Below are 57,671 nucleotides of genomic sequence, written 5' to 3'. Positions count from 1 at the left end.
GAGTGGCCAGATACGCAAAAAGTACTCACTAAACGTTATAAATATGCAATAAAACGCATTAAACAGAGTGAAAGTGAGGATGTTTTTCAACTCCTAATGAATAGCTTTGCTCGTGTTGTAGAGCCACATACTTCATATTTATCTCCTCGTAATGCTGAACGTTTTCAAATGGAAATGAATTTATCACTTGAAGGTATTGGTGCAGTTTTACGTGCAGAAGAAGATTATACTGTTATTCAAAGTGTCGTTAGTGGTGGCCCAGCCGATTCATCTAAAGCCTTAAAACCCAAAGATCGTATTGTTGGCGTAGCACAAGCCGATAAAGATTTTGAAGATGTTATCGGTTGGCGTTTAGATGATGTCGTTGAAAAAATTAAAGGTCCTAAAGGGACTACTGTTAGGCTACAAGTATTATCTGGTGAGTCTGATGATATATCAGAAGTAAAAGAAGTCACTATTGTTAGAGATAAAATCAAATTAGAAAACAAAGCTGCTAAATCTGAAATTTATTTTAAAGGTAGTGGCATCGAAAAAGCGAAAGTTGAAAGTGATGACATTGACAATGCTGAAGCTGACAAAGTTAAAGGCAAAGTTATTCCTCAAATTGAACATGATAAACAAGGTGAAAAGTTAGGGATAATTACTATTCCAAGCTTCTATAACAATTTATCTAGCGACGTAAAAAAAGAATTAGAGAAGTTAAAAGAGCAAGAAGTACAAGGTATTATTATTGATTTACGTGGTAATGGTGGTGGCTCTTTACCTGAAGCAACATTATTAACAGGATTATTCATTGATAAAGGGCCTGTTGTTCAAATAAGAAATGGTGCTAACCGTGTTGATGTTCATCGTGATAAAGATGGAATTAGCTATTATGATGGACCACTTACTGTAATGGTTGATAGATATAGCGCATCAGCTTCTGAAATTTTTGCTGCTGCTATACAAGATTATGGCCGTGGCGTGATTGTCGGCGAACATACTTTTGGCAAAGGTACTGTACAACAGCATCGTGGTTTAGGCCGTGTATATGACTTATATGAAAATCCATTAGGCAGTATTCAATACACTATCGCAAAATTTTATCGAATTAATGGTGGTAGCACACAGCACAGAGGCGTTTTACCTGATATTGCTTTTCCTACGGCAGTAAACCCTGAAGAGTGGGGCGAAAGTAAAGAAGAAAATGCACTACCATGGGATCAAATTGATAGAGCACAATATTCTAAATTACATGATGTGACGAAAGAGGTCACTTATTTAACCTCTTTATACAAAGAGAGAATTAAGAACAATAGTGAGTTCAACTATTTACTTGAAGATATCGAAACGTATAAAGCAGAAAAAGATGATAAAACAATTTCGTTGAATTTAGAAAAACGTAAAAATAAACGTGAAGAACGTAAGAACAACCGACTTATTAGAAATAATGAACGACTAGTTAAAATGGGTAAAGAGCCTGTTAAAGACTTGGATGATTTACCTGATGAATTGGATGAGCTAGATCCCTTTCTTGATGAAACAGCACGTATTACCTTTGACTTTGTCAATTTAGGTAAAGTAGCTAAAAACTAGAAAAGATCGAATTAAGAAAGCCGCCCTAAGGGCGGCTTTCTTGCCTTAGAAACAAGGTATTTATATTTATTTAAAGTGAATAAATAATCAAAATATAGCGCATAAATAATAAATAATAAAAACGAACATAAAAAGGTTATTTCATAATATGTCAAATCAAGTACCAACAGAAAATCAATCACCAATACAGAAGAAAGAACCCAGTATGCTGGACTCTGTTATTCCTTTAATCGCCTTGGTGATTATGCTTACTGCTTCAGTTTCATATTTTGCGGATAACTCTTCCTTTGGTCCTAATCAAATAGCGCTATTATTAGCGATGGGAATTGCGATTCTTATTGGGCTAAAAAATGGTCATCAATGGGAAGATATCGAGGCAGCGATCGTTAGAGGAATCTCAATCTCGTTAGGGGCAATTTTAATTTTATTAACTGTTGGAGCACTCATCGGGACTTGGTTGCTTTCAGGTACAGTACCCACAATGATTTATTATGGTTTACAAATTATTGATCCAAGCTGGTTCTACGCTGCTTGTTGCCTTGTTTGTGGCATTGTTGCTATGAGTATAGGTAGCTCTTGGACAACGGCAGCTACAGTCGGTGTTGCTTTTATTGGTATATCAAATGGCTTTGAAATGTCTACTGCGGTTACTGCCGGTGCTGTTATCTCAGGTGCTTATTTTGGAGATAAATTATCACCACTGTCAGAAACAACTAACTTAGCCCCTGCTGTAGCCGGTAGTGAGTTATTTGATCATATACGTTATATGTTGTGGACGACCATTCCTTCTATTGTCATTGCTCTTGTTTTGTTTTTAATTATTGGATTTAATCATTCAGCTGGAAATATCGAGAGTACGGATACAATTCAAAAATTAACTGCAACCTTAGATGAAACATACAACATATCAGTCTTCAACTTGATCCCGTTGTTTATTTTATTAGCATTAGCATTCAAAAAAATGCCTGCATTTCCTGCGGTTGCAATTGGGGCTATTATTGGTGCTATTTGGTCTGGAATTTTTCAACAAGAATTAATTTTATCGATGGCTGAAAAAGGCATCTCTAATTCTACTGCTTATATTACTATCATTTGGACTGCTTTTTTTGATGGAATAGTGGTAAACACGGGTAATACAGAAATTGATAAATTACTAAGTCGTGGTGGTATGTCGAGTATGCTCAATACTATTTGGTTAGTGATGTGTGCTTTAAGCTTTGGGGCGGTATTAGAGCGTCTTGGTATGCTTGCTAAATTTGTTAAAACAATTCTAAAAACAGCTAAGTCAGTCGGTAGTTTAATTACCAGTACAATGGCAACGTGTATTGGCACTAACTTAATTACAGCCGATCAATATATGGCGATTGTGATGCCGGGTAGAATGTTTAAAGAAGAATATCATCGTCGTGGACTTCACCCAACTGTACTCAGTAGAACACTGGAAGACTCTGGTACTATTACGTCACCATTAATACCATGGAATACCTGTGGCGCATTTATGTTTGGCGCACTTGCACTTACTTCTTATGATTACATATTTTATTGTTTTTTTAACTTAATAAACCCTGTTATTGCTGTGATTTATGCTTACACCGGATTTAAAATTAAAACACTCGAGGAAGATGTATAACTACTTTTTAACTTACCTTTTATTAAGGTAGCTTTATTTTTATCAGATATTTGGATCATTTATGTCTCAAACTGCTGCACACTTTTTAGCGGACTACCGCCCATCACCTTTCACATTACAAACGGTGAATTTAACCGTTGAACTTGACGATACAAGTACTCGTGTTATCAATGAAATGACAGTATCTCGTCAAGGTGAGCATCAAGAACCATTGGTTTTAAATGGTGAGCAACTAACCCTAATATCTATTTATATTAACGATGAGCAATTATCTACAGAACATTACCAGCTATCTGAAAATAGTTTATCTTTAAGCACATTAGAAAATGATTTTAAATTAACGATTGTTACTCGTATTAACCCTGTTGAAAATACTTCTCTAGAGGGGTTATTTAAGTCAGGTGATGCCTTCTGTACTCAGTGTGAGGCTGAAGGTTTTCGTCGTATTAGCTATTATTTAGATAGACCCGATGTAATGGCTGTTTTTACGACAAAAGTTATTGCTGATAAGTCGCTATACCCTTATTTATTATCTAATGGTAATAAAATTGAACAAGGTGATTTAGACCATAACAAACACTTTGTTACGTGGCATGATCCCTTCCCAAAACCTTGCTACTTGTTTGCACTCGTGGCAGGAGACTTTGATTTATTAACGGATAGCTTTACGACTTGCTCTGATCGTGAAGTAGCGTTAGAAATATTCGTTGATAAAGGGAATTTACATAAAGCTGAACATGCGATGGCCTCGTTAAAAAAATCCATGGAATGGGACGAACAAACCTTTGGATTAGAATATGATCTTGATATTTACATGATTGTTGCCGTTGATTTCTTCAATATGGGGGCGATGGAAAATAAAGGTTTAAATGTTTTTAATAGTAAATATGTCTTAGCTGATAAAGATTGTGCAACAGACAGCGATTATTTTAATATTGAAGCGGTAATAGCACATGAGTACTTTCATAACTGGACAGGTAACAGAGTCACTTGTCGTGATTGGTTCCAACTGAGTCTAAAAGAAGGATTAACCGTTTTTCGTGATCAACAATTTAGCGCAGATATGCATTCAAGTGCAGTAACACGCATTCAAAATGTACGAGTATTACGGTCACAACAGTTTTCTGAAGACGCTGGTCCAATGGCACATCCTATTCGTCCGGAACAAGTTTTAGAAATGAATAATTTCTACACCTTAACTGTATATGAAAAAGGTGCAGAGGTAATTCGTATGTTGCATACATTACTAGGCAAAGATAAGTTTAGATTGGGTATGGATCTTTATTTTAAACGCTTTGATGGTATGGCAGTTACCTGTGATGATTTCATTAATGCTATGAGCGATGCTGCTAATAAAGATTTATCACAATTTAAGCTTTGGTATAGTCAGTCAGGTACACCATCAATTAGAGTAAGTGAGCATTTCGATGAAGCGGGGGTTTATAGCTTAACATTAGCTCAGCAATCGCCTATTACCACTAAGCAAGTTGCCCCTCAAGCGTTACATATTCCTATTAAACTTGAACTTATTGTTAATGTTAATGGTGAAACAGCCGTTCAAGAACATATGGTTGAATTAACTGAAGATGATCAAACATGGCATTTTAAAGGTTTTGAAACAAAGCCAACTATTGCGTTACTAGCTGATTTTAGTGCGCCAGTAAAAGTTAACTTTGCTCAGGATGATGATGATTTATTTACTATTATTTCAAAAGCAAAGAATAGTTTTTGTCGATGGGATGCAGGACAAAAGTTATTGATGTCGTACATAAAATCTTTAACTTTACTGCCTGAATTTGTTATTCCAACCCAGCTTTTAACATGTTTAACCGAGCTATTAAACTCAAACGATGATGCCGCTTTTATTGCTGAGCAGCTTATGCTACCTAGTTTTGATGAAGCAGCAGATATTATTGAGCAAGTAAACCCTATTAACTTAGTTAATGCTTTACAAAAACTTTCTTTATTCATTGCAAAGGGAATAGAACAACCTTTATTACAAAAACTACGAGATTGTCAGACATTGTTACAAAATAGCAATTTATCTGAAGCAGAAGTAACAGCAAATAAAGCATTAAAAAATATCTGTTTACATTACTTAGCATCTTTAGAGCAGCACGCAACGCTTGTTGAGCAACAATTCAATGAATCAGACAATATGACTGATTCACTTGCCGCATTAACTTGTAGTGCCAAATACAATCTAGATGGCTTTACCGCACAAATGCAAGCTTTTGAAGACAAGTGGCAAGATACATCCTTAGTTATGGATAAATGGTTTTCATTATCTGCCAGTCTTGTGAGTGAAGATATTTTTACTCAGTTGGGTAACTTAACTGAACACAAGTTATTTACACTGAAAAACCCTAACAGAGCCAGATCACTAATAGGCGCTTTTGCTATGAATAATCCTCGCTATTTTCATTGTGTGTCAGGCAAAGGCTATGAATTTTTAGCAGAAAATATTGCTGCTCTTAATGCTATTAACCCACAAGTAGCATCAAGACTCATAACACCGCTAATTCAATTTAATAGTTTTGCCCAACCACATAAAGAATTAATGAAGGCGCAATTATTGAAATTACAAACTCTGCCACATTTGTCTAATGATTTGAAAGAAAAATTAGATGCATCACTAACAATGTAAATCCAACCTAGGCTGATGTGGTATTTATGCATGCATCAGTCTATATTTTTAAAGAATGAAATTAGCATGAAGTATTATTTTTCATTAAATATATCTAGGGAAGAATTTTTTCCTTATTACCGTGGTGAAATTTTATCAATAGTAGTAACTAGTAATTTAGGAACTAAGGTCCAATTTCCAGCAATGCATTTACGGAATCATTTAACAAGTAGTGGAATTTCCGGTCACTTTTGTTTGGAAACTGAAAATAATAAATTTTTATCTTTAAGAAAGTTATCATAAAAAAATATTTTTTAAATCCAATAGAGTAATAGCTTTAAACAGAGGTCTGACCATTAAATGACTTGTTTAAGGGAATATTTCTTTAGAAACAACCGTTATTTCATTAACTTAGTTGTAATATATTTTACAGATGTTTTTTGTTTTCAAACAAATGTTTTAAACGTCTGATAGTTTATGTGATATAACTATCTGCAAATCATTATATTACAGCTATTTAACTATTGTTTTTGCACTTGCTACCTAATGAAAATGATGCAATTATTGGCTAACTATCAAATTGTGTATTAACCTTCACATTTGTGGTTAATAAATAAAAAAACAAATAACGATTTTAAGTTTTGGTAAATATCTACTTTTTACGTTTAACTAAAAAGATAAGATTTTAAATTATTTGATTCGCTTCAGGGGAGAAACAGAATATGAAATATAACCCTCGCAGGTTTTCTAAAAAACCAATAGCAGTTGGTATTGCTGCAGCACTTTCAATGACACTTTTAGGCACAAGTCTTAATAATGCCCAAGCTGCAAGATGGGAATTTGGAGACGTAGAAGTTAATTTTGATTCTACTTTCAGTGCTGGTAGTAGTTGGCGAACTGAAAACCGAAATTGGAATGATAATGTTGCTATAGCAAACAATCCTAATAATGGTCTTGATTTTAGTCAATATAATGCGGTGTTTAATGCCAACCCAACAAAAGAAACTATCTGGCAAGGTCAGGGTGGCTATTCTGCAAATGGTGATAACGGTAATTTAAATTACGACGCTGGTGAATCATTTTCACAAATACTTAAAGGTACACACGAATTAGATATTCATTATGACGGTATGGGTGTTTTCCTACGTGGTATGTATTATTACGACTTTGCCATGATGGATAGTGATCGAGATTGGACCAATCAAATTAGTGGTCAAGTTAATGACCCGTGTAATGATAGCGAAGCTAAAGAACAAGTTTGTGCTGATGTGCGTATACTTGATGCTTATGTTTACGGTAATTTTGATATTGCCGATATGCCGTTCTCTGTTCGTGTCGGGCAGCAAGTGATTAGTTGGGGGGAAAGTACCCTCATTGGTCATGGTATTAGTGAAATAAACCCAGTAGATATTTCACGTTTAAGAGCGCCTGGAGCAGAGTTAAAAGAAGCGTTTATTCCATTCGGTGCTGTTTGGGGCTCTTTGGGTATTACAGAAAACTTTAATATTGAAGCTTTTTATCAATACTCATGGGAAAAAACTATTTTACCCCCACCAGGCAGTTATTTCTCAACGAACGACTTTGCTGGTGATGGGGGCGATAATAATAATGTACAACTAGGCTTCTCAGGTAATCCAGATATTGATGTTAATACGTTAATGGCTGGTTTAAATCAACTGGGTGATTTATTAAGAGCTGGTTCATTAGACAGCACTTCAGCTGCACAAGCTTATTTAGCTTATCCAAGTAAGGTTACATTGCGTTCTCCAGGTGAAACTGCTGAATGGCGACCTGAAAATGGAGGTCAATATGGTTTGCGTTTTTCTTGGTATTTACCTGAATTAAATGAAACAGAATTAAGCTTGTACTATGTAAACTATCATAGCCGTCGCCCATTATTCTCAGGTCAAACAGCGGACTTTGGTGCTGCCTCTATTGGTGCTGATCTTGCGCAAATAGCCACAAGTCAAATTACCACAGAAAATCTTTATGATCTGAGTACTTTTTCACAAGTAAAACTTGCTTATCCTGAAGATATTAAAATGTATGCAATGAGTTTTAATACAACATTAGGAAATACTGCGGTTGCCGGTGAAATTAGTTATCGTGAAGATGAGCCATTGCAAATTGATGATGTTGAATTACTTTTTGCTGCAATGCCACAACAGTTGTTTAATGCTGGCTTAAGAGATGATTTGAACAATATATCTCAACTTAAGGATGACACTACAGGTTTGCCTTATGCTTCAGGTGTTACAGCCAATGGTTTTATTTTAGCGGATACCGTTCAAGCACAAATGACCATCACCCACTTATTTGGTCCAATGTTAGGCGCAAGCCAATTTGTTGGGTTAGTTGAAATTGGCGGGATCAATATCAGTGACATGCCTGATGAAGATGTACTACGTTTAAATGGTCCGGGTACGTCAAGAAATGGTGGTGTAGCTGCAGCACCAGGATTAGAATTAGGTTTACAAAATGGTATAGAGACTAACCCATTCCCAACGGCTTTTGCTTGGGGTTATAAAATGGTTGGTAAGCTTGATTACGCTAACGTGTTTTCTGGGGTTAATGTAAGTCCTCGTATCGTTTTTTCACATGATGTGAAAGGTATAACGCCTGACCCATTATTTTTATTTATTGAAGATCGAAAATCTGTAGCGCTTGGTTTTACTTTTGATTACCAAAGCACCTGGAAAGCAGATATAAACTATAACAGCTTCTTCGATGGTGTTGGCACGACTAACCAAATGGAAGATCGTGACTACATATCACTTAGCATAAGTTATTCAATTTAGGAGAAGTCACAATTATGAACAATCAGAACTTTAAGACTCATACCTTAAATAAACGTACTTTAAAGAAAAGTGCAATTATACTCGCCTTAACCGTTGCATTTACTTCCGGTAGTGCGCTAGCCAAAATTTCAGCAGAAGATGCAGAGAAATTAGGAAATGAGTTAACGCCAATGGGCGCAGTTAAAGCGGCAAATAAAGATGGCTCAATTCCTGAGTGGACGGGTGGTATTACTAAAGCCCCTGAAGGATATAAAGTTGGTGATCACCACTTAGATCCATACCCAAATGATAAAATTAAATTTACGATTACTGCAAGTAATGTAGCTGAGTACAAAGATTTGTTAACTCCGGGGCAAGTGAAGTTATTTGAAACTTATCCTGAAACGTACAAAATGAACATTTATCAAACAAGACGAAGTGCTTCATTTCCTGATCATGTATATAAGGCAGTAAAAGTTAACTCAACCAGAGCTGAACTTGTAGAAGGCGGCAATGGTATTAAGAATACAGCGGTAGGTATTCCATTTCCGATCCCTGAGAATGGCTTAGAAGCTATTTGGAATCATATTGTTCGTTATCGAGGTGAAGGGTTAACACGTCAAGGTGGACAAGCAGCGCCTACGGCTTCTGGTGATTACACTTTTATTGGTTTTGATGACCAATTACTATTACCTTACAACGTAAAAGGTAGCACGCCGGCTGATCTTGAAAGTACAAATATTTTATTTAAATTTAAGCAGAAGGTTACAGAGCCAGCACGTTTAGCCGGGACAGCATTATTGGTTCATGAAACCATGGATCAAATAAAAACACCTCGTCAAGCATGGACATACAATACGGGACAACGCCGAGTAAGACGTGCACCGAATGTTGCATATGACGCACCAGGTAGTGCATCAGATGGTTTAAGACTTACTGATGACTTTGATATGTACAATGGCGCACCTAATCGCTATAACTGGACACTAAAAGGTAAGCAAGAACTGCTTATTCCTTATAATGATTACCGGTTACATAGCGACAAAGTTAAATATAATGACATTATAAAACCCGGTCATATTAATCCTGATTTAGTACGATATGAAAAACATCGTGTTTGGGTTGTTGAAGCTAATTTGAAAGAAAATACTCGTCATACCTATAAAAAACGTGTGTTTTATATAGATGAAGATAGTTGGCAAGTAGCAATTTCTGATATTTATGATAACCGAGATGAGTTATATCGTGTAGCTGTTGCTCATGGTCTTAATTACTATGAAGTACCAACACAATGGTCTACGCTAGAAGTTTATCATGATTTTCAATCTAGACGATATATTGCTATGGGCTTAGATAATGAGGCAAAAATGTATGATTTTTCTGCAGAGTTAGAGCATAAAGATTTTACCCCTGCGGCATTAAGAAGAGAAGGTAGAAGATAGCGCTGCTTTTTACTTAAAAACGGCTGGCAGGTGCCAGCCGTTTTTGTTCTAACGTTTACTTTTGTCATTTTTAATATTTTTAGTAATTTTTTCTACCGTTTCATACTTAATGTCGAGAATTTCAACGATGCCTTTTATTTCCCCGTTATTAACCATGTTTTTGCTCTTATACTCAGTAACTTATACAAGCTTTGCTGATGAGTTACCGGTAAAACAGAATAAACCAATTATCAATATTCCTGCCGCTGAAGCCCGTTTAGCGAGTAAATCACTATTACTCGATATAACGAAGGTAAATCCTAATAAATTAGTAGTTGTTGGTGAGCATGGACATATTTTACTTTCATCAGATGCTGTTAACTGGCAACAAGCTAAAGTGCCATTACAAACAACACTAACCAGTGTGTTTTTTGTGAATAACGAACTTGGTTGGGCTGTTGGTCATGATGCTACTATTTTAAATACCGTTGATGGTGGAGCTACGTGGCAAATTCAGCAATACATGCCTGAACTAGAAAAACCTTTATTTGATATTATTTTTAAAACGCCAACTGAAGGTATCGCTATTGGTGCTTATGGCCTTGTTTTTAGAACAAATGATGGTGGAGTAAGTTGGCATAATGAGTTTCATACTGAATTCCTTTTACCCGAAGATGCAGAATATTTAGCTGAAATTAAAAATGAAGATGAAGAAGCTTATTTAGATGAAGCCTCTTCTATTTTACCGCACTTTAATCGCTTGGTTCTTGATAAACAAACTCTCTATATGGTTGGAGAAATTGGATTAATGGCTAAAAGTGATAACTTTGGTGTTACTTGGGAACCGTTTGATGATATTTATCAAGGTTCATTTTTTGATATTTCTAAAACAAAACAAGGTGATTTTTTAGTTGCAGGTTTACGCGGTCATGTTTTTCAAAGTAAAGATAATGGAATAACATGGCAAGCTATTCAAACACATACTACAGCACTTATTAATGATATTGTTTTAAGTGCAGATGATCGCATTTTCCTTTTAGCAAATAATGGCACTTTATTAGAAAGTAAAGATCAAGGTCAAAGTTATCAGTTAAGAGCACAAAAAGATGGAAAATCGTTAATCGCAGGAGTGTGGTTTAACGGGAAATTAATTGCTGTTTCAGATGTCGGCGTAAAGTTAATATCTTTATAAACTTAAACCATAATAATAGTTAAAAATATTGGATTGCAAAATATTATGAAAACTTCTCTCGCAAACCGTTTAGAAATTGGTCTATTTCGTCATAAAATTTTAGTATTAATGATGTTTGTCCTCGTTAGTGGCTTTTTGTTATTTCAAGCTACGCAAATTCAGTTAGGTGCCTCATTTACTAAAAATATTCCGCTTAACCATAGTTATATGAAAACCTATTTAAAACATAGGGAGAATTTTGGTGGTGCTAATAACATCTTAATATCTGTTTGTAATAGTGACGGCGATATTTTTAACCCAGAATTTTTTGAAGCGTTGAAAGGCGTTCATGACAAGTTGTTTTTTATTCCAGGTGTTGACCGTATTCAAGTTAAATCATTATATTCACCTAGTACTCGCTTTGTTGAAGTAGTAGAAGATGGTTTTGCTGGTGGTCCAGTTATACCGGCAGACTTTCAACCAGATGAACGTGGTTTAGCGATAGTTAAAGGTAACATTGAAAAAGCAGGCATAGTAGGTAGCATTGTTGCCGATGATTACAGTTGTGCAATGGTCAAAGCGTCTCTACTTGACTTCAACCCTGACACAGGTGAAAAGCTAGATATATTAAAAATAGCTGCGCAACTTGAAGAAGACGTTCGTCAATCATTTGAAAAAGATAATATTACTGTTCATATTATTGGTTTTGCTAAAGTTGTTGGTGATGTGGCAGACGGTGCGAAAGGAGTGGTAATTTTCTTTCTTATCGCCATCGCGATTACTGCGATAATGGTCTACTTTTTCTGCCATTCAATTAGCTTAACTATTCTCCCTATTTTATGTTCCTTAGTGGCTGTTATTTGGCAATTAGGCATGTTGTCTACTTTAGGTTTTGGTTTAGATCCAATGTCTATTTTGGTGCCATTTCTAGTTTTTGCCATTGGTGTTAGTCATGGCGTTCAAATGATTAACTCTGTTGTGAGACAAGTGAGCTTAGGTCTATCAAGTCAAGCAGCTGCTCAAGCTAGCTTTAGGGCTTTATTAATCCCTGGTGGTATCGCATTGTTATCTGACACCATTGGCTTTATGACATTACTTTCTATTGATATTGGTGTTATTAGAGAACTGGCCATCACTGCTTCATTAGGTGTAGCGATGATTATTCTTACCAATTTAATATTATTACCTTTGTTGGTCTCATACTTGAAAATCACACCAAAAGATAGAGCTAACCATGCTGGAAATATTGGTGAAGAAAGCTCAGTTTGGCGCTTTATGGCTACTTTCGCAACAAGGAAAACAGCGTTTGTAATCTTAGTTTTTACTGTAGTGCTTTATGCTGCTGGCTTATTAAATTCACAAAATTTAAAAATAGGTGAATTACACGCTGGTGCACCTGCTCTACATGAGTCGTCACGCTATAATCAAGATACTTTTTTAATTACCGAACGCTATGCTATCAGTGTTGATTATATGTCAATTATCATTGAAACAACGCCTGATGCTTGTACGTATTATGAAACGATGAATACTATTGATAGGTTTCAATGGCGTATGGAAAATGTACCTGGAGTCCAGTCTGCTGTTAGTTTGGCCTCAATTTCTAAGGTTGTTAATGCGGGTTATAATGAAGGTAATCCTAATTGGCGTGTGATCCCACGTAACCAACAAACATTAGTACAGTCTATTGCTCGTGTCCCTTCATCAAGTGGTTTGTTAAATAATGACTGTAGTGTTATGCCTGTTATCTTATTTTTACAAGATCATAAGGCAGACACAATAGAACGTGTTGTGAATGAAGTTAAGTTGGCAGCAAAAGAGCTAGGTAATGATCAATTACAGTTTAAACTAGCATCAGGTCCTATTGGAGTTATGGCTGCTACCAATGAAGCAGTAGCTGAAGCTCAGTTACCTATGATGATTTATGTCTATGGTGCGGTCATTATATTATGCTTATTAAGTTTTAGAAGTATTAGAGCAACAGTTGTTGTTGTGTTACCGCTTTATATTGTATCAACCTTAGCGCAATGGTTAATGACGGTATTAGATATTGGCTTAACTGTATCAACATTACCTGTAATTGCTTTAGGTGTTGGTATTGGTGTTGATTATGGTATTTATATCTTATCAACCATGAGTAATGAGTTGAAGAATGGCGCAAATGTTCATGATGCATACCTATCAGCACTGAAGGAGCGAGGAAGTGCAGTATTAATTACCGGCATTACATTGGCTATTGGTGTTTCTACATGGTTCTTCTCAGATTTAAAATTCCAAGTTGATATGGGCATACTTTTAACCTTTATGTTTTTAGTTAATATGCTAGCAGCGGTTATTGTCTTACCTGCTTTAGCTGCGTTTTTATGGCCAAACAAGAAAAAATAATAAAGTGAAGAAATAAAAATAAAACCTTTAATTCAACTGAGTTAAAGGTTTTTTTGTTTAAACAGTTTCAAAATAGTGTTATTTAGGTAAGCTGGTCACTATAATTTCATAACTGATCGTGGATATTTTTGAGAAAATAATAAAATAATATGGCTATTATCATTTTAGTCAGTAATAAAATGTATCAATCTTTGGCAATAAGTGGTTTTAGCTATAATTTGACAATTAAATTTACAATATTCAAGCAGTATTTTTTTATTAAATAATTGAATATTTAAACAGGAAACAGCCAGTTTCAGTGGTTTTTATTTATTATACTTGCATAAAGAAACACAGCTAAAGAAAACGTTTGATTTAAAAAGAAAATATTTAGAATTAAAATCAAAATAATCCTCGCATTACCGCAAATTAATCCATAAAATCTGTACTATACTCAAATAAGATTTCCTTATATTTTTAAGGAATACTTATTTTTGATTAAAAGTATCTACTTATAATGCAAGTAGCAATATAAGAAAAACAAATAAATTATTACAAGCTTTCTTTTTAACTTCTGTATAAAAATAGGAAAAGGAAAATAGCATGGCGTTAGTGAATGGTTCACCATCTGTGATACTGAAAAATGTAGCACAATTAATAAAGAAAAAAGTCCCTACAGAATCTGCAGAATTAGTCGATCAATTTGCCACCTTACTTTATAGCAATATCTCTTCATTTGATTTATCTGAACGTAACGATAGTGATATGTATGGTGCAACATTAAGTTTATGGAGTTCACTTAATGAACACACAAATAAAAAACCGGTAATACATGTTTTTAACCCTTCAGTAAGTAAAAATGGTTGGAAGTCTAGTCATACAATCATAGAAGTGATTATTAAAGATATGCCTTTCTTAGTAGACTCTATCCGAATAGCACTTAATAGGTTAGGCCTAACACCACACTTGATGCTTAACTCTCCGCTAAAAGTTGTTAGAGATAAAAAGAAAAATATTATCCAAGTTACTTCTAGTGCTGATACTAGTAATAAAGCGGCTAAACAAGAAACAGTTTTCTTTATTGAAATTGATCGTCAGCCTGATCAACAGGCACTTGATAATATAAAAAATGAATTGCTCAGCGTTGTAGAAGATATCACCTTAACGGTTGATGACTGGGAGCCTATGCTGAAAAAACTAAAAGGTACTATTGCGGAAGTATCTAAAGGTAAACTGCCGGGTGGAAAACAGGCCAAGGATGATACTGTTGAGTTTCTAACTTGGGTAGCAAGTAATAATTTCACCTTAATGGGATATCGTTCCTATGAAGTAACAGCGGTAAAAGGGGATATAAAGCTTGAGGGTGACTTTGAGTCTAGCCTCGGTTTAATGAGAAACTCCCGTGTCACCAAAAATAGATTAATTTCTACCTTAAGTGAATCAGGCCGCGAAGTTGCATTAGGTAGCAATCACCTTATCTTAACAAAAACAAATTCGCGCTCTAGAGTACATAGACCCGTACAATTAGATTATATAGGCGTAAAACGTTTTGATGACAAAGGTAATGTCATTGGCGAAGATCGTTTCATTGGTTTATTCGGTTCATCTTATTACACTAATAGTGCATTAGACTTACCGCTTATTAAAACCAAAGTACAACAAGTATGTGATTTATCAGGATTTGCTCAAGGTACTCATGCTTATAAAACGTTAATTAATATTTTAGAAACCTTCCCAAGGGATGAAATATTACAAAGTAATACCGCTGAACTACTGAAGAATGTTAAAGGTATCTTGCAAATGCAAGAGCGTGATTATTGTGGTTTATTTGTTAGACGCGATGCCTTTGATCGTTTTTATTCATGTATGGTTTATGTACCACGTGAACGATATACCACAAAATTACGCATAGAAACTCAGTTGCTATTACAAGAAGCCTTCGGCAGTGACGAAGAAGTACAGTTTACTACTTATTTTTCTGAATCAGTGCAAGCAAGAACGCACTACATTGTTCAAGTGAAATCAACAAAAGCAGATGTTAACGTGAAAGAAATTGAAAAGAATTTAAATGAAGCCGCGCGGAATTGGGATGATAAATTAGCCACTGCACTTGCTGAAAATAAAGGGGAAGTCGCAGCTAAAGCATTATGTAATAAATACATAAAATTCCCGCAAGCGTATAAAGATGAAGTATTACCAGGCTCTGCCATTGTTGATATTGAAAAATTAGAAGGCGTAAACCTTTCTGATAATTTAGAAATGTTATTTTATCAACCGTTAGAAGAAAAAGCTGATAGTCGCTTTGTAAAACTGAAACTCTTCCATAAGGGTGATCCTATCCATCTTTCTGATGTATTACCTATTTTAGAAAACTTTGGTTTACGCGTTATTGGTGAGAGCCCTTATGCGATAAAAACATCTGAAGGTGAAACATTCTGGATATTAGACTTCTCTATGTTACTTAATGGCGATAGTCCATTTGATATTTATACTGTTAGTGCTTTGTTCCAAGATGCCTTCGCGAAAGTATGGCGAGGCGATTTAGAAGATGATGGCTTTAACCGTCTTATTTTAGGCGCAGGCTTAGAAGGACGAAGTGTTTCTATTTTACGTGCCTTTGCCAAGTATGAATTCCAAATTGGTGGACGTTTTAGTCAAAGCTACATTGAAGATGCGTTTGCACGTTACCCTGATATAGCACAGTTATTAATTAACTTATTTATTCATCGTTTTGATCCAAAGAATAATGCAAGTGAAAGTGCTAAAGAAAAAACGCAAGTAAAATTATTAGCAGCTATTGAGACATCGTTAGATAATGTTGCTAACTTAGATGATGATCGAATTATTAGACGTTTTTCAGAAATGATTTTGGCGACTATTCGTACAAACTATTTCCAAAAAGACAGCGTATCAGGCGAAAAACCTTATATCTCATTTAAAATAACCCCAGATAAAATCAGTGAGATGCCACAACCTGTACCTAAATTTGAGATTTTTGTTTATTCTCCTCAAGTTGAAGGTGTGCATTTACGTGGTGGTAAAGTTGCTCGTGGTGGTTTACGTTGGTCTGATAGACGTGAAGATTTCCGCACTGAAGTATTAGGTTTGGTGAAAGCACAACAAGTTAAAAACAGTGTAATTGTCCCCGTTGGTGCCAAAGGTGGTTTTGTTTGTAAACAGCTGCCAACAGGTTCGCGTCAAGAAATATTTGAAGCAGGCAAAGAATGTTACAGAACCTTCATTCGTGCTTTATTAGATATAACAGATAACATTGTTGATGGCGAAATTGTTCCTCCTGTTGATGTAGTTCGTCTTGATGAAGATGATGCTTATTTAGTTGTTGCTGCCGATAAAGGTACAGCAACCTTTTCTGATATTGCTAATGGTATTTCAGATGAATACAATTTCTGGCTTGGCGATGCGTTCGCTTCAGGTGGCAGTGTTGGCTATGATCATAAAGCAATGGGCATTACTGCACGTGGCGCTTGGGAATCTGTTAAACGTCACTTTAGAGAAATAGATATCGATTGTCAGAGCACCGACTTTACTTGTATTGCTATTGGTGACATGGCTGGTGATGTGTTTGGTAACGGCATGTTGTTGTCTAAACATATTCGTTTACAAGCGGCGTTTAACCATATGCATATCTTTATTGATCCAAACCCTGATGCAGCGAGTTCTTACCCAGAGCGTGAACGTTTATTTAATTTACCAGGCTGTAGCTGGGAAGATTATAATGAAAAATTAATTTCAGAAGGTGGCGGTATTTTCAGTCGTCATGTGAAATCAATTAAGTTAACACCACAAATTAAAAAGATGTTAGGCACACAAAAACAAAGTATGTCGCCTACAGATTTAATCCAAGCTATTTTAACAATGAAAGTTGATTTATTGTGGAATGGTGGTATCGGTACTTACGTGAAAGGCACGAAAGAAACTCATTTAGAAGTAGGTGATCGAGCAAATGACGCACTACGAATTAACGGCTGCGACTTACAAGCTAAAATTGTAGGTGAGGGTGGAAATCTTGGTTTTACCCAGCTTGGACGAGTTGAGTTTGCCTCAAATGGTGGTCGCATTAATACTGATGCAGTTGATAATGCTGGTGGTGTTGATTGTAGTGATAATGAAGTTAATATTAAAATTTTATTAAACACGCTTGTTCAGTCGGGTGATTTAACTGTTAAACAACGTAATAAGTTGCTTTATGATATGACTGATGCTGTTGGCAACTTAGTAATTGAAGATTGTTATCGTCAAACACACTCATTATCAATTACCGCTATGCGTGGTGTTAATCAATTAAAAGAGCAAGTTCGCTTTATTCATGAATTAGAGCGTACCGGTAAACTTAATCGAGCCTTAGAGTTTATTCCTGATGATGAAGAAATTGCAGACAGAGTTTCTAAAGACAAAGGGTTAACTCGTCCTGAATTATCAGTATTACTTGCGTATAGTAAAATGGTGCTAAAAGAAGACCTTATTCACCCAGATGTCACTGATAATTCATATTACGACCAGTTATTAATTAATGCATTTCCAGAGCAGTTACATAAAAAGTACCAAGAACAAATGCAGCAACATCCACTGCGTGCTGAAATTATTGCTACTAAACTGGCGAATAAAATGGGCAACGATATGGGCTTTAATTTTGTTAACCGCATGCAAGAAGAAACGGGTGCAACGGTTACTGAAATAGCGAATAGCTACACTATTTCGTGCGCCATATTTGAACTTGAAGAGTTTTGGAAAAAAATAGAAGTGTTAAATAATAAAATTTCTACTTCAATCCAAACGGAAATGTTATTCCAGTATCGACGTACAGTAAGACGAGCGACTCGTTGGTTCTTACGTCATCGTAATAAGGCATTAAGTATTGAGCAGTCAATAGCGTTGTATAAACCTACCTTTGCTATTATGTCTAAGAAATTAAATAGTTTTATTATTGAAAGTGAATTAGAGCAGTTAAAACGTGTTGAAAATGATTTAGTTGAAGCTAACGTACCTAAAGAAATTGCTATTCGAATTTCTCAATTAAGTACGATTTTTTCAGCCTTAGACATAGCCGAAATTGCTGACGAAGATGGGCGAGACGTCGAGCTTGTTGCTAGTTTATACTTTAAACTAGGTGTTCGATTAGATCTACATTGGTTCTTAGATCAAATCACACGCCAACCTGTTGGTAATCATTGGCAGGCACTAGCTAGAGCATCATTTAGAGAAGAGCTAGATTGGCAACAACGTTCATTAACGGCGGTTGTATTACGATGTGATTGTAGTGCTACAGCGAAAGATTTAGATAATATGCTCGAAGCATGGGTTAACACTAATGCTCAGCCATTAGATAGATGGAAAAATATCTTAGCTGACTTTAAAGTAGGTCAAACCCATGAATTTGCTAAGTTCTCTGTGGCTTTACGTGAATTAATGTTATTAAGCTTAAATTGTCAAAGGTTAGTTAAATAAAATTAAATCTAGATCTAACGAAAGTTAAGATCAAAAAGTTAAATTATTAGCGTTAAAAGCAATGTATAAATAGCGTGTTAACTGATAAAATCCTCGCCTAACTTATTAATGTTTAAGTTCAGCGGGGATTTTTTATTTCTGCTCCTACGCATAACTACTTTGAGGTTCTAGGTTCTATGTTCTATCCTGCTATTCGTAAAGTTTTATTTAAATTTGATGCGGAAACTATTCATGAATTGACAATTAAAGGGTTGAAAAGCACCGGTTCAACTCCTTTAAATTCATTTTATAAACAACGTATTAATGAAAAACCGGTTCATATTATGGGGATAGACTTCCCTAATCCATTGGGCTTAGCGGCTGGATTAGATAAAAATGCAGAATGTATTAATGCTTTCGCTGCAATGGGTTTTGGTTTTATTGAAGTTGGTACAGTCACACCAAAACCACAGCCAGGTAATGATAAACCGAGAATATTTAGACTACCTGAAGCTAATGCCATTATTAATCGTATGGGCTTTAATAATAAGGGGGTTGATTATTTAGTATCACAAGTGCGGGCTGCTAATTTTGACGGTATTTTAGGGATAAATATAGGTAAGAATAAAGACACTCCAGAAGAAAATGCTAAAGATGATTACATTCATTGTATGCGTAAAGTGTATAATTTTGCCTCATATATCACGGTAAATATATCTTCACCCAATACACCAGGTTTAAGAGCGTTACAATATGGTGATGCCTTAAATGAATTATTGTCAGCATTAAAAGCCGAGCAAGCAAATTTAGCTAATCAATATGGAAAATATATCCCTCTCGCCGTTAAAATAGCGCCAGATTTGACGGAAGATGAAGTGAAATCGATAGCGAGATCATTAATGGACAATGGTATTGATGGTGTTATTGCAACTAACACTACTTTATCACGAGAAGGCGTTGAACAACTTGAGCATGGCACTGAGCAGGGCGGTTTAAGTGGCTCACCAGTTAAAGATAAAAGTACTACCGTTATTCGTATTTTAGCGGAAGCTTTAAATGATAAACTTCCTATTATTGGTGTTGGTGGTATCGCCTCTAGCAATGATGCCAATGAAAAATTGGCAGCTGGTGCAAGTTTAGTACAAGTTTATACTGGCTTTATTTATCAAGGTCCACCATTAATTAAAGACATAGTTAATGGTTTGTAGCTGATATATCACACCAATGATGATAGCTAGAGTACTAATATAAAATTTTTTATTCTAAATTTAAATTTTTGTACGAATAAAGGTGAATTTGTTCAGAACATACATTAGAATGCGCACTCTAATATCAGTTGAATATTAGATAAATATCTAAATTATAGGGATTAATTATGAAAAAATTATTGATTGCATCTGCAATGTTAGTATCTACATCTGCTTTAGCTGATGCACCTGGTAGCCAAACTTGTGGTTGGGGTAACATGTTATTTGCTGGTCAAAGTGGTACGCCAAGTCATGTACTTGCAGCGACAACTAACGGTTCAACAGGTAACAATACTTTTGGTATGACTTTTGGTACTAATGGTTGTTCTACTGATGGTACGTTAACGTACGGTGGCAAGGAAATGATTGATGTTAGCATGATTATGGACGAGTTTAGTGAAGATGTTGCACGTGGTAATGGTGAAGCATTAACAGCAGTAGCTGTGTCTTTAGGTGTTTCAGAAGCTGAACGCGCGCATTTTGAAGCTACTCTTCATAATAACTTCGATACATTATTCCCTTCTGAAAATGCAACTACTGAACATGTTGTTAGTTCTATGTTTTCATTAATGAAAAATGATGAGATATTAGCTAAATACACTGTGTAGTATTTATTAAATATCTTTTAAAAGGCTACTTAAGGTAGCCTTTTTTATTACATTACTTATCCTAGTTAATTTAGTGTTTTTATTTTGAAATTTTATGAATCTTATTTTCCGTGTTCTCACCGTTCCTTTTATCATCTTATTGTCATTAAAGGTTTCTGCCGATAATTCAGTGGATACTTTAGCATTATCTCAAACTACAGAGTGGCGAGCATTACTGCATATAAGTACAGAAAAAAATAGCAGCCAAATAGAAAGCTATGTTGATGATAGTAAATTTTTTATCGCAGCTGATGGCTATAAAAACCCGCAAAACGAATTATTGGCAACGTTAAATGCCTTAAAAACTGATAGTGCTATTCAATGTAGGTACCCAGCTAGAACCGCTTTTTTACTTAACAATATTCCCGAATTATCTAATGAAGTTATTTCAGGTGACTGTACTGAGTATCTCAACTGGAGAAATCGTTTAAACACTAAATCAGTTGTACTGGTTTTTGCTTCTGCGCAACTGAACAGTCCTTCTTCAATGTATGGTCATACTTTTTTGCGGTTTGATACAGAAGAAGTTGATAATAATTCGACATATTTATCTTATGCATTAAATTTTGGTGCAACAGTACCTGAAAATGAAAATGGTTTTCTTTATGCGGCAAAAGGTCTTACTGGAGGTTATCCAGGAAGTTTTGCTGCCAACCCTTATTTTGAAAAAATTAAAGAATACAGTCGGTTAGAAAATAGAGACTTGTGGGAATATAAGCTGAACTTAACTGAAGATGAAATTGATAAAATGCTCTCTCATATATGGGAGTTACAGGGCATTAACTTTGAGTACTATTTTTTCGATGAAAATTGTTCATTCCGGTTATTAGAGTTACTTGATGTTGCAAGACCTGGGCTTTATTTAACTAACAATTTCCCTGTTACGGCAATGCCTCTAGATACGATAAGGGTAGTCGATGATGCGAATTTAATAGCTGACAAATACTACAGACCTTCGATTTTAACTGAGCTTGAAGCTCATTTAACGTTGTTATCAGCTAAAGAGCGAAAACTTGTTTTAGCGTTAAGTGAAGATATTAATGTTTTATTAGAGACTCGTTTTACAAACTTACCCACCGAAAATCAGCAACTTGTTGTCGATAGTACTTATCGTTATTTACGTTATAAAAATACCTTTAACGGACGTGATGTTGATATTACTCGTCGAAGTTTTGAACTATTACGGTATTTAAATAAAAATCCAACGGATCTAGATATCGTTATAGCGACGCCAACCAGCCCAGATCAAGGTCATAAAACAACAATGGTTTCTGTTAGTGTTGGCCAAGATGAAAAGAACAATTTTGCAGAATTTAAATACCGAGGAAGTTATCACGACTTAATTGATCCGTTAGATGGTTACTATGATGGTATGTCATTAAATATGGTGAATGTTAGCTTTAGAGTATATGAAAACGATGATATTAAGCTTGATAAAGCGGAATTACTGAATATTATTTCCTTGTCTGAGCGTAATGAATTTGTTTCGCCTTGGTCTTGGCAAGCAAATATAAGTGTTGAACAACAATGGACAAGTAAAGAGGAAGTTCTTGTAACACAAGGTACCGCTGGTAGAGGGGTTAGTTACCGACCACTTAACAACAGTTATGTTTTTTTAATGGCAACAGGGCGATTAGAGTTTAATCGCAAGCTTGAAGCGTACACTAATATTGCCCCTGGCTTACATGCCGGGTTTATATATTATTGGCCTAAAACAAGTTTTTTATTAGAAGCAGAGCATTATCAATTTTTATTTGATCAAACGAAACGTAGCCGAATTAGTTTTCAACAAAATATACAAATAAGTGATTCGAGTAGCTTGCGTTTATCAGCTGGTTTTCACAAAGTAGATTCTAAAATTCATGATGCGAAACATTTTAATGAAGTAAAATTTGAATATAGATATTATTTTTAGTGTTGAAGGTATCAGCAACGGACATTAATAGTACTGTAGTGAGAAAGACAATATAGTATCACTGTAAAACAAACTTATAATTATTAATCACACGTAAGTGATCTTAGGTTTTTTAAATATGAATATTGAATTAAAAGTAGCAACGCTAGATAATATAGAAGAAATTTTGACACTGCATTATAAATATCAAATTGACTCAATTAGTGAGGAAGACAAGACTGATGGCTTTATAACAACAGCATTCACTAAAGCGCATTTAACTAGTTTAATTCAAGATGAAAAGGGACTTTTTATTGCTTGTGTAAATAATAAAGTAGTTGCTTATGCTATGGCTGCATCTTGGGATTATTGGTCACAATGGCCAATGTTCCAATTTATGATTGAAAACTTATATGACTCAACTTGTCATAAACAAGCTATTACCAAAACAAATTCTTATCAATACGGCCCGGTTTGTGTTGATAAAATCGTACGTGGGCAAGGTGTGTTTGAAAAAATATTTAACTTTTCGCTAAGTGAAATGTCTAAACGTTATCCAATAATGGTTACGTTTATTAATAAAATTAATACGCGTTCATATAAAGCACATACGAAAAAAACACCATTAAACGTTATTAATAATTTTGAATTTAATAATAATCACTATTATAAATTGGCTTGTAAAACAAAACGTTAAGTTTATTCAATAAGTGTTTTTTATTATTAGCTCTCTATTATTGCCTAACCAATAGATAGCTGATACATTATGATCAAATATTAATGAGGAATACAAAGTAGTTGAATTCAATAATATTTATACAACAATGTTTTTATTTGTAGGTGCATCGACATAAAGAAAACCAAAATTTATACAGGATTATATGTTAAATAGAATTAACAACTCACATAATTATTATATTGTGTTTGCAAAGTGTCTAATTTTTATTCTCTTCATTTTTCTTAATAACAAACTGTTAGCTAAGACTAGCCCCATTGAATCAGCAGTTCAGTCAATCGATTATAAAACTGCTAAGAGCTTTATCAACAATCTAAGAGCGAATAAGCTTGATTACCTCAAGAATGAAAAAGAATTCCAAACTATATTTGAAATGAGTAAAAATAAATCTTGGGATGATATACACCTTGAAGCAGCTGTTTTATATAGTGAATTACTTTTTAGACAAGAACAATATGAAACCCTTAATCACCATATTAATGCCTATATAGAAAATGAAGGAATTAAGAAGCAGCGGGATTTATATTTACTATTACTTGAAGCTAAATTGAAGTACCTTTCTCGACATGAAGATCCTACAGCAGCTAAAGCATTAGCTAAGCAATTAGAAGAACAGGTATTACTTTCCAATGATAAAGAAAAGGTTATTATTTTTCGTGCCTTGTCTTATTACTATACTTCTGTAGATAAGCTTAAAAAAACGCTTGAGGTATCTGTAAAAGGATTAGAACTAGCAATAACTTATGATGACTTTTCATCGCAAGGCTTTTTTCTACGTAAAATAAGTGACGCTTATAATTTTTCAGATGAAAATGACAAAGCGTTAAGTTTCTCAAAACAAGCGATTATAGCTTACGAAAAAACGAATGATGAGCATTTAACCTCAAAAGCCTATTGGAGTATGGGCACTATACTGCAAGATAGGGGCGATAATGAAGGAGCGTTAGTGTACCTGAAAAAGGCATTGCAGTATTTTAAGTCAGTGAATATGCATACAGGTATTGCTTTTTCTCAATATATCATTTCAAGAATTGAATTTTCTGAAGGGCATTATGATGAAGCTTTGAGAGATATATATGACAATATTGCACTTGCTCGTGCCGCAGGTGTACATGATATGCATTTAGCATCGATGATTTTAGTAAGCGATATTTATATTGCACAAGGTTTAATAGAAAAAGCAAATGAGATAAATGATGAAGTTTTTGCTTTATTGGATAAGTTTAGTCGAAGTATTTATAAGTCTAATTTTTTAAGTAAACGGTATAAATTAAAACGGCAATTGGGCTTAGATGAAGAGGCTTTTGACGCCATTGAGCAAGAGCTTATCTTCACGAAAAAACATCTAGAAGCTACAAGTGAAAATAATATTAGAACACTACAAGTTAAATTTGAAGTAAAAGAAAAGGAAGCTGAAATACTTCGCTTAGCCCAAGTTAATGCTATGAGTGAATTTAAAGCTAAGGAAGAATATCAACAAAAAATAATTTGGCGTTTAAGTACGGTTATTGCCGTAATTTTGATACTTGTTTCATTATTTTTGATTAATAGACAAGTGAGTCAACGTAAAAAATATCATACGATTGCAAACACTGATTACCTCACTAGTTGCCCAAATAGACGAGGTATTATGTTAATGGCCGAAAACAGTTTATTTGATAACGAGTTAACTATTGCCATTGTTGATTTAGATTACTTTAAAAAGATTAATGATACTTTAGGTCATGATGTAGGTGATTTAGTGCTGATAGCTTTTGCCAATGCTGCCAGAAAAACATTAAGAGACCATGATAAATTTGGTCGTTATGGTGGTGAAGAATGGTTATTTATTTTACACACAACCAAAAAGTCAGTGGTAGATAATATTTTTAAACGTTTAAATGAAAATTTTGCTAATTATTGTATCGATATTAAAAGTGAGCATCCTGCTCTCGATTGGGATATCACTTTTAGTGTTGGAGCATCAATAACGAGTAAAACTAATAATAACCTTGATTTTTATATTAAAAACGCCGATGCGTTACTTTATCAAGCAAAAGTTGATGGACGAAATCAAGTCGTTATTGGTTAATTAACAGTTAATGAAAAGTGTCGACAAGCTATTGATAAAAATTATTGATAATAATAATTTTTTGATGGTTATGTTTTCTATAAAAATAAATGGTTAACAATGGGCAGGGATTACTTTTAGTGGGTAAACGTAAGAAAAACGATCGGCCCACTAAAAGTCTTAAGGTCACTTTTTATGTATTAATAACTTTCATTATGAACACTCAATACTGCACGACCCGATGGATCAGCATTGTTTTTAAAGCTTTCATCCCAAGCTAGTGCTTCTTCTGTACTACAAGCGACAGATTTACCACCAATCACACAATCAGCAGCAGTTGCTAATGGATATTTTTCTTCAAAAATAGTGCGGTAGTAGTAACCTTCTTTAGTATCAGGTGTATTTACCGGGAATCTGATATGAGCATTCTCAAGTTGTTGATCTGTTACTAATGTTTCAACGTGTGCTCTTAAACCATCAATCCATGAATAACCTACACCGTCAGAAAATTGTTCTTTTTGACGCCATAAGATTTCTTTTGGTAAATAACCTTCAAAAGATTCACGTAAAATAGCTTTTTCCATAACACCGTTACCACACATTTTATCTGCAGGGTTAATGCGCATTGCAACATCCATAAAGTTTTTATCTAAGAATGGTACACGAGCTTCAATACCCCAAGCAGACATTGATTTGTTAGCACGTAAACAGTCAAACTTGTGTAATCTATCAAGTTTACGTAATAACTCTTCATGGAATTCTTGAGCATTTGGCGCTTTATGGAAATATAGGTAACCACCAAATATTTCATCAGCACCTTCACCAGAAAGTACCATTTTAATACCCATGGCTTTAATTTTACGAGCCATTAAATACATAGGGGTAGAAGCACGAATAGTGGTTACATCGTAAGTTTCTAAATGGTAGATAACTTCTTTAAGTGCATCAATACCTTCTTGCTCGGTAAAGATAACGCTATGATGGGTAGTACCAATACTATCAGCAACTGTTTGTGCGGCGACTAAATCAGGAGAGCCAGCTAAACCACAAGCAAATGAGTGAACTTTTGGCCACCAAGCTTCAGCTAAGTCATTGTCTTCTATTCTACGAGCAGCAAACTTTTGTGTAATAGCAGAAATTAATGATGAATCTAAACCACCAGACAATAAAACACCATATGGTACATCCGTCATTAAATGACTTTTAACCGACTCTTCTAATGCTTCACGAATTTTAGTTTTGCTAGTCGTATTGTCTTTAATTGCCGCGTAATCTTGCCAGTTACGTTTGTAATATTTTTGTAATTTGCCAACACGGCTATCTAAAATATGCCCAGGAGGGAATTCAGATACTGTTTTACAAATAGGCATTAATGCTTTCATTTCTGAAGCAACATAGAAGTTACCTTCAGCATCATAACCTGTATATAAAGGAATAATACCAATATGGTCACGTGCAATTAGGTAGCTGTTGTCTTTTGAATTATATAAACAAAACGCGAACATGCCTTGTAGTTTATCTACAAATTCAGCACCGAATTCTTCATATAAAGGTAAAATCACTTCACAGTCAGAGGCTGTTTGAAATTCGTAATCAACAGTTAGGTTTTCTGCCAGAGCTTTATGATTATAAATCTCACCATTTACCGCTAAAACATTAGTTTTGTCATTGTTGTATAACGGTTGAGCACCATGTTCAGTATCAACAATTGATAAACGTTCATGCACGAGTATTGCATGGTCATTACTGTAAATGCCTGACCAATCTGGTCCACGGTGACGTAATAGGCGAGAATATTCTAAAGCTTGAGGACGAAGTGCATCAGCACCTGTTTTTATATCTAATATACCAAAGATCGAACACATTGAAGCGCTACTCCTTTAATTATTGTTGAATCGAATTGTGAGTAATTAGTGCTGTTACACTAATTAGTAACTGATACTTTGACAGCTCAGCAGTAAAAAGCAACCTAAATGTATAAAATAATGAAATAAAATTAAATAAAACTAATTTAAACAGAAAAAAAGCAAAAAATTAGCCAATTTATTTATTCAATTGATAAATAGCAGCTCTATATCAAAAAATCATATCAATAAAATTAGGTTCATTAAATTTGTTTAAGTATTCGTTAAGAAAAGAGACTTAAGCTATGGTTTAATGAATTATTAATCGAAACTTTAAACCAGGTGATACTTGAAAAACTTAATTAAACCAGTGCAATTCATTATAGGCTTTATTGTATTAGTAACTGTTACATTTACTACCAATGCACAAAGCAACCAAACCCCCGTAGCTAGTAGTAAAACTTTGTTAGAGCAAACGTTGCTTGAACATAAAGGTAAAGTGATTTATATCGATTTTTGGGCATCATGGTGTGTTCCTTGTCGTAAATCTTTCCCCTGGATGAATACAATACAAGACAAATATAAGCAACAAGGTTTTACGGTCGTTAGTATCAACCTAGACGCGAATAAAGCATTAGCTGAAAAGTTTCTAATAGAAATGCCTGCGAGTTTTCCTGTTATTTATGATCCTAAAGGTAAGCTAGCAAAACATTTTAATATTCAAGGGATGCCGAGCAGTATGCTTATTGGCCGAGATGGAACAATAAAATCACGACACACCGGATTTTTTACTAATAAAATTAAACAATATCAACAAGAAATTGAACAATTCTTAACTGAAAAAGAGGTTAAATAATGATGTCTACAATAAAAAATATAGTATTAATCGCTTCAATGCTGACGGTTACATCAGGCTGTTCCAGCTTAGGTTTGGGTGTTGAACCGTGGGAACGAGATTTATTAGCGAAGAAAGAGATGCTATTAAATGCATCGCCTGTTGACTCTGCGCTTGATGATCATATCTATTTCAGTAAAGAGGCATCAAGTGGTGGTAAAGGCTTTGGTGGCGGTGGATGTGGCTGTAACTAACCTTACATCATTATTTTACTACTTAGTATAGAAAATCGTGAGTTTTATGTACGTTAAATAAAATCAATAGTCTGTAATCACATCTGAAGAAAACATATGAAAAATATAACCGAAAAACCAAACATTAAAGCTGTGTTAACTATTGCTGCTGCAACGTTGCTTGGTACAAACAGTTTAGCTCATGCTGAATCAAATACGTTTGAGACAGAGCCAGATGAATGGAAGTTTGATACTGCCATTTTATACTATAGCGAAGCTGACAGAGTAAGTGCCGGTGAAGCTATTTTTAATGCACAAAAAACATTTGATACTGAAGAAATTTTAAATCTAAAATTAACCATCGATACTTTAACTGGTGCTTCTGCTAATGGTGCGGTAGCGCAACCCACAGTGCAAACATTTACTCGACCATCAGGTAATGGACAATATCAAATAGCGCCAGCAGAAACACCACTTGATGATACGTTTAGAGATACGCGTGTGCAACTTAACGCACAATGGACACAACCTATAGCACCTGACTATACAGCAAGTGGCGGGTTACACCTTTCTAAAGAATATGATTACTTGTCATTAGGTATCAACGGTAATATCGCTGTAGATTTTGATCGTAAAAACTCAACTTTTTCAGCAGGTTTTAGTTATTTTAAGGATACTTTCTCACCAGAAGGCGGGTTGCCGCAAGCTTTTTCATCTATGCTTATTGGTGATAGTAATGCTGACAGTTGGGATGATGATTTTTCAGCTACACGAATAGGGAGTGAGGACGATAAAACGACTGTCGATATTTTACTTGGTTTTACGCAGGTAATTAACCGTAGAATGTTGATGCAATTTAATTATTCCTATTCAACGGTAGATGGCTATTTAACAGACCCATTTAAAGTATTGTCTGTCGTCAATAATAATGGCGAAGCACAAGATTATATTTATGAATCACGTCCTGATTCTCGCGTGAAACAAAGTGTATTTGCTCAATCCTTATATCATTTTGATACAACAGTATTGGATGTGTCTTATCGCTATATGTGGGATGACTGGAAAATAAAGTCACATACCATCGACTCTCGTTTTAGAATACCCTTAGGTGATAGCTTTGGTAAAGAAAGCTATTTACAACCACATTTTAGGTTTTATCAACAAAGTGCCGCTGATTTTTATCAACCATTTTTAATCGACAATGAGTCAATACCTGCTTTTGCTAGTGCCGATTACCGCATAGGAGAAATGACAGCTTATACTGTTGGTTTAAAATATGGCATGTTGGTTAATAATGGCCATGAATTATCTTTTAGAATTGAGTATTATAGTCAAAGACCAACCGATGCAGGTTTTGATGAGATTGGCGTATTAAAAAGTGTTGATCTTTATCCGAGTGTTGATGCGGTTATTGCGCAAGTAACTTACTCTTTCTAACGATATAGGTTTTCCTTTGTTTTATGTCGGAACAAGGGGTTTTAAATAGAGAATTTTTTGACTAAGAGCAGAGCCACTAACTTCATAACGAACAAAGACAGCTATAGTATTCAATTTAATGCTATGGCGAGTCCTTGTGAAGTTATTATACAAACAACAGACAAAGCATTAGCATTAATAATTGGTAATAGAGTGACCAAAGAGGTTTGGCGGATTGAAGATAAATATAACCGTTATAATCAAGATAGTCTTTGTACATTAATTAATAACAATGCTGGAAAACCTATTGCTATTGATGAAGAAACTTATCAATTGTTAGTTTTTGCCGATCAATGTTATCAATTGAGTGATGGCTTGTTTGATATCAGTTCAGGTGTTTTAAGAAAGGTTTGGCGCTTTCAAGGTCGCAATGAGCATTATGCAAAGTTTCCCTCGCAAACATCAATCAATACTGTTTTACCCTATGTTGGTTGGCATAAAATACACTTTGATCGCCAACAAATAACCTTAGCTAGAGGGATGGAAATTGATTTTGGTGGCATAGGCAAAGAATACGCGGTTGATCGCAGTATTATTTTAGCAAAACAGTTAACAGAGCAACCAGTTTTAGTTAATTTAGGTGGTGATTTGGCCGTTTCTGGTCCACGCTATAACAATGAAACATGGCAAGTTGCCATCGAGCATCCTGACGTTGATAGTCATATTAATCAAAATGCGGATATGATTATTTCACTCAAGTCAGGTGCGCTTGCTACCAGTGGGGATGCTAAACGGTTTTTGATAAAAGATAATATTCGTTATGGGCATATTCTTAATGCTAAAACAGGTTGGCCTATTGCGAATGCTCCGCGTTCAATTACCGCTGTTGCACCACAGTGTATTCAAGCTGGCATATTAGCAACATTAGCACTACTGCAAGGGAGTAATGCGGAACAATTTTTAACCGAACAAGAAATAAAATTCTGGTCAAGGAGATAATATGCGCATATTGTTAGTTGAAGATGACATTCCGCTTGCAACAGCACTGCAAAAGTCGCTTCAAACAGAAGGGTTTGTTGTTAATCATCTTCAGCAGGGAAAATTAGCATTAAGCGCGTTAGCCTGTGATGATCAAGATATGATGATTCTAGATTTAGGATTACCAGATATAGATGGCCTTGAGATCTTAAAACAATTACGTGAAAAAAAATCAGCTTTACCCGTTATTATTCTAACCGCACGAGACTCTATTGAAAGTAAAGTGAAAGGCTTAGATTATGGTGCCGATGATTACTTAACTAAACCATTTGAAATTAAAGAGTTAATGGCACGTCTACGTGTTATTGAACGACGATTAGGCACGGCTAATACAGCTTTTATTTGTATTGATGAGGTGAAATTAGATACCTATGCACATAAAGTATTTGTGTGTGATCAAGTTACAGGTAAAGAGCACGAAATCACATTTACTAAGAAAGAATACATGGTACTAAAAGCGCTAATGGAAAATGCAGGTAGAATTTTATCGCGTGAGAAAATAGAATCAAAACTATATCATTGGGGAGAAGAAGTACTCAGTAATGCGGTAGAAGTGCATATTCATAAATTAAGAAAATACTTACCGGAAAAGTTTATTAAAAATGTTCGTGGTGTTGGTTACATAATAAATACCAAAGGGTAATTATGAGTATTCGACGTTATTTAGTTTTAACACTTTTTTCAGTATTAACATTAATAACATTTATCGCTGCAATTCAAGGTTATAAGCAAAGTATGTCTCAAGCTGAGGCGGGGTTTGACCAACAACTATTAAGCCTTGCGCAAACATTAACTGCAATGAATAGTATGCCAAATGCAAATATTAATAGAGATAAAACGTTACAAGTAGTCCAGCAAAGTGCTTTTGCTTTTCAAGTATGGAAAAACAAACGATTAATATTAAAAAGTAATAATGCACCCGATCATCTAATTACTAATATCGCATTAAGCTCCCACCAAGGAACTGAATTTTTTGAGGTGAATTTTTTAGATCAACGTTGGCGTGCTGTAGCGTTGTCATCACTATTTTTAGCGCCTAATGATAATATGGTTGTGATTGTTGCTCAACCACTTAAAGCACAATTTTCTTTAACCCAAACACTAATTCTAGCAGCCGTAACGCCGATGATAGTTGCTATTGCAGTATTGTCACTATTAATATTTATTATTATTACACAAGGTTTGAAACCATTACATAAGCTTAGTTTTGAGCTTAGTAGAAGAAAAAGTAACGACTTTAGCCCTTTAAATGTAGAAGTCGATAATAATGAATTGGCTGATATTGTAGCAACATTAAATGAATTGTTTGCTCGCCTCGATGCTGCTTTTCAACGTGAACGACACTTTGCCTCTGATGCTGCGCATGAATTAAAAACACCATTAAGTGTTTTAAAGATAGATACACATAACCTGATTCAAGATTTAGCTGAACGTTCAATAAGTAATAGAAATCAACAGTTAACATCTACTGATATTGAAAATTTTAGCTCCATACACGCGTTAAATAATAGTGTAGATAGAATGGGGCATGTTATAGATCAAATATTAAACTTAAATCGAACTAACCCTGCTCAAATAAGTAACGTAAGCAGTGCTTTTAATATCAACGTGCTACTTAAACAAGTGATAGCAGAGCTGTATAACGATATTTTACATAAAGACCAAGTAATTACGTTAGAAAGTGATGATATCTTCTTATCTGCTCATGAATTTTCAGTTCATTTACTTGCCACTAACTTAATTTCTAATGCGAATAAATACACGCCGATAGAAGGCGAAATTCTTATTAGCGTAACGCAAGGTAGAAATAAAACGATAACGCTTTGTGTTGAAGATTCTGGCCAAGGAATCGATGAAACAGAATATCAGCGTGTGTTTGATCGTTTTTATCGCGTTGGCGGAGATCAACATGATTCAGACATCTTTGGTTGTGGTTTGGGCTTAGCAATTGTAAAACATATTGCTGATTTACATGGCGCTAACATACAGTTATCACGTTCTACATTATTAAAAGGGCTCAAAGTTGAAGTAATATTTCCCGCCACAGCAAATGAAGAAATAGACACTCATGGATAACATTCAATTAATTCGTTATTTACGTATTGTTTTAGTTAGCCTTTTACTGCTCCTTACTTTACATGTACAGGCGCAAAAGTCTGAGTATCATATCAAGATAAAAAACCATTTGTTTTATCCTGCCGTTATCGTTATTCCGGCAAATAAAAAAATTAAATTGGTTATAGACAATCATGACGAAAATATTGAAGAGTTTGACAGCTTTGATCTTAATCGTGAAAAAGTTATTTTTCCCAATAAACAAGCAAGTATTTTTATTGGTCCGCTTCCTGTTGGCGAATATAGTTTTTTTGGTGAATATCATCCTCACAGTGCTCGAGGAAAAGTAATTGTTGTAGAAAGTAGTCAGCAAAAGCTAGAAAAAGGAAAACAAGATGCTAATTAATACCGTACTTTTGTTTTTAAATAATGCGCTACCTGTCTTCATTATTACCTCATTATTATTAAGGTACTTTGCGATAAATTATCTTGATATTGTCAATGCTAAGAAAGTTTTTATCGGCGTTATTTTAACCGTAATTATGTCTGTTATTTTAAGTAGTCATTTAGAAAATTTATCGCTAATACTTGATGGCAAAGGAACTGAATTGTTTTTATCATTCGGCGCTATTATTGTGTATTTATCAACTGTGTGCCTATTTATTTTAAGTCATAAAAATGACTACACCAGTGTTAAAAAATACTTAGCGATGTTGATATTTTTTATTATTAGCGTTTTTAATGGCGCCCATTTTATAATTTATTTAGTGTCTTATTGGACACAAGCACAACAAGATGAAACGGTGCTGATCGGGATAACACTCGGTGGCGGGATTTGCTTAAGCATATCGATATTATTCTATTTCTTATTAAGGTATCTGGATAAAAAAATATATAACCACAGCTCTTGTTATTTTTTATTGTTTTATGGGTTAGGGCAATTAATGCACGCAATAATGTTTTTGCAACAGGTTGATATATTTTCAAGTAGCCAGCCTATTTGGGATAGTGCCAAGTTCATTGCTGAAGATTCAGGGTTAGGGCAGTTATTAACTGTTTTATTTGGCTATGAAACAACACCATCACTATTACAGTTAGTTTCCTATATTTTGGCTTTAATTCTTCCGGTAATGCTGCTCAAGTTACCTTATATTTCATTATCTTTTTATGGTAGAAAATCATGATAAGCATGTCATTAATCAATCGCTATTGGGCTCTGATATTCTTGAGTATTTCTTTAGTTACCTCTTCTATTGTTTATGCTGACGGGGTTGTCGTTGATAAAGTTTACCATCCTTATGTCTTACCGAATGAAAGAGAAGTTGAATGGCGTTTATTCTCACATAGAGAAAGCAACAACAATAAATTGGCACAGCGCCTAGCTTATGGTCAATCAGTAAGTGAAAATTTGATGCTAGAGTTTTATCTTGTTGGTGAGCGATATAGTAATAATGACTTTGATTTGGTGTCTTATGAACTTGAAGCACGTTGGATGCTAACAGAGCAAGGAGAATATTGGGCTGATTGGGGATTGTTGTTTGAGGTTGAAAAAGAAACAGAGCAAAAAAACTGGGAAGTTACTTCTGGTCTTATTGTTGAAAAAGAGTTTGGTCGTACTAGCCTGACGTTAAATGCCTTTGTAATTTACGAATGGGGAAAAACGCTGAAAAGTGAACTTGAGACTGAATTTCGCCTTAAGTACCGTTATCGCTATATTGAACAATTTCAACCAGCAATAGAACTATACTTAGGTGAAGACTATTTAGGAATTGGCCCCGCATTTATGGGATTACAACGTTTCAATGCACAAAAGCAGCTAAAGTGGGAAGTCGGCTTTATCACAGGAATGGACAGTCGAAGCAAAGGTCATGTCTTGCGAGTCGCAGTAGAGTATGAGTTTTAACCGACCTTAACGAAATACTCGTTAAATACGCTATAAATTGTAATAGATAATTGACTTACTTCTTTATTTGAAGCATCTTTAAGCCAAGTTTTTATTTAAGAATCGAGTAAAATGAAAAAATTAAAAAATGAAGCTGAATTATTAAAAAAAGCACTTGTTATTGGTGAAAAATATGCAGTTAATCGAGGATATAAAAGCTTTGCTGCAACCAATTCATCTAAAGATAAAATAGAAAGTCTATATCGTTTATTAGTGAATGATAACTTAATTCAACCACTTGCAGTTGACAATGAAGATCAACCTAATATGAAACATAAGTTGGCCTTATGGATTGCTAAGCAATTGCCAGAAGGTCATTCTTTGCTAAGTTAATATAATTCTATTAGTTATAACTTGGCTTGTGATTAATTTACTTTTAGTAAAATACAGGGTAAGTAAACTTTATGGTGAATTAATCATAATTTGCCATAAGTTAGCCATAATTCCTACCCTGTAAAAACATAATTTCACTTCATGATAAAACTTTACTTTCTATAGAGTTTTATCATGAAAAAAAGCACAACTATTAATGGGTCCATTTCAACGTCATCCCATTACACCTTAATACCTTATACTTTACGTATTTCACTACTTAGTATCGTATTTTCTCCTATCTTGCTTGCCATAATGAGCCTTAGTTATTTACTAGTGCTGACAAAAGTGAGTGCGAATGAATTATCAATGGACAATATTCCATATCAATCGATTAGCTCAGGTACTTTGTATTTTAAAAATAATGAAAAATACTCTGCAGCATTAATTCAACAAAGTGATTATCAAGTAACCATTAACGGTTTACTGGCAAAGGTAAATTTTACGCAAACCTTTAAAAACGCAAGTAATGACTATGTTGAAGCTGTTTATGTTTTTCCATTGGTTGATGATGCCTCTGTTTCTTCAATGATCATGGAAATAGGTGAAAGGCGTATAGTAGGGAAGATTAAAGAAAAACAACAAGCGCAAAAGCTTTATACAAAAGCGAAAACAGCAGGTAAAAGAGTAGGGTTGGTGTCACAGCAGCGGCCAAATTTATTTACCACAAAAGTGGCCAACATAGCGCCAGGGGAATCGATAAAAATAAATTTACACTATTTTCAATCAATAAAATTAAATAATGAGACCTTTTCATTAAGAATTCCGCTAACCTTAACGCCTCGTTATATCCCTTCATCACACGCAATTAATCGCAAAGAGCTAATAAACGCGAGTAATACCAGTGATGAATTAAAAGTAATAAATACAACCAGCATCAATTCACATGGCTGGGCAATGAATAACGACAGAGTTACCGATGCCAGTGAAATTACGCCTATTCAAACAAGAGATAACACCGGTGAAAATACTAGCCAAAATCAAACTGTCACCTTGTCAGTTGATTTAAATGGTGGTTTACCATTAACGAATGTTACTAGTTTGTACCATCAAATAGCAAAAACGCCATTAAATGAAAAACTGTTAATATCTCTTGCAGATAAAAACACCAAGCTCGATCAAGACTTTGTTTTAGAATGGCAGCTCGAACAGGGTAATGTACCGAAAGCTGCTTTCTTTATACAATCAGAAACAGATGTTACTAATAATAAATACCAATATGGTTTATTAATGTTAATGCCACCTAGTAATGATTATGCACAAGCGATTGATAAAAATGTTATTTATATTATAGATACGTCTGGCTCTATGGGCGGCGTGGCAATTAGACAAGCAAAGCAATCTTTGATTACAGCATTGGATTTATTAAACTCAAATGATACCTTTAACATCATTGCCTTTGAAGATCGCACACAAAGTTTATTCAAGGTCAGTAAGCTTGCGAATGCAGATAATGTAGCACAAGCTAAATATTGGCTATCACAACTAGAGGCGGGCGGTGGTACTAATATGTATCCGGCCATTGAACAAGCTTTAACAGCATCAAATAAAGATCACCCATATAAACAAATTGTATTTATTACTGACGGTAGTGTCGGTAATGAAACAGAGTTATTTAATTTAATTGAACGTAAGTTAGCTAGTTCACGTTTACATACTATTGGTATTGGCTCGGCCCCTAATAGTTATTTTATGTCACAAGCAGCAAAAATAGGCCGTGGCACCTATCGTTATATTGGAAGTATCAATGAAGTAAGCCATGAAATGACGCAATTGTTTAATCAAATTAGCAAGCCGTTAATGCAAAAAGTTGAATTGAGTTGGCCAATGAAATCGGTAGAGACCTTTCCAAAAAATATTCCTGATTTATATGCAGGACAGCCTTTAATGATCAGCGCTCGTTGGTTGAAAAATGAATTAAACGAACAAGCAAACAAAAAGGATAGTTTAGGAAAATCAAAAGTAGATGCATATATTAACGTATCGGGTCAATTAGCGGCTATGACTTGGCAAGAAAAAATAGATATCACTAACGTTAAAGAGGCGGGCGTTAACTTGAATTCAGCTGAAAGTTCATTTGATGTTAAACAATTAAATATTGGCGTTGCACAGTGGTGGGCTAAAGAAAAAATTGACCATTTAATTGACCTACATCGTCGAAGTTCTCTTGAGCAAAAAGAGATAGTTAAGGCTGAAATTACCAACTTAGCATTACAGCATCATTTACTTTCACCGTATACGAGCTTTATCGCTATTGAAGAGGAAATAACACGAAAACAAGGTGCACCATTAAAATCAAAAGCGATAAAAAATTTAATGCCAACAGGCTCAACACAAATAATTCCATTGGCGAATACTAGCTTAGGCATAGCGGGCTATTTATATTTTGCTTTATTATTTATGACGATCGCCATACTAATGCAATTACTAAATAAGTCGCTACGCTTACATAAGCGTTATGTTCGTCATTCAAACGAATTAAGCGCCAAATAAATGATGACAAATTTTACGCGTAAGAGGGATAAAATTATATCGTCATTGGTCATACTGCTTTTGATAATAGCGTCAGCTAGTTTTGCAATGGCAAGTTACATGATGATAAAAGCGCATTTTGCACAAGTCTTATTAGCGTCAACTTGGCAAAAGCAATTGATAAGTGTTGATGATGATCATGAAGCGTCTAAATCAAAAAATAAAACGATTGAGGAAAATAAGCCCTGGCCATGGGCTGATTTTTATCCCGTCGCTAAACTTACTTTTGATCGTTTTAACTTGTCGCACATTGTGTTAAATAATGATTCAGGACAAGCGTTAGCATTTGGTCCGGGCCTTAATCAAAGGGCAGATTCTGGCGTTGAACTAGGCCAATCAAATGTTATGGTGATCTCAGCGCACAATGATACTCACTTTCGTATTTTAGAGGAATTGAGCGTAAACGATAGCATAACTTTAACGTTAAAAACGGGCAATGCTAGCGTATTTAAGGTGAAAAAAATTACTATTTTAGATCTGGCTACAGAGCAATTGGTGCTGTTGAATAAAAGTAACTATAAAAATGAGGGTAACAATGAAGTTGTTGATATAAAAGAACTTATACTGGTTACGTGTTACCCTTTTGGCAGTGCAGATAGTGAAACATCATTGAGATATGTCGTTCATTTAAGCTAGTGGGACATATTCTTTAAAGTGTTCACGGCATACCGCTTGATATCGTTCATTACCACCAACTTCCACTTGTTCGCCTCCTGTAGCAGCTTTGCCATCACTGTTTAATCGAATGACAAAGTTTGCTTTACGGCCACAATGGCAGATAGTTTTTAACTCAACTAACTTGTCTGCCCAAGCCAATAATGCAGCACTACCAGTGAACGTTTGGCCTAAGAAATCTGTACGAATACCATAAGCTAATACCGGAATATTTAAGTTATCAACAATGTCAGTTAATTGCTTAACTTGGGTTTTGGTTAAAAATTGTGCTTCATCAATTAATACGCAGGCGATTTTAGTTTCGTTTTTAATCGCAGTAATTTCTGTTAATAGGTCAGTTTCTTGTGCAAATAAATGAGCATCTGAATTAATACCCAATCGAGAAGTGACTTTTCCTTTTGCATACCTATCATCAATTTGCGCGGTATAAAGAACGGTTTTTAATCCACGTTCATTGTAGTTGTATGACGATTGTAATAAATGCGTCGATTTGCCCGCATTCATTGATGAGTAATAAAAGTAAAGTTGTGCCATTATCTAGCCCTTATGCTTAGTAACTTGCAGAAGTGCTAGTGTTGCTATTAGCTTCTTGATTGTTTAACTCAAGCGTTGTGAGTAAGTTATTTAATAAACTACTGGCACCAAATCTAAAATGCTTTGTGCTAACCCAATGCTTACCTAAAATGTTGCTTGCTATGTCTAAGTATACTTGAGCATCGTTAACGTCTCTAACACCACCTGCGGCTTTAAAACCGGTATCTGTGCTTGCATTATTTGTCGCATTAATAACACTAAGCATTATTTCAGCAGCTTGTGGTGTCGCATTTACGTTAACTTTACCTGTAGAGGTTTTAATAAAGTCAGCACCAGCACGTATTGATATTTCACTTGCTAATTTAATCAATTCAGGTGTTTTTAATTCACCCGTTTCAATGATAACTTTTAACAATACATCGTTTGGACAGGCTTTTTTACATGCTGCTACTAGCTTTAAGCCTATCTCAGTATCACCATTAATTAATGCTTGGTAAGGAAAAACCACATCAACTTCATCAGCGCCATAGGCAACAGCAGCTTTTGTTTCTGCAACAGCAATTGCTACATCATCATTACCGTGAGGAAAGTTTGTCACCGTTGCTATTTTTATATTAGGTGTACCCTGATTAGCTAATAATTTTTTAGCTAAAGGAATAAAGCGTGGAAAAATACAAATAGCAGCTGTATTACCTCCTGCAGACTTAGCCTGTAAGCATAAATTTTCAATTTCAGCGGGTGTTTCCTGATCCGTTAAACTGGTTAAATCCATTAAACTAATGGCTTGTTTGGCAATTTCTTTTTGTGTGTCGGTATTTGTTTGAGTCGTCATAGTTAAAATTTGATAATTAAGTTTATATGGATCAATACCTAACTAACAATGTATCGTTAGTTAGGTATAATTTATGAATTAGCAATAATGGCTTTTACTCTTAAAGGGATAAAAACAAGCCCGCAATTGCTGCACTCATTAAATTAGCGAGTGTTGCTGCTAGCATGGCTTTCATGCCTAGTCTTGCTATGTCAGGTCGTCTATTTGGCGCCATAGAGCCAATACCACCAAGCAAGATAGCGATAGACGATAAGTTAGCGAATCCACATAGGGCAAATGTAATAATTGCTTGCGTAGGAACGCTCAACGTGTCTTTTATCTCAATAAAGTTTACATAAGCAAAAAACTCATTTACTACGACTTTCTGCCCAATAAAACTACCTGCTTGAAGCATTTCAGAGGTTGGAACACCAATAATGAAAGCGATAGGCGCAAATAAATACCCTAATAACCATTCAATTGTAATGCCTTCAAAACCAAATAAGCTAGCTGTTCCGCCAACAATTGTATTGAGTAAAGCAATAATAGCAATAAAGGCTAATAGCATTGCGCCAACGTTAACGGCTAGCTTTAAACCCGATGCAGCACCTGATGCTGCTGCATCAATAACATTTACCGGTTTGTCAGCACTTTCTTCAATAACGATACTTTCATTAGCTATTTTTTCATGTTCTGTTTCTGGAAGAATAATTTTAGCCATTAATAAGCCACCAGGTGCAGCCATAAAAGAAGCGGCGATCAAGTATTTTAAGTCAACACCTAAGCCTGCATAACCTGCTAAAACAGAGCCGGCAACAGAAGCTAAACCACCTACCATTATGGCAAACAGCTCAGATTGTGTCATATTCGCTATATAAGGGCGTATTACTAATGGCGCTTCTGTTTGACCAACAAAAATATTTGCGGTAGCTGACAATGATTCAGGTTTACTGGTTTTTAGTAACTTCTGTAAGCCACCACCAATAATTCTAACAACCCACTGCATTATGCCAAGATAATATAAAACGGCTATTAATGACGAGAAAAAGATAATCACTGGTAGCACACGAATGGCAAAAACAAAACCAACGCCATTAGAAAACATAGCATCTGTGCCTAAACCACCAAATAAAAAGGCAATACCCACATTGGCACTATCTATCACTTGTTGAACGCCACCTGAAATTGATGCTAAAACGTCTTTTCCAAATGGAATATAAAGTACAAATGCACCTAGTCCAACTTGCAGCGCAAAAGCCCAAATAACTGTACGAATATTGATAGATTTTCTTTGCTTAGAAATAAATACAGCAATGGCGAGCAACACACCAATACCAATTAAACTACGTAGTACCGTTAGATCCATTGTAACCTCAAGTTATCTTGTTAATTATTATTGTTAAATGCTATGAGTAATTCTATTGAGTACTTTTTAAAGATAACTGTCGAATTTTAGCTTTTAATACTTCAATTGCCATTCTATTTTTACCACCGCGTGTAATTACCAAATCAGCCCAAGCTTTAGACGGTTCAATAAATTGGTAATACATAGGACGTACTGTGGTTAAATATTGATTAGTGATAGACTCTAAACTACGTTCACGTTCTTCGGTATCTCTTTTAATACGTCGAATAAGGCAAATATCAAGTGGTGTATCCATGTACACTTTTATATCAAAACAGTCTCGAAGCTGAGGGTTTGATAAAAGTAGAATGCCTTCAACTAATATGATTTTAGTTGGTTTTATTGATAAGGTATTGGTTGTACGTGTATGCGTTTTATAACAATAAACAGGGCAGTCTATTGTTTTCTGCGCTATTAAATATGTTAAATGTTCACTGAGTAATTCATGTTCAAAGGCTCTAGGATGATCGTAGTTAGTTTGCGCTCTCTCATCCATAGTTAAATCTGATTGATCCCGATAATAAGCATCTTCTTTTAAAATAGAAATGCCGTCAGGACCTAATTCAGGTAATAACTCTTGATATATTGTTTTAGCAAAAAGGGACTTTCCTGATGCTGAAGCACCTGCGATGGCGATTACAGTCGTTTTACTTGGTTGTATCATTAATAAGTCCGTAGAAAAGGTCAAGTTATTGCTATTATAAACTTAATTTAGAACAATCTAAGTAAATCACAAGGCAATAAGAAAAAAGGTTAGAAAAAACTTGGCTAATTATAATAAAAGCTTTAAATTAACACAACTTGACTAATTGGTCATGTTTTTTTAACAAAAGGTGTAAATTCAATGGCAAAGGCAATAATTTTAGTGCTTGATAGTTTTGGGGTCGGCTATGCAGATGATGCAGAAAGTTTTGGTGATGTTAATGCTAATACGTTTATCAACATAGCTAAAGCTTACTTTAAAGCAAAAAATAAAGTTATACAATTGCCAAACCTAGGTGAATTAGGCTTACATGAATTAAGTCGGCAAGCGAGCAGTGATAAAATTTGGCAAGAATATAAAGATGATTTAGCGAAGTCGTCGATAGATTTTAATGATTTTTATATTAAACCTAATAAAGGTGCTTTTGGTTATATGGCTGAATTAAGTACCGGTAAGGATACACCAAGTGGTCATTGGGAAATGGCTGGAGTGCCTGTATTGTTTGATTGGACTTACTTTTCAGATCATGAGTCATCTTTTTCGACAGATTTAATTGCTGAAATTAATAACAAAACGGGCTGTAGTGGAATATTAGGTAATTGTCATGCATCAGGTACTGATATTATTAATAAGCTTGGTGATATGCATATTCAAACGGGTTTACCTATCTGCTATACCTCAGCTGACAGTGTTTTCCAAGTAGCAGCTCATGAAGAGCATTTTGGTTTAGATAAACTTTATCAATATTGTGAACAAGTTCGTGAAATATTATCAAACAGTGATTTAAATATTGGCCGCGTGATTGCTAGACCATTCGTTGGTGAAAGTAATAGCTTTGCTCGTACAGGTAATAGACGTGATTATTCAGTATTACCACCCTCAACCACAGTATTAGAAAAAATTGTGCAAGCAGGTGGAGAAGTAGTTAGTGTTGGTAAAATTGCTGATATTTTTGCTCATCAAGGCATAACACAAAAAACAAAAGCAAATGGCATTGATGCGCTAGTAGATGCCACAATAGCGCATATCAAGTCTTCAAAAGATAATAGTCTGATCTTTACTAACTTAGTGAATTTCGATCAAGACTTTGGTCATCGTCGTGATCCTGTTGGTTATGCCCAAGCATTAGAAAACTTTGATAAGCGTTTACCTGAAATTTATAAGCATATGGGAAAAGACGATATTCTATTTTTAACTGCCGACCATGGTTGTGATCCAACTTGGCCTGGCAGTGATCACACGCGTGAATTTGTACCTTTACTTAGTTATCAACAGTCGATGGCATCAATAGACTTAGGTAAACGCACCAGTTTTGCTGATTTAGGACAAACACTTGCTGAGCTTTTTGATGTAGAAGCAATGGAATATGGTACAAGCTTTTTGACGGAGTTACTTCAAAGTCCAAGTCATAAATAATGACCAAGCAATAAACCACATCACAGCACCAATTAAACAATCTATAACACTCTTAACTTTCGGTTTACTTAATTGTACCGAAAGTTTTGAGGCTGTTAATGCTAAGGTAGAAAACCAAACGATAGAGCCGGTAATCGCACCAATAAGAAAATAAATCTTTTCTTGGCCGGTATATTGTCCACCCACACTGCCAATCACCATCACAGTGTCAATATAAGCATGTGGATTTAAAAAAGTCACAATTAAACTTGTTAATATAACAATCTTTAATGATCTTTTTATTTTAACATTGCTATTGTCTGACTTTATTCCATCAAACGCTTGCTTAAAAGACATCGCGCCATAACTAAGTAAAAATAAAATTCCACCCCAGGTGAGTAGTGTAAATAGCAATGCATTGGTCGATAAAATTAAACTGCCACCTAAAACACCAACAGTTATCATCAATGCATCATAAAGTATAAATAATCCTGCCGTGGTAATATGGTGGTTTTTATTAATGCCTTGAGAGATCAACATAGAATTTTGACTTCCTATCGGTATTATCATACTCAATGTTAGTGTAAATCCTTTGATTGCTGCCAAGATGAACATATAGGTTCCTTAAGTTATTTGCTTAATGTCATTAGAAAAAATAAGAGTTTGAACTTTTTCATTAAATTAATATAATTAATAAAATTTATTTATCATAAGAATAACTAATATGGACTATAAGTTATTAGCAGCATTGGCTGCTATTATAGAAACACAAAGTTTTGACTTAGCAGCAGCACAGTTATTTATTTCTCAATCAGCTATTTCTCAACGTATTAAATTACTTGAAGAGAATATAGGTCAGCCAGTGCTTATTCGCAGACAACCGATAGAATTAACCACAGTCGGTGAACAATTGTTAAGCCATTTTAAGAAAGTGAAACAATTAGAAAATGAGCTTTTACCTGAATTAATGCCTGATAACGCAAGTAAACCAATGAAAGTTTCACTGGCAGTGAATGCCGACAGTATTGCTACGTGGTTTTTAAAAGCATTAACGCCAGTATTACAAGAAAATTTAATTGAGTTAAATTTGTTGATTGAACCTGAAGATCGAACCTTAGATAGATTACGTTCCGGCGAAGCCATAGGTGCGGTTAGTATTATTAAAAATCCGTTAAAAGGGTATCGTTCATTTGAACTTGGCTCAATGAATTATTGCCTTGTTTGCTCGAAAGGGTTTAAAGATAAATACTTTAAACAAGGTGTTACTCAATCGTCATTAAAAATGGCGCCAGCCATTAGTTATGATCACAAAGACGCGATGCATATGCATTATATTGCAGAGAATTTTGGTTTAGAAGCCAGTGAATATTATTGTCATACCGTTCGATCCGCAGAGGCATTTGTTATATTAGCAAAGCAGGGCGTTGCTTATTGTTTAGTACCATATTTGCAAATTAAAAATGAACTTGAAGCTGGAGAGTTAGTTAATTTATGCCCAGACAAAGAGCTTATTAGGACACTTTATTGGCATAGTTGGGTGCTTGTAAAAGGTGTAAATAAAAAAATATCTCAACAAATAATATATACCGCTCAAACGCTTTTAGATTAAAATCGCTTACAAAAGAGTTTAACGTAAGCGATTATAATGTTTGAGAATATCACGGAAAAAAAGCGTTATAGAATACTTTCTAATGTTAATTCCATCATATCTTTGAAGGTATTTTCACGTTCATCAGCCGTTGTTTGCTCACCTGTTTTAATGTGATCAGATACAGTAAATACAGCTAATGCTTTTTTACCTAATTCAGCAGCAACACCATATAAACCAGCAGCTTCCATTTCTACTGCTAATACACCGTGTTTTTCCATCAACGCGAACATTTCAGGTTGTGGCGTATAAAATAAGTCAGCGGTAAAAACGTTACCTACATGCACTTTTTTATCAAGACGATCAGCTGTATTAACTACTTTGTGCAATAATGAAAAATCAGCAAGAGCAGCAAAATCACATTGATTAAAACGCATACGATTAACATTTGAATCAGTACTTGCTCCCATACCAATAATTACGTCACGAATTTTAATATCATCGCGAACTGCGCCACATGAACCAATACGAATAATGTTTTCAACACCAAAGTCTTTGTATAGTTCAGTGGCATAAATTGAAATAGAAGGTATGCCCATACCTGAACCCATGACAGAAATACGTTTACCTTTATAGGTACCCGTGTAACCAAACATGTTACGTACGCTTGTTACGCATTTTGCATCGTCTAAAAAATTTTCAGCGATAAACTTAGCTCGAAGCGGGTCGCCTGGCATTAATACGGTTTCGGCGAAGTCGCCTAAGTTAGCTGAAATATGTGGAGTACTCATGGAAATCCCTTGTTAATTCTTTAAGTTGATTACTAAATTCATTCTTTAAGTTATCCCCTATGGTAAGAAAGTAAGTTAAAGAAGTAAGTTAAACAGTAAGTTTTTAGCCTGAAATTTATAAACCTTTAATTAGGTTAAATAATTAAAAAACAGCTATCAAGGGTGTTTTACTGATCTTGTTGTTTACCGATGTAATTTTATCAATTTGACAATAAAAATCAAACCTCTTTCTATATTGTTGAGACTAATTGCTTTTTATCAGTGTCAGATAAAAAGCAAACATCAATCGAATTCTTTTGTAATTGAGTAGTATCTTTATCACTGAGCTTTAATACATTTTGAGCTACAGTATATTCATGTTTTATTTCTATACCTTGTACTGCGGGATCATCAGTATTCAAACAAGCTTTTATGCCATGTTTAAGAAATGTTTTTAATGGATGCGTAGCTAAATCTTTAACTGTTCCTGTTTGATAATTTGATGTTAAACAAGATTCTATCGCAATATTATTATTGACCATATAAGACATTAATTTTTCATCTTCTATTGTCGCAACGCCATGACCAATACGAGTTGCGCCTAAATCATTAATTGCCTGCCATACGCTTTTTGCACCACCAGCTTCACCTGCATGAACTGTAACGTTTAAGCCTGCATCACGCACTTGCTTAAAATGGTCGACAAATAAATCGCCAGGAAAGTTATACTCATCTCCCGCTAAATCAATCGCAACAAGATCATTTTTATGTGTCAGCAAAGCATCTAATTCAAGTTGGCAGTGTTTAACACCAAATGTACGGCTTAAAATACCAATTAAGTTAATATTAACATTAAAAGTTTTCATGCCTATTTTAATACCATCAACTACGGCAGCAACCACTTCAGCAATCGGTAAATTATGGTTCATCGACATATAGTATGGAGAAAAACGTAATTCAGCGTAATGTAACCCTGCATTAAAAGCGTCTTCTACATTCTCAAAGGCAATACGTTTTACATCATCAAGATCTTTTAATACAGCGACTCCCCAGTCTAATTTTTTCAAAAAAGCCAAGAGGTCAGATTCGCTACCCTGTATTTGCACATGAGGAATAAAATCGCTCAGTTGTGTTGCAGGTAAAACAATATTGTTTTTAGTTGCTAATTGCCAAATGGTAGCAGGGCGAATGTTACCGTCTAAATGCCTGTGAAGGTCAAGTAATGGTAAAGTCTTATTTATCATTATATATCTACCTCTTAATTAGAATTTCAAACCATGATTATAGCGAATTTTATCGCTTTCTTCATGGGAATATACTGGTATTACGCGCATAACACTGTTAAATTATCTTTAGATTATTCATTTGGATGTCTAGACGTAAATAAAACGAATTAAGTTGCTAATTAGATTAGCAGAGAGCAAAGAGAAAATATTATGTATCAAACTGACGATGTGCGCATCAATAAAATCAAAGACTTATTACCTCCTATCGCATTACTAGAACGATTTCCAGCGTCAGAGAAAGCAATTAAGTCGGTTGTTTCTGGCCGAGCTGCAATTCACAACATTTTTAATGACAAAGACGATCGTTTACTTGTTGTTATTGGACCTTGCTCTATTCATGACCCTAAAGCGGCATTAGAGTATGCTCAGCGGTTAGTGAAATTACGTGAAAAGTATAAAGATAGCCTAGAAATAGTAATGAGAGTTTATTTTGAAAAGCCTAGAACAACGGTTGGTTGGAAAGGTCTAATCAATGATCCATACATGGATAACAGTTTCAAATTAAATGATGGCCTTCGCTTGGGCAGAAAATTACTATTAGATATTAATGAACTAGGCTTGCCAACAGCGGGGGAGTTTTTAGATATGATTACGCCTCAATATATGGCTGATTTAATGTGTTGGGGCGCTATTGGTGCTCGCACGACCGAATCTCAAGTGCATCGTGAACTCGCTTCTGGCCTGTCATGTCCAGTAGGTTTTAAAAATGGTACTGACGGTACAATCCGAATTGCTATTGATGCAATTGGCTCAGCGGCAGCTTCGCATCATTTTTTATCTGTTACTAAGTTTGGTCATGCAGCAATTGTTGAAACAACTGGTAATAGCGATTGTCATATTATTTTACGTGGTGGCAAAAGTACTAATTACGATGCACAAAGTGTGAAAGAAGTTACTGAAGAATTAGATAGTTGTGGTTTAAACACTAAAATAATGATTGATTTTAGTCATGCTAATTCAAATAAGAAATTTGAAAACCAAATGTTAGTATCAACTGATGTAAGTGAGCAAATTAGCCAAGGTAATCACAATGTGTTTGGGGTTATGGTTGAAAGTCACTTAGTTGAAGGTAACCAAAAGCTAGTTAATGGTAAAGCTGAGGTTTACGGCCAAAGTATTACTGATGCATGTATTGGCTGGGATGATACCGAAACGTTATTAGCGCAGTTAAGTGATGCAGTTATTACCAGAAGATCTGTATAGTTAATGACAATCTAATGCTGACTCGAATATGTTATTGTAAAAAGCTAAGCGATTAAAAGTATTTTAATATAATAAAAGTCTACTTAAATTGAGTATTTAAGTAGACTTTTTTATGCGTGAAAATCTTAATAATATATTTAATTTACAATGACTTTATCAATATTCATGTATTAAAAATATAAGGATGGACATAATAACTACCTTGCCGAAATAATGAAAGAACAATGTGATAACCATGTTTCTAAACAAACATAACAACGATGAAAAATAATTTCGTTTGCTTTTTAATCAATTAGGGTCAATATGCAATATTGTTCTAATGAAATGATTGTTAAGTAGGAGAGAGATCTCTATATTGAGTAAGAGAGTATGTAATAAGTTTGTAGATAGTGATTACGATAATAAAGACGGAGCGTCAATTTATGCAGTATCAATCAATGGAAAAATCTAAGCAACAGGTTACCTCTAATACTAATAACTATTATGCATCTTCTAATGCCGATGTTCCTACAATGGCAAAGGCTTTTGCAATATTAAGTTATATCACTTTAATCGGTTGGTTAGTGGCTATTGTTTTACATGGCAGCCACAAGTCGAATTTCATTAGTTTTCATTTACGTCAGTCCTTAGGACTCATTATTACTGGGGCATTACTCGCGTTAATCCCACTAATTGGATGGTTGCTAAATGTAGTTGTTTTACTTGTTTGGATATATGCTGTTTATCATGTTGTGCAAGGCCATACCATAAGAGTTCCAATCTTAGGAGACTTCTATCAAGAGCATTTAGACTTTATAAAGTAATTTATTTTAATAAAATGCGAATTAATCCTTTACAATGATATGGATAGCGCTTAATATACGCCTCGACTTTTTAGCAAGATGATTGTTAAAACTATTGGTGAGATGGCTGAGTGGTCGAAAGCACCGGTCTTGAAAACCGGCAAGGGTTTGTAGCCCTTCTAGAGTTCAAATCTCTATCTCACCGCCACATTTTAAGAAACCGCTATATCAAGTTATAGCGGTTTTTTTTCGTCTGGTGTTTGTTAAAGACAAACCCGTAGTTTGTAGCGTAACACCTTCGAGTAAAGTTCAATCTCTATCTCACCGCCACATTCTAAGAAACCGCAACTTTAACGAGTCGCGTTTTTTTTCGTCTAAAGTTTGTTAAATACAACCCCGTGGTTTGTAGCGCTGCATTTTCGAGTAGAGTTCAAATTTCAATCTCACCGCCACATTCTAAGAAACTACAACTTTAACGGGGCGCTATTTTTTCGTTTTGCGGGTTGTTAGCTACAATGTATGCCAATCACTCAAGTTGTTTTTCTTTGCACTACGTTTGTAATATAGCGCCATCAATAATCCAAAAAATACACCTGCAAGTAAACTTGTAAATATAGCAATTTGAATAGGCATGTGGTCATTTTTCCAAGAGGTAAACCACATAATAATTCCCCAAATAATACCAAACCATAACGAGGCTGTAATAAAATTGCTTTTGAATGAACAATAATGGAAGGGACGAATATTAAAGCCAAGCTTCCTTAACAGTACAACAATCGGAGGATTATAATTAGATTTCCATATATTAGCTTCATTAAGCTCTTTTTGTGCAGCTTCTAATTTATTTTGAAATGACATTTTACATTCACTGTAACTAACTACAGATTAAAGGACGAAAGATAGTTTGCTGAAATAAACAACACCGGATCAAAATCCAGCAGTTGTTAGTCTTGATTTAACTATTTTTATTTTTAATAGGTAATGACTAAACTTGATTTGTTTTAAAGTAATTCAATATATCTGTTTTTCCTGTTAGTGCATAAAATATAAAATATGCACCAACTAAAGAAGATCCCGTTATTCCAATATTACTTGTATCAGAAAAAGGGGAGAAGCCCAAAAACGCCATGATACTTGCTAGTAACATGGCTAACCCAATAACAAAACTTAAGGTTTTGAAAACTTTAGTTCGACTCATCAGCTATCCTTATTTGTGATTTCCTCATAACACATACCTAACAAACAATATATTACTAGTTATAGGCATGAACTGTTAATTAGTGCATTTTGTTTTTCAATGTCGCTAGTATTTTTATCTGCTTCTGCAATTGCTAAGTCAATTTTAGCTGTAGTACATTTATCAGATAATTCTTTTTTAACTAGGTAGCTCTGATCTTTTTGATATTGCGACATACCTTGCGCACCACTATATTGATCTCTATCTTCAGGCGCTCTATCTTTTTGATAAGGTGGTGGCTGAGTTGCACCACAAGCTGATAATAAAACGATCAGCGAAACAGGAATTAATTTATTAAACAATGCTTGATACTCCTTGTGTATATAACGCTTTCATAAGCGAAAATTACCGTTAACTATAATGTTTGAAAAATTAAATAAAAGCCAACTATAATTTTTCCGGTTAATTTTCTATTCGAGGTGTTTACTAATAAACTTTGTTACAAGGCTAAAAGTAATAATACCTATAATATCAGCCAGTACATCCGTTATGTCTAGTGTCCTGCTAGGTATAAAGTACTGACTTAATTCTTCAAGTAACACGAAGAAGAAAACCACGGTTGAACCAACATATATGTTAAATGAAATTAATGTATATGATTTAAGTTTAAAAGCAAAGTTAACGCCTAATGTTAGTAAACCAAATAAGCAGAAATGTCCTAGTTTGTCGCCATAAGGAATACGAGCAACCAGCTCAAAAAAAATGCTGTTTTGTGCGGTATTAGCTAAATATATTATCCACGTGATAAACATTAAAAAAGCGACTGATATAATAGAGATTAACTTATGCATAAATTTTTCTTAATTGTAATTTACCTTTGATGCTCTTATTAATACCAATTTTATTAATTAAGTGAACAATTTTATACATAGAAAGAATTGCCAAATATAAGGCATCTATTTCAATAACTAGTTGTCCTAATTATTAAATAACGATGTAGTGGGGGATTTTATCAAGTAGAAATGATCACATAGTTAGTGAGATTAGTATAAAACTCATTTACACAAACTTACACATACCACTGCCTAAAGTATTGCTTGGTCGTAACATATAATCATAACGGATATAAAAATCCTCTTTTCCTTTTGCAGCTAACAATCCGACAGTAGAGCCTTTTTGAGCTGCTACGGATAAATAATTTTCTATCTGATCCATTAAAATAGAGCCAACACCTGTACCTTGATAACTTGGATCAACAATCACATCTTGAATATAAAAATACATTGCGCCATCGCCAACTATACGACCCATACCAATAAGTACCGATTTATCACGGACCGTGACGTGAAACAAGGAATTATTTAAGCTCGTTTGAGCCAAATTAAATTCTAATTCTCCCCAACCAACTTTATTTCTTAAATTTAAAAACTCTTCAACTAATGGGCTTTCTAGCTTAAAATCATATTTATCAGAATTCATTGTAATCTCCATTTATTATCTTCACAAACGCCATTAACCTCATTTGAAAGTTGATTATATTTATTGCTTATTTGCTTGAAATAAATAAGATAAAGCAGCAGAGTAACTAACAAAAAAGATTACAAAAGCCAAACCCACAACAATTTGACCTAGTAAATTACCACCTAAGCCCGATAGAAAAATAATATATAGAGAGGGTGGAAATGAAAGCAATGAAAAACGAAACTGCTTATTTGAGCTAATTAATAGCTTTGAAACTACAGGTATAAATTGAATAATTATGGGTATAAACATTAAACAAACAATAAAAATATCTAACTTAAAATTACCACTCACGACAACTTCCTAATTTGAAATAAATATAACGACCTTAAAATAATCAAAAACAAGAGTAAAAGCCAATTGTTATTTGTCCTGTTTTAACGAATTATTATGTGTATTTTAAAAAGATACACATACACCTGAAAGTACAACATTATTCATAATATAAATAAATACCTTTTTGGGAGAATCATCAATTGTAGTTATTTGAAGGTAGCTAACTACTTGAGTATTAGTGGCAGCTATAACAGAGTATCCATTTACGAAATGGTCATAAACCAAAGGTTTTATTGAAGCAATGTTATTCTTAAATTGTTGACCTACTATTATTCCAGTTTGACGATCAACCATAAAGTTCTTTTCTAGGAAGACATCCCAACTTTTAACTTCATCTAATTTACCGTTTTCAGCAACATGCTGGGCCTGCTTTACCGTACATTTAAAGTCAGAATTATTATCTGATGCTTGGATTAAGAATGAGAAAAACACCAAACAGTATATTATGATTACCTTCATATAAGCTCCGATTACGATATGTAAATAACGTTTAAAATACTTAAAATTTGTTACATTGAATGAGTGTAGCTAGTAATGAACCACCACTTTCCCACTAACCGTGAATTTGGGCCGTTTTTACAAAGACACCATTTGAAGTTATTGTTATATGTCTGATTTACCAAGCCTATATTGTTCTATACTACCGGCGATAAAACAAATACCAACATAAAACCAAACTGTACTAGCAATAACTTGCCAAAGATCTAAGCCTGTAGGATTAGTAAATGTAGGTATAGCGATTAAACCACGTAATGTGCAAAGAAAAGCAATAGTCATTAACGCTGGTGTAACTAAAGGTATTTTGCGAATTAAGCCAACTGCGGAAAAAGCAAAAAGAGTGCATGAAAACATTAATCCAGCGACTACGACTGTTCCAATTGGGGCAAGTAAAGTTCCTTGCTGTGCAGAATCAATAATTTGTTGAGGTGCTCGCGCGAAAGTAAACCAACTAGGACCACCCCAGATACAGAGTAGGTGCCATATCGCAGAAGCAGCGGCAATAAAACCGGCACTAATTAATAACTTTGATTTAAAACTAAACTTCAATGAGAGCTCCATTTTTGTCCTTGTTTAATTTCGTACTAAACTTTTAATGTACCATCTCGCCACTAAATCTATCACGGCCTTTCCAATAGTTACCTTCTGGATAATCGATCCCTTCTTCGTGAGGGCAACCTATTACTTCTTGGATCATACTCACGGATTTTGCTCCGTTTTCATCAATAAAATTCAAAATTTCACTCATAACCAGTTCTGACTTTCTCAAGTCTGATGAAGAAAACCACTTTTTCATCGGATCTGTTTCCGCGCCTTCTTGTATTATGATTGCGCATACTGCTTTTGTTGCAAGATTATTGTTTGGTCCATAAAAAGCTATCGTTGCTATGGGATAGCCCTTATCACCTTTACGAACCCTTTTGGTTAGTAATTTCTTATTGTTGCCTTGAGCCATTTGGATACTCCAACCTGAAAAAATATTGTTAAGTGCCATTGCTACTTGTTTAATATTATCATTTCTTTTGCAACAATAGCTGCCGAAGGTAAAAACATTGTTGAAACAATTCGCTGATCGATAACAACTTCGTGTTTGTCTTTTAAAGTATGTTTATTTTGTGCAATTGCACCATTTTTATTTAACTGACTTTCAACAAGAAATGGTAATAGAGATCCTTGTTTTGCCCATGATTTAGATCTTTCTGTTGAGTTTGGAAAACCAGCAACTTTCTTACCCTTGACAAGAAACTCCCCCGTAGATAAAACAACATTAGCAAAAGCACCCGCGCCATGTCCGCCGCCACCAATAATACCACCTGATTCATATATTTTTGCAATAATTGACTGTAACTCTTTATTATTAGCAACATCAAATAAAGGGCCGTAACCACCACCAATATAAACTCCCCAATAATTACTCGGTTCAATTCTCCTTGGGGTAAAAGTGTTGTTTGCTTTGTCCATGAAACCTTCATATTTAATGGTGTAACTACTGATACCTAGAGGATCCATCATGAATTCAACTTTTCCTCCATTAGGTGAAACAAAGTCAACCTCGAAACCATGACTCACAAAAATATGGTAAGGCGGCGCTACTTCCCATAAGTTATTTCGCGCATCATGCTTTTCAGCATCACCCATATCAATCATGTTTGATGCAATAATTAGGACTTTTTTCGCAGGAACTGCATTTACACTAACCGAAATGAATAATATTGTAGTGAAAAAAATGGAAATGAAATACTTCATTATTGTCCTTAAAAAATAATTGTTTAATATGCATCAAATTGATAAAAAGTTTAATTGATCAGTTAAGGCATTTAATGTCTTTATAAACGAGGTTTGATAAAGTTGTTAAGTGCTTTATTGCTCGACATATTTAAATGTATTCGCACCATCAAAATATCTGATATTTACTACTTGATTCGCTGTGTAATATGCCCACAAAGCTGCAATACGATAAGATAGGGAGCAATTACAACTTGTTACTGATTCCGGTAGTTTATTTGTAGTTATTGCTATATTTCCACAATGGCAAGTTGTTTCAATCATCTCGCCTTCCTGGACACTTAACGACTTGTTATGCTTATTTGTAAACTTCCGGGTGATGTAATTCCATGAATGATTTTGGGGAGCTTAATGCTTTAAAACCAAATTGTTCATACAATCCATGTGCATCACTTGTCGCAAGAGCCATACGACGAATACCTTGCAATTTTGGGTGTTCAATAATATTTTTCATTATCCATTTACTAATACCTTTACCGCGATGTTCCTCTAAAACAAAAACATCAGCTAAGTACGCAAATGTTGCAGTGTCTGTAATCATTCGAGCAAAAGCTACTTGATTTCCTGAATCAGTAAACACACCAAAACATAATGAATTATTAATTGCCATCTCCATGGTATTCAATGGAATATTTTCAGCCCAATAAGATCTAGCAATGTACCCATGAATCACTGAAATATCCATATCACTTGTTTCAGAACTAATTTTATAACCTGAAATCAACACTAACTCCTTTTATAAGCATAACAACTTACTATGAGGTTACATACCTTCTTTCTACAAGAGAGTATCAATCATCCACTATTGTATTTTTAAAAAGATTACTTGATTGTTACCAGTAGATCAATAAGTTAAAAAAACCAGACCTACTGGTTGATGTGTAAAGCAGGCTTTTTGCCTTCTTTCTTATAGAAATGAGGGGAGGGCAATAGGCAAGCAGGTAGTAAAAGGATAAAGCTTGTTGGTATCTAAAAATAATTTGAACGACTGTTTTTGTTAATTTTATTAAACAAACTTATTGGAAATAAGATTTTTAAATTCAGTATGGTGATTCTCAAAGCATCTATAAGGTAAAGGGATAAATCCTTGCTCCAATTCCATTAGATAAGCGTCAGTTAATTGGTGAATGTGTAAAACTTTATCCCAAGGAATAAACTTATTTCCCAAATTCGATTTACGCTCAAAGCCATTAGCACAAAATTTGAAAGTACATAGCCCAACTTTCCTGACTTTTATGGCAAATATTAATGAACCGAATAAGTGAGCAACTATATTGTCCCACAAACTTATTTTTATTTTGCTTGAGGGGAATTTCCCATGTTTTTCTTTATATAAATTAATTGGAGCAAATTCAGTTATCACATTGATATACTCCGACCAAATATAATTTACTTTAATTGACAGCATGTATAAACCTAACGTCCATTTAAGGGGCTGATAATTGTTTACTAAAATGTGTAACGATACGAACAGCCTACGGTTTTTAGTTCTGTTGAATTGCTTGCTATAGGCGTATCAGAATTTATAACCAATATTTAATGTTACTGATGTTGAGGTTTCTGTTTTTCCAGTATCAGAATAAAAACCACCAGCATCCTCTCTAGTAACGCCAAGACCTGTACCAATTACAAGCCCATTTTTAGAAAAACCGTTAAAATGATAATCATACGTTGCAAAAAGAAAGCCATCCTCGCTCTGAATCTCTTCCCTACCAATAACAAGACCATAAGCATGATTTGAGTTTTCACTGAAAGTTGTTTGAAAGCCAGCCGAAAGTCCTATTAATCCAACAGAGCCATAATACTTACTCGAGTCTGTTTTATAGGAAAGTTGCGCACCTAAAACACCTCCATATTGATGTCCTATACCCACAGCGGTCTTATATTCACCAGCAGAGCTAAATAAACAAACGAATGATAAAGCTAAAACAGATATTTTCATGGAAATCCTTTTTTAATGATGAAACTAGAAGGTAGCTTCTAGTCTATAACTCCCAAATAACGAGCTAAAAATTTTTGGTTAAAATGTTGGACGTAGTGAAAACAGACAACTGTATTTTTTGTACCAATTAATCAGTTTGTTAGCAGGAATTTATTCGCAACCAATTTAGCTGTAGATTATAAGCAGTTTGGTTGTAATTAGTTGAATATAAATTCATAAAACCATGCAAATATTCAACTTTAGAAGTATTTACATTTTTCTTTCTCGATAGCTCATTTTGTAGTTCTAGCACATCAAAATGAAACTCTTTTTTGGGGAAAATCAAATCGACTTCAAATTGTGGGCTCACTTCTTTAAAATTTCTAATTTGAGAGCCATAGTAGCAAATTGCACGATTTACATTTTTAACCGAAAGCATTTCAGATAACTTCCAAATTATAGATGCCCCAATGCTAAAACCAATTAAAGTACTAGCAGAAGTTATTGATTCCGTCTTTTTTAGTAATATTGACAAATAATCATCAAACCCAATATTCTCCATAAAGTAAGAATATGCTTCAGCTTCATCTTTAAAAGCCATATCGACTCCACCATAAGGATCGACAATAACCTTTGCATTGAGTTCTTCGCTTAGCTTAACTAAAGCAGGTGTTTTACCGAAGATATCTGTTACTAAAATTATATTCATAAACCTCGATTAGCAGTAAATTATGGGAAATTATTGGGAAATTATGGGACACCCAAGCTTTGATAACCTAAGTTAATTTTTGTATTCTTTCTGTTATTTTAATCATACAAAACATAACTAAACAATCATTATAGATTTATTTTTTTAAATCATACTTTGCTGAGTCATTTTACTGAATTTCAGGCAGCACAAAAGAATTATGTTAGAGAGATAGTAATCAAGATTCTACGAGTGGGTTAAGCAAGATGATATTACCGAAATATAGTTGCTTGCTGTCGGTGTCCACTTATCCATTTTTTATTCGTATGCATGGCAAAAGCGCTGAGTTCATCAATCGTGCCAACCGCTTGATGGTATTGCTTACCAAACCGTTGTGCTAACTCAAGCCATTGTGAATTAGATAACCCTAATTGATTCAGTATTGGCAATACTTGAGCATCAAAATGACCGGCTTTATCTGCTCTAATTACTTTACCTGTTTCTTGCACCAACGTTAGGTAATCTGACAGCGAAAAAGCAATGCCTTTCACTGCGTGCTTATGTTCATTACCAATAAAGCCAAGCAGTGGTTTATGAGAGAAGGGCAATTGTTGCTTCTTATCTACTTCACTCGCTTTATCATGGATACGTTCATAGACTGACGTGAATTGTGACTGTTGCACACTATTGACCATCTTAGCTCTAACGGGGTTTAAATCAACATAAGCCATACAAGCTAGCAC

The 57,671-nt window shown here is 34.6% G+C and carries 52 protein-coding genes and 1 tRNA gene (1 of these 53 running past the window's edge); 31 read left to right on the top strand and 22 right to left on the bottom strand.

All coding sequences use genetic code 11. From position 1 onward, the window contains the following. The 14 genes from prc to Q4496_RS13505 all read left to right on the top strand — a co-directional run. Positions 1-1,575 carry the 3' portion of a carboxy terminal-processing peptidase gene (prc, locus tag Q4496_RS13570; protein WP_303610643.1) on the top strand. Its footprint begins 603 nt before the window's first position, so the window shows 1,575 of its 2,178 coding nt (coding positions 604-2,178); the start codon falls outside the window, past its left edge; the stop codon is at positions 1,573-1,575. A gap of 148 nt (positions 1,576-1,723) precedes the next feature. Continuing rightward, positions 1,724-3,205 carry a Na+/H+ antiporter NhaC gene (nhaC, locus tag Q4496_RS13565; RefSeq protein ID WP_303610642.1) on the top strand — a complete coding sequence of 494 codons (1,482 nt, stop codon included), beginning with the start codon at positions 1,724-1,726 and terminating at the stop codon, positions 3,203-3,205. Between the two features lie 61 nt (positions 3,206-3,266). Beyond that, positions 3,267-5,852, top strand: a complete 2,586-nt coding sequence (gene pepN, locus Q4496_RS13560; RefSeq protein ID WP_303610641.1) for an aminopeptidase N — start codon at positions 3,267-3,269, stop codon at positions 5,850-5,852. A 15-nt stretch (positions 5,853-5,867) separates the two neighbouring features. Beyond that, positions 5,868-6,134, top strand: a complete 267-nt coding sequence (locus tag Q4496_RS13555; RefSeq protein ID WP_354668409.1) for a DUF2835 domain-containing protein — start codon at positions 5,868-5,870, stop codon at positions 6,132-6,134. Between the two features lie 419 nt (positions 6,135-6,553). After that, positions 6,554-8,629 (top strand): DUF1302 domain-containing protein, encoded by a 2,076-nt coding sequence (locus Q4496_RS13550; RefSeq protein WP_215971525.1) that lies wholly within the window; start codon positions 6,554-6,556, stop codon positions 8,627-8,629. A gap of 14 nt (positions 8,630-8,643) precedes the next feature. After that, positions 8,644-10,050 (top strand): DUF1329 domain-containing protein, encoded by a 1,407-nt coding sequence (locus Q4496_RS13545; RefSeq protein ID WP_215971524.1) that lies wholly within the window; start codon positions 8,644-8,646, stop codon positions 10,048-10,050. Positions 10,051-10,204: 154 nt separating this feature from the next. Continuing rightward, a complete protein-coding gene (locus tag Q4496_RS13540) occupies positions 10,205-11,221 on the top strand; it encodes a YCF48-related protein (RefSeq protein ID WP_215971523.1) in 1,017 nt (338 codons plus the stop codon). A 45-nt stretch (positions 11,222-11,266) separates the two neighbouring features. Beyond that, complete coding sequence (locus Q4496_RS13535) at positions 11,267-13,585, top strand: RND family transporter (protein WP_303610640.1); 2,319 nt, start codon at positions 11,267-11,269, stop codon at positions 13,583-13,585. 582 nt (positions 13,586-14,167) lie between these two features. Continuing rightward, a complete protein-coding gene (locus Q4496_RS13530) occupies positions 14,168-19,030 on the top strand; it encodes an NAD-glutamate dehydrogenase (RefSeq protein ID WP_215971521.1) in 4,863 nt (1,620 codons plus the stop codon). Positions 19,031-19,206: 176 nt separating this feature from the next. After that, the gene (pyrD, locus tag Q4496_RS13525) at positions 19,207-20,217 is read left to right on the top strand and encodes a quinone-dependent dihydroorotate dehydrogenase (RefSeq protein ID WP_303610639.1); all 1,011 of its coding nucleotides are present in this window, start codon (positions 19,207-19,209) and stop codon (positions 20,215-20,217) included. A 167-nt stretch (positions 20,218-20,384) separates the two neighbouring features. Then, on the top strand, positions 20,385-20,864 hold the full coding sequence (locus Q4496_RS13520; protein ID WP_215971519.1) for a DUF3015 domain-containing protein: 480 nt from the start codon (positions 20,385-20,387) through the stop codon (positions 20,862-20,864). A gap of 94 nt (positions 20,865-20,958) precedes the next feature. Further along, on the top strand, positions 20,959-22,818 hold the full coding sequence (locus Q4496_RS13515) for a DUF4105 domain-containing protein (protein ID WP_303610638.1): 1,860 nt from the start codon (positions 20,959-20,961) through the stop codon (positions 22,816-22,818). A 118-nt stretch (positions 22,819-22,936) separates the two neighbouring features. Then, positions 22,937-23,494: a GNAT family acetyltransferase gene (locus Q4496_RS13510; RefSeq protein WP_252727332.1), complete on the top strand. Its 558-nt coding sequence runs from the start codon at positions 22,937-22,939 to the stop codon at positions 23,492-23,494. Between the two features lie 412 nt (positions 23,495-23,906). Next, positions 23,907-25,604, top strand: a complete 1,698-nt coding sequence (locus tag Q4496_RS13505) for a GGDEF domain-containing protein (protein WP_303610637.1) — start codon at positions 23,907-23,909, stop codon at positions 25,602-25,604. A gap of 179 nt (positions 25,605-25,783) precedes the next feature. Here Q4496_RS13505 and asnB read toward each other — a convergent pair whose 3' ends face one another. Next, positions 25,784-27,448: an asparagine synthase B gene (gene asnB, locus Q4496_RS13500; protein ID WP_215971516.1), complete on the bottom strand. Its 1,665-nt coding sequence runs from the start codon at positions 27,446-27,448 to the stop codon at positions 25,784-25,786. 328 nt (positions 27,449-27,776) lie between these two features. Here asnB and Q4496_RS13495 point away from each other — a divergent pair, with 328 nt between their 5' ends. From Q4496_RS13495 to Q4496_RS13440, 12 genes are all read left to right on the top strand, one after another. Next, entirely contained in the window at positions 27,777-28,283 is a 507-nt protein-coding gene (locus Q4496_RS13495; protein WP_252727330.1) for a TlpA disulfide reductase family protein, read from the top strand. Next, positions 28,283-28,516, top strand: a complete 234-nt coding sequence (locus Q4496_RS13490) for a DUF4266 domain-containing protein (RefSeq protein WP_303610636.1) — start codon at positions 28,283-28,285, stop codon at positions 28,514-28,516. The genes Q4496_RS13495 and Q4496_RS13490 overlap by 1 nt, the downstream gene beginning before the upstream one ends. A 96-nt stretch (positions 28,517-28,612) precedes the next feature. Beyond that, the gene (locus Q4496_RS13485; RefSeq protein WP_215971514.1) at positions 28,613-29,932 is read left to right on the top strand and encodes a DUF3570 domain-containing protein; all 1,320 of its coding nucleotides are present in this window, start codon (positions 28,613-28,615) and stop codon (positions 29,930-29,932) included. A 57-nt stretch (positions 29,933-29,989) separates the two neighbouring features. Next, complete coding sequence (locus Q4496_RS13480; RefSeq protein ID WP_252727329.1) at positions 29,990-30,910, top strand: FAD:protein FMN transferase; 921 nt, start codon at positions 29,990-29,992, stop codon at positions 30,908-30,910. A 1-nt stretch (position 30,911) separates the two neighbouring features. Beyond that, positions 30,912-31,592 (top strand): response regulator transcription factor, encoded by a 681-nt coding sequence (locus tag Q4496_RS13475; RefSeq protein WP_215971513.1) that lies wholly within the window; start codon positions 30,912-30,914, stop codon positions 31,590-31,592. 2 nt (positions 31,593-31,594) lie between these two features. Beyond that, complete coding sequence (locus Q4496_RS13470) at positions 31,595-33,025, top strand: ATP-binding protein (protein WP_303610635.1); 1,431 nt, start codon at positions 31,595-31,597, stop codon at positions 33,023-33,025. After that, positions 33,018-33,410: a cupredoxin domain-containing protein gene (locus Q4496_RS13465; RefSeq protein ID WP_215971511.1), complete on the top strand. Its 393-nt coding sequence runs from the start codon at positions 33,018-33,020 to the stop codon at positions 33,408-33,410. The genes Q4496_RS13470 and Q4496_RS13465 overlap by 8 nt, the downstream gene beginning before the upstream one ends. Beyond that, entirely contained in the window at positions 33,400-34,188 is a 789-nt protein-coding gene (locus Q4496_RS13460) for a hypothetical protein (protein WP_303610634.1), read from the top strand. The genes Q4496_RS13465 and Q4496_RS13460 overlap by 11 nt, the downstream gene beginning before the upstream one ends. Before the next feature lie 5 nt (positions 34,189-34,193). Beyond that, positions 34,194-34,907, top strand: coding sequence for a hypothetical protein (locus Q4496_RS13455; RefSeq protein ID WP_303610633.1), 714 nt, complete (start codon positions 34,194-34,196; stop codon positions 34,905-34,907). Positions 34,908-35,018: 111 nt separating this feature from the next. Next, complete coding sequence (locus Q4496_RS13450) at positions 35,019-35,279, top strand: DUF5062 family protein (RefSeq protein WP_215971508.1); 261 nt, start codon at positions 35,019-35,021, stop codon at positions 35,277-35,279. 174 nt (positions 35,280-35,453) lie between these two features. Then, the gene (locus tag Q4496_RS13445) at positions 35,454-37,811 is read left to right on the top strand and encodes a marine proteobacterial sortase target protein (RefSeq protein WP_303610632.1); all 2,358 of its coding nucleotides are present in this window, start codon (positions 35,454-35,456) and stop codon (positions 37,809-37,811) included. Further along, positions 37,812-38,486 (top strand): class GN sortase, encoded by a 675-nt coding sequence (locus Q4496_RS13440; protein ID WP_368506841.1) that lies wholly within the window; start codon positions 37,812-37,814, stop codon positions 38,484-38,486. Here Q4496_RS13440 and Q4496_RS13435 read toward each other — a convergent pair. From Q4496_RS13435 to udk, 4 genes are all read right to left on the bottom strand, one after another. After that, positions 38,478-39,059, bottom strand: coding sequence for a thymidine kinase (locus Q4496_RS13435; RefSeq protein WP_215971505.1), 582 nt, complete (start codon positions 39,057-39,059; stop codon positions 38,478-38,480). The genes Q4496_RS13440 and Q4496_RS13435 overlap by 9 nt on opposite strands. 16 nt (positions 39,060-39,075) lie before the next feature. Next, positions 39,076-39,891 (bottom strand): deoxyribose-phosphate aldolase, encoded by an 816-nt coding sequence (deoC, locus tag Q4496_RS13430; protein WP_303610631.1) that lies wholly within the window; start codon positions 39,889-39,891, stop codon positions 39,076-39,078. A 100-nt stretch (positions 39,892-39,991) separates the two neighbouring features. After that, positions 39,992-41,236: a NupC/NupG family nucleoside CNT transporter gene (locus Q4496_RS13425; protein ID WP_303610630.1), complete on the bottom strand. Its 1,245-nt coding sequence runs from the start codon at positions 41,234-41,236 to the stop codon at positions 39,992-39,994. 52 nt (positions 41,237-41,288) lie between these two features. Next, positions 41,289-41,939, bottom strand: coding sequence for a uridine kinase (gene udk / locus Q4496_RS13420; RefSeq protein ID WP_303610629.1), 651 nt, complete (start codon positions 41,937-41,939; stop codon positions 41,289-41,291). A 180-nt stretch (positions 41,940-42,119) separates the two neighbouring features. On the opposite strand from udk, the gene Q4496_RS13415 reads away from it, so the two are divergent. Further along, complete coding sequence (locus Q4496_RS13415) at positions 42,120-43,394, top strand: phosphopentomutase (RefSeq protein WP_215971501.1); 1,275 nt, start codon at positions 42,120-42,122, stop codon at positions 43,392-43,394. On the opposite strand, the gene Q4496_RS13410 is transcribed toward Q4496_RS13415, so the two are convergent. Continuing rightward, positions 43,368-43,988, bottom strand: a complete 621-nt coding sequence (locus tag Q4496_RS13410; RefSeq protein WP_215971500.1) for a LysE/ArgO family amino acid transporter — start codon at positions 43,986-43,988, stop codon at positions 43,368-43,370. The genes Q4496_RS13415 and Q4496_RS13410 overlap by 27 nt on opposite strands. A gap of 109 nt (positions 43,989-44,097) precedes the next feature. Here Q4496_RS13410 and Q4496_RS13405 point away from each other — a divergent pair, with 109 nt between their 5' ends. Next, positions 44,098-44,982 (top strand): LysR family transcriptional regulator ArgP, encoded by an 885-nt coding sequence (locus tag Q4496_RS13405; protein WP_368411058.1) that lies wholly within the window; start codon positions 44,098-44,100, stop codon positions 44,980-44,982. Between the two features lie 65 nt (positions 44,983-45,047). Here Q4496_RS13405 and deoD read toward each other — a convergent pair whose 3' ends face one another. Further along, entirely contained in the window at positions 45,048-45,752 is a 705-nt protein-coding gene (deoD, locus tag Q4496_RS13400) for a purine-nucleoside phosphorylase (RefSeq protein ID WP_215971499.1), read from the bottom strand. Positions 45,753-45,982: 230 nt separating this feature from the next. Next, complete coding sequence (gene add / locus Q4496_RS13395) at positions 45,983-46,975, bottom strand: adenosine deaminase (protein WP_215971498.1); 993 nt, start codon at positions 46,973-46,975, stop codon at positions 45,983-45,985. A 189-nt stretch (positions 46,976-47,164) separates the two neighbouring features. Between add and aroG the strand changes: the two genes are divergently transcribed. The 3 genes from aroG (at position 47,165) to Q4496_RS13380 (ending at position 49,210) form a co-directional block, all read left to right on the top strand. After that, positions 47,165-48,220: a 3-deoxy-7-phosphoheptulonate synthase AroG gene (gene aroG, locus Q4496_RS13390; RefSeq protein WP_215971591.1), complete on the top strand. Its 1,056-nt coding sequence runs from the start codon at positions 47,165-47,167 to the stop codon at positions 48,218-48,220. Between the two features lie 422 nt (positions 48,221-48,642). Next, on the top strand, positions 48,643-49,023 hold the full coding sequence (locus Q4496_RS13385; RefSeq protein WP_215971497.1) for a hypothetical protein: 381 nt from the start codon (positions 48,643-48,645) through the stop codon (positions 49,021-49,023). Positions 49,024-49,119: 96 nt separating this feature from the next. Continuing rightward, positions 49,120-49,210: transfer RNA gene (locus Q4496_RS13380), tRNA-Ser, on the top strand. Between the two features lie 302 nt (positions 49,211-49,512). On the opposite strand, the gene Q4496_RS13375 is transcribed toward Q4496_RS13380, so the two are convergent. The 14 genes from Q4496_RS13375 to Q4496_RS13310 form a co-directional block, all read right to left on the bottom strand. After that, the gene (locus tag Q4496_RS13375; protein ID WP_215971496.1) at positions 49,513-49,860 is read right to left on the bottom strand and encodes a DUF6404 family protein; all 348 of its coding nucleotides are present in this window, start codon (positions 49,858-49,860) and stop codon (positions 49,513-49,515) included. A 127-nt stretch (positions 49,861-49,987) separates the two neighbouring features. After that, the gene (locus Q4496_RS13370; RefSeq protein ID WP_215971495.1) at positions 49,988-50,200 is read right to left on the bottom strand and encodes a hypothetical protein; all 213 of its coding nucleotides are present in this window, start codon (positions 50,198-50,200) and stop codon (positions 49,988-49,990) included. 59 nt (positions 50,201-50,259) lie between these two features. Then, on the bottom strand, positions 50,260-50,541 hold the full coding sequence (locus tag Q4496_RS13365; protein WP_215971494.1) for a hypothetical protein: 282 nt from the start codon (positions 50,539-50,541) through the stop codon (positions 50,260-50,262). Between the two features lie 108 nt (positions 50,542-50,649). After that, a complete protein-coding gene (locus Q4496_RS13360) occupies positions 50,650-51,030 on the bottom strand; it encodes a VanZ family protein (protein WP_303610628.1) in 381 nt (126 codons plus the stop codon). A 208-nt stretch (positions 51,031-51,238) separates the two neighbouring features. Continuing rightward, on the bottom strand, positions 51,239-51,658 hold the full coding sequence (locus Q4496_RS13355) for a GNAT family N-acetyltransferase (protein ID WP_215971492.1): 420 nt from the start codon (positions 51,656-51,658) through the stop codon (positions 51,239-51,241). A gap of 441 nt (positions 51,659-52,099) precedes the next feature. Beyond that, on the bottom strand, positions 52,100-52,495 hold the full coding sequence (locus tag Q4496_RS13350; RefSeq protein WP_303601530.1) for a hypothetical protein: 396 nt from the start codon (positions 52,493-52,495) through the stop codon (positions 52,100-52,102). A gap of 144 nt (positions 52,496-52,639) precedes the next feature. Then, complete coding sequence (locus Q4496_RS13345; RefSeq protein ID WP_303610627.1) at positions 52,640-53,083, bottom strand: hypothetical protein; 444 nt, start codon at positions 53,081-53,083, stop codon at positions 52,640-52,642. A 43-nt stretch (positions 53,084-53,126) separates the two neighbouring features. Then, positions 53,127-53,489 carry a hypothetical protein gene (locus Q4496_RS13340; RefSeq protein WP_303610626.1) on the bottom strand — a complete coding sequence of 121 codons (363 nt, stop codon included), beginning with the start codon at positions 53,487-53,489 and terminating at the stop codon, positions 53,127-53,129. 41 nt (positions 53,490-53,530) lie between these two features. Further along, a complete protein-coding gene (locus tag Q4496_RS13335; protein WP_303601533.1) occupies positions 53,531-54,280 on the bottom strand; it encodes a type 1 glutamine amidotransferase domain-containing protein in 750 nt (249 codons plus the stop codon). A 337-nt stretch (positions 54,281-54,617) separates the two neighbouring features. Continuing rightward, the gene (locus tag Q4496_RS13330; protein ID WP_303610625.1) at positions 54,618-55,043 is read right to left on the bottom strand and encodes a GNAT family N-acetyltransferase; all 426 of its coding nucleotides are present in this window, start codon (positions 55,041-55,043) and stop codon (positions 54,618-54,620) included. A gap of 282 nt (positions 55,044-55,325) precedes the next feature. Continuing rightward, positions 55,326-55,682 (bottom strand): YcxB family protein, encoded by a 357-nt coding sequence (locus Q4496_RS13325; RefSeq protein ID WP_215971485.1) that lies wholly within the window; start codon positions 55,680-55,682, stop codon positions 55,326-55,328. A 153-nt stretch (positions 55,683-55,835) separates the two neighbouring features. Next, the gene (locus Q4496_RS13320) at positions 55,836-56,261 is read right to left on the bottom strand and encodes a hypothetical protein (protein WP_303610624.1); all 426 of its coding nucleotides are present in this window, start codon (positions 56,259-56,261) and stop codon (positions 55,836-55,838) included. Positions 56,262-56,400: 139 nt separating this feature from the next. Further along, entirely contained in the window at positions 56,401-56,949 is a 549-nt protein-coding gene (locus tag Q4496_RS13315) for a hypothetical protein (RefSeq protein ID WP_215971483.1), read from the bottom strand. A gap of 251 nt (positions 56,950-57,200) precedes the next feature. After that, positions 57,201-57,671: hypothetical protein (locus Q4496_RS13310; protein WP_303610623.1), on the bottom strand; the 471-nt coding region annotated here is incomplete at its 5' end.

Source organism: Colwellia sp. 5_MG-2023, from assembly GCF_030547795.1.
In the GTDB taxonomy this organism is placed as follows: Bacteria; Pseudomonadota; Gammaproteobacteria; order Enterobacterales; family Alteromonadaceae; genus Colwellia.
The sequence above is the reverse complement of the archived record's forward strand: the minus strand, read 5'-3'. Positions and strand labels throughout refer to the sequence as shown.

What these genes read in the sequence shown, in the direction of transcription:
- deoC (WP_303610631.1), bottom strand. Translation starts at nt 39,891, where the DNA reads ATGACGACTCAAACAAATACCGACACACAAAAAGAAATTGCCAAACAA.
- Q4496_RS13505 (WP_303610637.1), top strand. Translation starts at nt 23,907, where the DNA reads ATGAGTAAAAATAAATCTTGGGATGATATACACCTTGAAGCAGCTGTT.
- Q4496_RS13335 (WP_303601533.1), bottom strand. Translation starts at nt 54,280, where the DNA reads ATGAAGTATTTCATTTCCATTTTTTTCACTACAATATTATTCATTTCG.
- Q4496_RS13470 (WP_303610635.1), top strand. Translation starts at nt 31,595, where the DNA reads ATGAGTATTCGACGTTATTTAGTTTTAACACTTTTTTCAGTATTAACA.
- Q4496_RS13340 (WP_303610626.1), bottom strand. Translation starts at nt 53,489, where the DNA reads ATGGCTCAAGGCAACAATAAGAAATTACTAACCAAAAGGGTTCGTAAA.
- Q4496_RS13445 (WP_303610632.1), top strand. Translation starts at nt 35,454, where the DNA reads ATGAAAAAAAGCACAACTATTAATGGGTCCATTTCAACGTCATCCCAT.
- Q4496_RS13355 (WP_215971492.1), bottom strand. Translation starts at nt 51,658, where the DNA reads ATGAATTCTGATAAATATGATTTTAAGCTAGAAAGCCCATTAGTTGAA.
- Q4496_RS13360 (WP_303610628.1), bottom strand. Translation starts at nt 51,030, where the DNA reads ATGCATAAGTTAATCTCTATTATATCAGTCGCTTTTTTAATGTTTATC.
- Q4496_RS13425 (WP_303610630.1), bottom strand. Translation starts at nt 41,236, where the DNA reads ATGGATCTAACGGTACTACGTAGTTTAATTGGTATTGGTGTGTTGCTC.
- Q4496_RS13440 (WP_368506841.1), top strand. Translation starts at nt 37,812, where the DNA reads ATGATGACAAATTTTACGCGTAAGAGGGATAAAATTATATCGTCATTG.
- pyrD (WP_303610639.1), top strand. Translation starts at nt 19,207, where the DNA reads ATGTTCTATCCTGCTATTCGTAAAGTTTTATTTAAATTTGATGCGGAA.
- Q4496_RS13405 (WP_368411058.1), top strand. Translation starts at nt 44,098, where the DNA reads ATGGACTATAAGTTATTAGCAGCATTGGCTGCTATTATAGAAACACAA.
- deoD (WP_215971499.1), bottom strand. Translation starts at nt 45,752, where the DNA reads ATGAGTACTCCACATATTTCAGCTAACTTAGGCGACTTCGCCGAAACC.
- Q4496_RS13520 (WP_215971519.1), top strand. Translation starts at nt 20,385, where the DNA reads ATGAAAAAATTATTGATTGCATCTGCAATGTTAGTATCTACATCTGCT.
- Q4496_RS13315 (WP_215971483.1), bottom strand. Translation starts at nt 56,949, where the DNA reads ATGAATATAATTTTAGTAACAGATATCTTCGGTAAAACACCTGCTTTA.
- Q4496_RS13490 (WP_303610636.1), top strand. Translation starts at nt 28,283, where the DNA reads ATGATGTCTACAATAAAAAATATAGTATTAATCGCTTCAATGCTGACG.
- Q4496_RS13455 (WP_303610633.1), top strand. Translation starts at nt 34,194, where the DNA reads ATGTCATTAATCAATCGCTATTGGGCTCTGATATTCTTGAGTATTTCT.
- Q4496_RS13415 (WP_215971501.1), top strand. Translation starts at nt 42,120, where the DNA reads ATGGCAAAGGCAATAATTTTAGTGCTTGATAGTTTTGGGGTCGGCTAT.
- Q4496_RS13410 (WP_215971500.1), bottom strand. Translation starts at nt 43,988, where the DNA reads ATGTTCATCTTGGCAGCAATCAAAGGATTTACACTAACATTGAGTATG.
- asnB (WP_215971516.1), bottom strand. Translation starts at nt 27,448, where the DNA reads ATGTGTTCGATCTTTGGTATATTAGATATAAAAACAGGTGCTGATGCA.
- Q4496_RS13545 (WP_215971524.1), top strand. Translation starts at nt 8,644, where the DNA reads ATGAACAATCAGAACTTTAAGACTCATACCTTAAATAAACGTACTTTA.
- Q4496_RS13385 (WP_215971497.1), top strand. Translation starts at nt 48,643, where the DNA reads ATGCAGTATCAATCAATGGAAAAATCTAAGCAACAGGTTACCTCTAAT.
- Q4496_RS13555 (WP_354668409.1), top strand. Translation starts at nt 5,868, where the DNA reads ATGTGGTATTTATGCATGCATCAGTCTATATTTTTAAAGAATGAAATT.
- nhaC (WP_303610642.1), top strand. Translation starts at nt 1,724, where the DNA reads ATGTCAAATCAAGTACCAACAGAAAATCAATCACCAATACAGAAGAAA.
- Q4496_RS13540 (WP_215971523.1), top strand. Translation starts at nt 10,205, where the DNA reads ATGTTTTTGCTCTTATACTCAGTAACTTATACAAGCTTTGCTGATGAG.
- pepN (WP_303610641.1), top strand. Translation starts at nt 3,267, where the DNA reads ATGTCTCAAACTGCTGCACACTTTTTAGCGGACTACCGCCCATCACCT.
- Q4496_RS13465 (WP_215971511.1), top strand. Translation starts at nt 33,018, where the DNA reads ATGGATAACATTCAATTAATTCGTTATTTACGTATTGTTTTAGTTAGC.
- add (WP_215971498.1), bottom strand. Translation starts at nt 46,975, where the DNA reads ATGATAAATAAGACTTTACCATTACTTGACCTTCACAGGCATTTAGAC.
- Q4496_RS13435 (WP_215971505.1), bottom strand. Translation starts at nt 39,059, where the DNA reads ATGGCACAACTTTACTTTTATTACTCATCAATGAATGCGGGCAAATCG.
- Q4496_RS13450 (WP_215971508.1), top strand. Translation starts at nt 35,019, where the DNA reads ATGAAAAAATTAAAAAATGAAGCTGAATTATTAAAAAAAGCACTTGTT.
- Q4496_RS13375 (WP_215971496.1), bottom strand. Translation starts at nt 49,860, where the DNA reads ATGTCATTTCAAAATAAATTAGAAGCTGCACAAAAAGAGCTTAATGAA.
- udk (WP_303610629.1), bottom strand. Translation starts at nt 41,939, where the DNA reads ATGATACAACCAAGTAAAACGACTGTAATCGCCATCGCAGGTGCTTCA.
- Q4496_RS13550 (WP_215971525.1), top strand. Translation starts at nt 6,554, where the DNA reads ATGAAATATAACCCTCGCAGGTTTTCTAAAAAACCAATAGCAGTTGGT.
- Q4496_RS13350 (WP_303601530.1), bottom strand. Translation starts at nt 52,495, where the DNA reads ATGAAGGTAATCATAATATACTGTTTGGTGTTTTTCTCATTCTTAATC.
- Q4496_RS13460 (WP_303610634.1), top strand. Translation starts at nt 33,400, where the DNA reads ATGCTAATTAATACCGTACTTTTGTTTTTAAATAATGCGCTACCTGTC.
- Q4496_RS13485 (WP_215971514.1), top strand. Translation starts at nt 28,613, where the DNA reads ATGAAAAATATAACCGAAAAACCAAACATTAAAGCTGTGTTAACTATT.
- Q4496_RS13370 (WP_215971495.1), bottom strand. Translation starts at nt 50,200, where the DNA reads ATGAGTCGAACTAAAGTTTTCAAAACCTTAAGTTTTGTTATTGGGTTA.
- Q4496_RS13515 (WP_303610638.1), top strand. Translation starts at nt 20,959, where the DNA reads ATGAATCTTATTTTCCGTGTTCTCACCGTTCCTTTTATCATCTTATTG.
- Q4496_RS13510 (WP_252727332.1), top strand. Translation starts at nt 22,937, where the DNA reads ATGAATATTGAATTAAAAGTAGCAACGCTAGATAATATAGAAGAAATT.
- Q4496_RS13320 (WP_303610624.1), bottom strand. Translation starts at nt 56,261, where the DNA reads ATGAAAATATCTGTTTTAGCTTTATCATTCGTTTGTTTATTTAGCTCT.
- Q4496_RS13475 (WP_215971513.1), top strand. Translation starts at nt 30,912, where the DNA reads ATGCGCATATTGTTAGTTGAAGATGACATTCCGCTTGCAACAGCACTG.
- Q4496_RS13535 (WP_303610640.1), top strand. Translation starts at nt 11,267, where the DNA reads ATGAAAACTTCTCTCGCAAACCGTTTAGAAATTGGTCTATTTCGTCAT.
- Q4496_RS13530 (WP_215971521.1), top strand. Translation starts at nt 14,168, where the DNA reads ATGGCGTTAGTGAATGGTTCACCATCTGTGATACTGAAAAATGTAGCA.